Source organism: Stenotrophomonas sp. MYb238, from assembly GCF_009496535.1.
Classification (GTDB): domain Bacteria; phylum Pseudomonadota; class Gammaproteobacteria; order Xanthomonadales; family Xanthomonadaceae; genus Stenotrophomonas.
Genome location: NZ_WIDL01000008.1, coordinates 57,262 through 113,010, shown reverse-complemented (window position 1 = coordinate 113,010; position 55,749 = coordinate 57,262). Strand labels below are relative to the sequence as shown.

At 69.8% G+C, this 55,749-nt stretch carries 50 protein-coding genes and 2 pseudogenes (2 of these 52 cut by a window edge); 19 read left to right on the top strand and 33 right to left on the bottom strand.

Annotated features, from left to right (window positions below):
* The 4 genes in view from purN to purM are tightly spaced (at most 43 nt apart) and all read right to left on the bottom strand, a layout consistent with a single transcriptional unit that may run on beyond the window.
* Positions 1-623, bottom strand: the 5' portion of a protein-coding gene (purN, locus tag CQ393_RS07535) for a phosphoribosylglycinamide formyltransferase (RefSeq protein ID WP_153190979.1). The gene continues 37 nt to the left of window position 1, outside the view; only the first 623 of its 660 coding nucleotides appear in the window; the start codon lies at positions 621-623; the stop codon falls past the left edge of the window.
* The gene (locus tag CQ393_RS07530; RefSeq protein WP_153190939.1) at positions 620-1,228 is read right to left on the bottom strand and encodes a DUF2238 domain-containing protein; all 609 of its coding nucleotides are present in this window, start codon (positions 1,226-1,228) and stop codon (positions 620-622) included. The genes purN and CQ393_RS07530 overlap by 4 nt, the downstream gene beginning before the upstream one ends.
* Positions 1,229-1,271: 43 nt before the next feature.
* Positions 1,272-1,715 carry a hypothetical protein gene (locus CQ393_RS07525; protein WP_153190938.1) on the bottom strand — a complete coding sequence of 148 codons (444 nt, stop codon included), beginning with the start codon at positions 1,713-1,715 and terminating at the stop codon, positions 1,272-1,274.
* Positions 1,716-1,741: 26 nt separating this feature from the next.
* Entirely contained in the window at positions 1,742-2,800 is a 1,059-nt protein-coding gene (gene purM / locus CQ393_RS07520; protein WP_343199809.1) for a phosphoribosylformylglycinamidine cyclo-ligase, read from the bottom strand.
* A gap of 97 nt (positions 2,801-2,897) precedes the next feature.
* Between purM and CQ393_RS07515 the strand changes: the two genes are divergently transcribed.
* From CQ393_RS07515 to hda, 3 genes and pseudogenes are all read left to right on the top strand, one after another.
* On the top strand, positions 2,898-4,007 hold the full coding sequence (locus CQ393_RS07515) for a DUF2066 domain-containing protein (protein ID WP_194269608.1): 1,110 nt from the start codon (positions 2,898-2,900) through the stop codon (positions 4,005-4,007).
* Positions 4,004-5,092: pseudogene (locus CQ393_RS07510) on the top strand (AI-2E family transporter); the annotation flags it as partial. The gene CQ393_RS07515 and the pseudogene CQ393_RS07510, both read left to right, overlap by 4 nt.
* 80 nt (positions 5,093-5,172) lie before the next feature.
* Positions 5,173-5,868, top strand: coding sequence for a DnaA regulatory inactivator Hda (hda, locus tag CQ393_RS07505; protein WP_343199807.1), 696 nt, complete (start codon positions 5,173-5,175; stop codon positions 5,866-5,868).
* 339 nt (positions 5,869-6,207) lie between these two features.
* Here hda and murU read toward each other — a convergent pair whose 3' ends face one another.
* The 4 genes from murU to CQ393_RS07485 form a co-directional block, all read right to left on the bottom strand.
* The gene (gene murU / locus CQ393_RS07500; protein ID WP_343199805.1) at positions 6,208-6,909 is read right to left on the bottom strand and encodes an N-acetylmuramate alpha-1-phosphate uridylyltransferase MurU; all 702 of its coding nucleotides are present in this window, start codon (positions 6,907-6,909) and stop codon (positions 6,208-6,210) included.
* Positions 6,906-7,919, bottom strand: a complete 1,014-nt coding sequence (locus CQ393_RS07495; protein ID WP_153190935.1) for a phosphotransferase — start codon at positions 7,917-7,919, stop codon at positions 6,906-6,908. The genes murU and CQ393_RS07495 overlap by 4 nt, the downstream gene beginning before the upstream one ends.
* A 91-nt stretch (positions 7,920-8,010) precedes the next feature.
* Positions 8,011-8,280, bottom strand: a complete 270-nt coding sequence (locus CQ393_RS07490; RefSeq protein ID WP_153190934.1) for a GlsB/YeaQ/YmgE family stress response membrane protein — start codon at positions 8,278-8,280, stop codon at positions 8,011-8,013.
* A 64-nt stretch (positions 8,281-8,344) separates the two neighbouring features.
* Positions 8,345-9,838 carry a M20 family metallopeptidase gene (locus tag CQ393_RS07485; protein WP_153190933.1) on the bottom strand — a complete coding sequence of 498 codons (1,494 nt, stop codon included), beginning with the start codon at positions 9,836-9,838 and terminating at the stop codon, positions 8,345-8,347.
* Positions 9,839-10,037: 199 nt separating this feature from the next.
* Between CQ393_RS07485 and CQ393_RS07480 the strand changes: the two genes are divergently transcribed.
* From CQ393_RS07480 to CQ393_RS07470, 3 genes and pseudogenes are all read left to right on the top strand, one after another.
* Positions 10,038-10,370 (top strand): helix-hairpin-helix domain-containing protein, encoded by a 333-nt coding sequence (locus tag CQ393_RS07480; RefSeq protein ID WP_153190932.1) that lies wholly within the window; start codon positions 10,038-10,040, stop codon positions 10,368-10,370.
* Between the two features lie 465 nt (positions 10,371-10,835).
* Positions 10,836-11,873, top strand: coding sequence for a L,D-transpeptidase (locus CQ393_RS07475; protein ID WP_228114341.1), 1,038 nt, complete (start codon positions 10,836-10,838; stop codon positions 11,871-11,873).
* A 144-nt stretch (positions 11,874-12,017) separates the two neighbouring features.
* Positions 12,018-12,623: pseudogene (locus tag CQ393_RS07470) on the top strand (murein L,D-transpeptidase catalytic domain family protein); the annotation flags it as partial.
* 240 nt (positions 12,624-12,863) lie between these two features.
* On the opposite strand, the gene CQ393_RS07465 reads toward CQ393_RS07470, so the two are convergent.
* A complete protein-coding gene (locus CQ393_RS07465; RefSeq protein WP_153190929.1) occupies positions 12,864-14,270 on the bottom strand; it encodes a GntP family permease in 1,407 nt (468 codons plus the stop codon).
* Positions 14,271-14,432: 162 nt separating this feature from the next.
* On the opposite strand from CQ393_RS07465, the gene CQ393_RS07460 reads away from it, so the two are divergent.
* A complete protein-coding gene (locus CQ393_RS07460) occupies positions 14,433-16,673 on the top strand; it encodes a TonB-dependent receptor (RefSeq protein ID WP_153190928.1) in 2,241 nt (746 codons plus the stop codon).
* A gap of 609 nt (positions 16,674-17,282) precedes the next feature.
* Positions 17,283-20,648, top strand: coding sequence for a PAS-domain containing protein (locus CQ393_RS07455; protein ID WP_153190927.1), 3,366 nt, complete (start codon positions 17,283-17,285; stop codon positions 20,646-20,648).
* 15 nt (positions 20,649-20,663) lie between these two features.
* Here the strand turns inward: CQ393_RS07455 and CQ393_RS07450 are convergent, their stop codons facing one another.
* Positions 20,664-20,996 carry a metalloregulator ArsR/SmtB family transcription factor gene (locus tag CQ393_RS07450; protein WP_153190926.1) on the bottom strand — a complete coding sequence of 111 codons (333 nt, stop codon included), beginning with the start codon at positions 20,994-20,996 and terminating at the stop codon, positions 20,664-20,666.
* An 81-nt stretch (positions 20,997-21,077) separates the two neighbouring features.
* Between CQ393_RS07450 and CQ393_RS07445 the strand changes: the two genes are divergently transcribed.
* The 3 genes from CQ393_RS07445 to CQ393_RS07435 are packed head-to-tail and all read left to right on the top strand — an operon-like array spanning position 21,078 to position 22,797.
* A complete protein-coding gene (locus CQ393_RS07445; protein WP_153190925.1) occupies positions 21,078-21,968 on the top strand; it encodes an MBL fold metallo-hydrolase in 891 nt (296 codons plus the stop codon).
* The gene (locus tag CQ393_RS07440) at positions 21,965-22,378 is read left to right on the top strand and encodes a YeeE/YedE family protein (protein WP_153190924.1); all 414 of its coding nucleotides are present in this window, start codon (positions 21,965-21,967) and stop codon (positions 22,376-22,378) included. Before CQ393_RS07445 ends, CQ393_RS07440 begins: the two co-directional genes overlap by 4 nt.
* The gene (locus tag CQ393_RS07435) at positions 22,375-22,797 is read left to right on the top strand and encodes a DUF6691 family protein (protein ID WP_153190923.1); all 423 of its coding nucleotides are present in this window, start codon (positions 22,375-22,377) and stop codon (positions 22,795-22,797) included. Before CQ393_RS07440 ends, CQ393_RS07435 begins: the two co-directional genes overlap by 4 nt.
* 10 nt (positions 22,798-22,807) lie before the next feature.
* Here CQ393_RS07435 and CQ393_RS07430 read toward each other — a convergent pair whose 3' ends face one another.
* A complete protein-coding gene (locus tag CQ393_RS07430) occupies positions 22,808-23,470 on the bottom strand; it encodes a response regulator transcription factor (protein ID WP_153190922.1) in 663 nt (220 codons plus the stop codon).
* Between the two features lie 194 nt (positions 23,471-23,664).
* Positions 23,665-24,462: a 3-hydroxybutyrate dehydrogenase gene (locus tag CQ393_RS07425; protein WP_153190921.1), complete on the bottom strand. Its 798-nt coding sequence runs from the start codon at positions 24,460-24,462 to the stop codon at positions 23,665-23,667.
* Positions 24,463-24,576: 114 nt separating this feature from the next.
* Here CQ393_RS07425 and CQ393_RS07420 point away from each other — a divergent pair, with 114 nt between their 5' ends.
* Both CQ393_RS07420 and CQ393_RS07415 read left to right on the top strand, forming a co-directional pair.
* Entirely contained in the window at positions 24,577-26,409 is a 1,833-nt protein-coding gene (locus tag CQ393_RS07420) for a 3-hydroxybutyrate oligomer hydrolase family protein (RefSeq protein WP_153190920.1), read from the top strand.
* Between the two features lie 105 nt (positions 26,410-26,514).
* The gene (locus CQ393_RS07415; protein WP_153190919.1) at positions 26,515-27,108 is read left to right on the top strand and encodes a HutD family protein; all 594 of its coding nucleotides are present in this window, start codon (positions 26,515-26,517) and stop codon (positions 27,106-27,108) included.
* A gap of 707 nt (positions 27,109-27,815) precedes the next feature.
* On the opposite strand, the gene CQ393_RS07410 is transcribed toward CQ393_RS07415, so the two are convergent.
* From CQ393_RS07410 to CQ393_RS07325, 18 genes are all read right to left on the bottom strand, one after another.
* Positions 27,816-29,423: a sulfite reductase subunit alpha gene (locus tag CQ393_RS07410; RefSeq protein WP_153190918.1), complete on the bottom strand. Its 1,608-nt coding sequence runs from the start codon at positions 29,421-29,423 to the stop codon at positions 27,816-27,818.
* The gene (locus CQ393_RS07405) at positions 29,420-30,391 is read right to left on the bottom strand and encodes an FAD:protein FMN transferase (protein WP_153190917.1); all 972 of its coding nucleotides are present in this window, start codon (positions 30,389-30,391) and stop codon (positions 29,420-29,422) included. Before CQ393_RS07405 ends, CQ393_RS07410 begins: the two co-directional genes overlap by 4 nt.
* A gap of 159 nt (positions 30,392-30,550) precedes the next feature.
* On the bottom strand, positions 30,551-31,405 hold the full coding sequence (locus CQ393_RS07400) for a DUF4198 domain-containing protein (protein ID WP_153190916.1): 855 nt from the start codon (positions 31,403-31,405) through the stop codon (positions 30,551-30,553).
* A gap of 25 nt (positions 31,406-31,430) precedes the next feature.
* On the bottom strand, positions 31,431-31,949 hold the full coding sequence (locus CQ393_RS07395) for a DUF2271 domain-containing protein (protein WP_153190915.1): 519 nt from the start codon (positions 31,947-31,949) through the stop codon (positions 31,431-31,433).
* 26 nt (positions 31,950-31,975) lie between these two features.
* Positions 31,976-32,623 (bottom strand): PepSY-associated TM helix domain-containing protein, encoded by a 648-nt coding sequence (locus tag CQ393_RS07390; RefSeq protein ID WP_343199802.1) that lies wholly within the window; start codon positions 32,621-32,623, stop codon positions 31,976-31,978.
* A 180-nt stretch (positions 32,624-32,803) separates the two neighbouring features.
* Complete coding sequence (locus tag CQ393_RS07385; protein WP_153190914.1) at positions 32,804-35,230, bottom strand: TonB-dependent receptor; 2,427 nt, start codon at positions 35,228-35,230, stop codon at positions 32,804-32,806.
* Between the two features lie 113 nt (positions 35,231-35,343).
* A complete protein-coding gene (locus CQ393_RS07380) occupies positions 35,344-35,760 on the bottom strand; it encodes a hypothetical protein (protein ID WP_153190913.1) in 417 nt (138 codons plus the stop codon).
* Positions 35,761-35,905: 145 nt separating this feature from the next.
* Entirely contained in the window at positions 35,906-36,583 is a 678-nt protein-coding gene (locus CQ393_RS07375; protein WP_153190912.1) for a Fe2+-dependent dioxygenase, read from the bottom strand.
* Between the two features lie 58 nt (positions 36,584-36,641).
* The gene (locus CQ393_RS07370; RefSeq protein WP_153190911.1) at positions 36,642-38,957 is read right to left on the bottom strand and encodes a catecholate siderophore receptor Fiu; all 2,316 of its coding nucleotides are present in this window, start codon (positions 38,955-38,957) and stop codon (positions 36,642-36,644) included.
* A 159-nt stretch (positions 38,958-39,116) separates the two neighbouring features.
* Positions 39,117-39,551: a hypothetical protein gene (locus CQ393_RS07365; protein ID WP_153190910.1), complete on the bottom strand. Its 435-nt coding sequence runs from the start codon at positions 39,549-39,551 to the stop codon at positions 39,117-39,119.
* 79 nt (positions 39,552-39,630) lie between these two features.
* Entirely contained in the window at positions 39,631-39,963 is a 333-nt protein-coding gene (locus CQ393_RS07360; protein WP_343199798.1) for a non-heme iron oxygenase ferredoxin subunit, read from the bottom strand.
* Positions 39,960-40,496, bottom strand: a complete 537-nt coding sequence (locus tag CQ393_RS07355) for a GNAT family N-acetyltransferase (RefSeq protein ID WP_153190909.1) — start codon at positions 40,494-40,496, stop codon at positions 39,960-39,962. The genes CQ393_RS07360 and CQ393_RS07355 overlap by 4 nt, the downstream gene beginning before the upstream one ends.
* A gap of 128 nt (positions 40,497-40,624) precedes the next feature.
* Positions 40,625-41,893, bottom strand: coding sequence for a cysteine desulfurase (locus CQ393_RS07350; protein WP_153190908.1), 1,269 nt, complete (start codon positions 41,891-41,893; stop codon positions 40,625-40,627).
* Positions 41,890-43,152, bottom strand: coding sequence for a Fe-S cluster assembly protein SufD (gene sufD, locus CQ393_RS07345; RefSeq protein WP_153190907.1), 1,263 nt, complete (start codon positions 43,150-43,152; stop codon positions 41,890-41,892). Before sufD ends, CQ393_RS07350 begins: the two co-directional genes overlap by 4 nt.
* Entirely contained in the window at positions 43,152-43,916 is a 765-nt protein-coding gene (gene sufC / locus CQ393_RS07340; protein ID WP_153190906.1) for a Fe-S cluster assembly ATPase SufC, read from the bottom strand. The genes sufD and sufC overlap by 1 nt, the downstream gene beginning before the upstream one ends.
* 41 nt (positions 43,917-43,957) lie before the next feature.
* Positions 43,958-44,362 (bottom strand): lysozyme inhibitor LprI family protein, encoded by a 405-nt coding sequence (locus tag CQ393_RS07335; RefSeq protein WP_153190905.1) that lies wholly within the window; start codon positions 44,360-44,362, stop codon positions 43,958-43,960.
* The gene (sufB, locus tag CQ393_RS07330) at positions 44,359-45,834 is read right to left on the bottom strand and encodes a Fe-S cluster assembly protein SufB (RefSeq protein ID WP_153190904.1); all 1,476 of its coding nucleotides are present in this window, start codon (positions 45,832-45,834) and stop codon (positions 44,359-44,361) included. Before sufB ends, CQ393_RS07335 begins: the two co-directional genes overlap by 4 nt.
* A gap of 17 nt (positions 45,835-45,851) precedes the next feature.
* Positions 45,852-46,298: an SUF system Fe-S cluster assembly regulator gene (locus CQ393_RS07325; RefSeq protein WP_153190903.1), complete on the bottom strand. Its 447-nt coding sequence runs from the start codon at positions 46,296-46,298 to the stop codon at positions 45,852-45,854.
* 177 nt (positions 46,299-46,475) lie between these two features.
* On the opposite strand from CQ393_RS07325, the gene CQ393_RS07320 reads away from it, so the two are divergent.
* A complete protein-coding gene (locus CQ393_RS07320) occupies positions 46,476-46,943 on the top strand; it encodes an SET domain-containing protein-lysine N-methyltransferase (protein WP_153190902.1) in 468 nt (155 codons plus the stop codon).
* A gap of 138 nt (positions 46,944-47,081) precedes the next feature.
* Here CQ393_RS07320 and CQ393_RS07315 read toward each other — a convergent pair whose 3' ends face one another.
* The 3 genes from CQ393_RS07315 to CQ393_RS07305 all read right to left on the bottom strand — a co-directional run bounded on the left by CQ393_RS07315 (position 47,082) and on the right by CQ393_RS07305 (position 48,910).
* On the bottom strand, positions 47,082-47,669 hold the full coding sequence (locus CQ393_RS07315) for a DUF1439 domain-containing protein (protein ID WP_153190901.1): 588 nt from the start codon (positions 47,667-47,669) through the stop codon (positions 47,082-47,084).
* Positions 47,670-47,758: 89 nt separating this feature from the next.
* On the bottom strand, positions 47,759-48,064 hold the full coding sequence (locus tag CQ393_RS07310; protein ID WP_153190900.1) for a DUF3861 family protein: 306 nt from the start codon (positions 48,062-48,064) through the stop codon (positions 47,759-47,761).
* Between the two features lie 447 nt (positions 48,065-48,511).
* Positions 48,512-48,910: an HU family DNA-binding protein gene (locus CQ393_RS07305; RefSeq protein ID WP_153190899.1), complete on the bottom strand. Its 399-nt coding sequence runs from the start codon at positions 48,908-48,910 to the stop codon at positions 48,512-48,514.
* Positions 48,911-49,201: 291 nt separating this feature from the next.
* On the opposite strand from CQ393_RS07305, the gene CQ393_RS07300 reads away from it, so the two are divergent.
* From CQ393_RS07300 to CQ393_RS07275, 5 genes are all read left to right on the top strand, one after another.
* Positions 49,202-49,636 (top strand): OsmC family protein, encoded by a 435-nt coding sequence (locus CQ393_RS07300; protein ID WP_153190898.1) that lies wholly within the window; start codon positions 49,202-49,204, stop codon positions 49,634-49,636.
* A 108-nt stretch (positions 49,637-49,744) separates the two neighbouring features.
* A complete protein-coding gene (locus CQ393_RS07295) occupies positions 49,745-50,428 on the top strand; it encodes a glycine zipper 2TM domain-containing protein (protein ID WP_153190897.1) in 684 nt (227 codons plus the stop codon).
* A 149-nt stretch (positions 50,429-50,577) separates the two neighbouring features.
* Positions 50,578-52,269 carry an amidohydrolase gene (locus CQ393_RS18045; protein WP_194269607.1) on the top strand — a complete coding sequence of 564 codons (1,692 nt, stop codon included), beginning with the start codon at positions 50,578-50,580 and terminating at the stop codon, positions 52,267-52,269.
* A gap of 148 nt (positions 52,270-52,417) precedes the next feature.
* Positions 52,418-54,769: a TonB-dependent receptor gene (locus tag CQ393_RS07280; RefSeq protein WP_153190894.1), complete on the top strand. Its 2,352-nt coding sequence runs from the start codon at positions 52,418-52,420 to the stop codon at positions 54,767-54,769.
* Between the two features lie 386 nt (positions 54,770-55,155).
* On the top strand, positions 55,156-55,749 hold the start of the coding sequence (locus CQ393_RS07275) for a TonB-dependent receptor (protein WP_153190893.1). Its footprint extends 2,094 nt past the window's final position; only the first 594 of its 2,688 coding nucleotides appear in the window; the start codon lies at positions 55,156-55,158; the stop codon falls past the right edge of the window.

Here is a 55,749-nt window from a genome sequence, read left to right as displayed (position 1 = left end):
GGACTAAACAGGGACTGACCATCGAGCAGGACCCTGCCATCCTGTTCAGTTACGCGTCCTTCGACCAGCAGGCGCACGGCCGCCAGCAGCAGCGGGTGTTCGACCGCCAGCACCCGCGCGGCCAGCGCCTCGGCGTCGTCGCCGGGCAGGACCGGGACCCGCGCCTGGGCGATCACCGCGCCGGCGTCCAGTTCCGGCACGACGAAATGCACGCTTGCGCCGTGCTCCGCGTCGCCGGCCTCGAGGGCGCGGGCATGGGTGTGCAGGCCCTTGTGCAGCGGCAGCAGCGACGGGTGGATGTTGACCAGGCGGCCGGCGAAGCGCTGCACGAAGCCGGTGCCGAGGATGCGCATGTAGCCGGCGCAGACGATCCAGTCCGGCGCGCAGGCGGCCACCGCATCGCCGAGCGCGGCGTCGAAGGCCTCGCGGTTGTCGAAGTCCCTGGGCGGGCGCGCCCAGCGCTGCGCCGGGGCGACCTTGTCCAGCGCCGCGGCGCCGGGCTTGTCGGAGAACACGCCGACGATGCGCGCGTGCAGCTGCCCGGCGGCGACGCCGTCCAGCAGGCATTGCAGGTTGCTGCCGCGCCCGGAGGCGAGCACGGCGATGCGCGCCGGCGCGTTCATCGCGGCACCCGCCTGGCCAGCGGCCATGCCAGCAGGCTGCCGACGGTGGCCAGCAGCATGTCGGCGTGCGCGTCCCAGACATCGCCCTGCTGGCCGTTGTAGGCCTCGGCCGCTTCCGGCGACAGCGCCAGGGCGATGCCCCATTCCAGCCACTCGTAGACCAGGCTGGAACACATGACCGCCATCGCCGCCAGCACGAACGCCTGCCCGCCGCGCAGCGCCGGCCAGGCATGGCGCGCCAGCTGCGCCAGCGCGGGCGTGAAGCAGAGGCCATAGAGGAGATGGATCAACCGGTCGAAATGGTTGCGCTGCCAGCCGAAGGCCGCGCCCGGCGACCAGCCGGTCAGGGCCTGCAGCCATGCGTCGTACGGCACGTTGGAATACAGCCAGCGCGCGCCGATGCAGTGCAGGGCGATGAAGCCGCAGACCGCGGCGAAGGCGCCGCCGCCCAGCGGCCAGCGCCGGTCCACCCACCACAGCGCCGCCAGCCCGGCCACGGTCAGCGAACTGTGCAGCGCCTGTTCCAGCGGCCACAGCGGCTTGATCCAGGTGAGCAGGAACACGGCCAGCACGCCGGCGAACGCGGCCTTCTTGGCGGGGCTCATGCGGCGCGGCCCGGGCACGGGAACAAGGGCGGTGATGCGCCGTTCAAGCGAAGGCCGCCTTGACCGAAGGCCGCACCAGCACGATCAGGGTGAACACGCCGAGCACCGTGCCGACGGGCATCATCATGCAGGAGATGGCGGCCACCACCAGGCACAGCAGGTGGCGCCGGCGCTGCGCCAGGCAGCGGCCGGCATAGGCCATGAAGCCGGCCAGGATCAGGCCGCAGGCGATGAATACGCTGGCGAAGGCGACGAAGAACCAGCCGAACAGCTGCGGGCCGAAAGCTTCCGTCCCCGAGGCGCCCGGGTCCATCGGCAGTTTGCCGCTGACCATGGCCAGCCCCATCACCAGGTGCAGCACGGGGAACAACGAGAACAGCCCGGTGATCGCCGCCACCACGTAGTGGAAGATCGACAGGAGACGCAGCTGGCTGGCGTCGTCCTCGCCCAGCGCGGGGGGCGGAACGGGGGCGTTCGGCGCATCCATGAGTGGCACCTTGCGGCCGGACGGGGTCAGCCGATGCGCACGCGCTCGGCGCCGCTGGCGGCGACCACTTCGCCGATCCGCCAGTGCGCCAGCTGCAGCGCGTCCAGCGAGGCGCCGATGGCGGCGGCCTGGTCGGCCGGCACCAGCAGCACGAAGCCGATGCCGCAGTTGAAGGTGCGCCACATCTCGCTGTCGGCGACGTTGCCCTCGCGCTGCAGCCACTGGAACACCGGCGGCAGCGTCCAGCTGCCGGCGTCGATGTCCAGCCCCAGGCCGTCGGGCACGACGCGGATGATGTTCTCGGTCAGGCCGCCGCCGGTGACGTGGGCCATGCCGTGGATGGCGGCGCCGTGCTGCTTGAGCAGCGACAGGATCGGCTTGACGTACAGGCGGGTCGGCGCCATCAGCGCGTCCACCAGCTTCACGCCGTCTTCCAGCACTAGCTCGGCCGGCTGGCCGGCGCGGTCGTAGATGCGGCGCACCAGCGAGTAGCCGTTGGAATGCGGGCCGGAGGAGGCGATGCCGATCAGCACGTCGCCCTGCCGCACGGCCGCGCCGTCCTTCAGTTCGCTCTTCTCCACCGCCGCCACGGTGAAGCCGGCCAGGTCGTACTCGCCGGGCGCGTACATGTCGGGCATCTCGGCGGTCTCGCCGCCGATCAGCGCGCAGCCGGCCTCGGTGCAGCCGTTGGCGATGCCGCCGACCACCGCCGCGGCGGTGTCGATGTCCAGCTTGCCGGTGGCGAAGTAATCCAGGAAGAACAGCGGCTCGGCGCCCTGCACCAGCACGTCGTTCACGCACATGGCGACCAGGTCGATGCCGATGGTGTCGTGGCGGCCGAGCTGCTGGGCCAGCTTGAGCTTGGTGCCGACGCCGTCCGTGCCCGACACCAGCACCGGCTCGCGGTACTTGCCCGACAGGTCGAACAGCGCGCCGAAGCCGCCCAGGCCGCCCATCACCTCGGGGCGGAAGCTGCGCTTGACCAGCGGCTTGATGCGTTCGACCAGTTCGTTGCCCGCGTCGATGTCCACGCCGGCGTCACGGTAGGTCAGGGGAGAGTTGGCGGAAGTCGGGGAACTGGTCACGGGCGGCTGCACTGGCGGGGGGAACGGGCGATTTTAACAGGCCACGTTGGCGCCAAGGCCGCATTCGGGCAACAATTCCCACCGGAACCGTCGAGCAATGGAACCCTCAATGCGTCGCAGCCTGGCCTTTTCCCTGTTTCTGGCGTTCTGCCTGTCCGTCCCGGCGGCGCATGCGCAGTCCGGCATGCGTACCGAGGGCGACGTGGCCAGCGCGCAGAACCCCTACGAGGCCGAGGTCCCGGTCAACAGCCAGGGCGACGCCGACCGCAACGGCGCCCTGGCGCGCGCGCTGGGCGCGGTGCTGGGCAAGCTGTCCGGCGACCGCAGCGCCATGACCCGCCCGGGCGTGGCGCAGGCGCTGCGCAGCGCCAGGGACATGGTCGAGAGCTACGACTACCGCCAGGACCAGAGCGTCTCCGCGTCCGGGGCGCCGAGCTTCCGCACCATGCTGGTGGCGCGCTTCCGCCAGGACGACGTGGATGGGCTGGTGGCGGCGCTGGGGCTGCCGATATGGCCGCAGCCGCGGCCCAAGCCGGTGGTCTGGATGGCGATCGACGACGGCAGCGGCCCGCGTCTGGTGGGGGTGCAGCAGGCCAACGCCGCGCGTCCGCTGCTGGACCGCGCCATCGAACGCGGCTTCCGCCTGGGCCTGCCCGGCGGCGGCGCGGCCGAGCAGGCGCTGGTCGGTGCGATCTGGCGCCAGGACACCGCCGCCATCGCCCGCGCCTCGGCGCGCTATGCGCCGCCCATGCAACTGGTCGGCAAGCTGTACCGCGCCAGCGGCGGCGGCTGGCTGGCCGACTGGGTGTTCGTCGACGACGGCCGCGAACTGGCCAAGTGGACCACCCGCGACGGCGATGCCCGCCGCGCGATGGCCGGCGGCGCCGACGGCGCGGCCGACGCGCTGGTCAAGCGTTATGCCAAGGCGCCGGTGGCCGGCGCGGCCGGCACCTACCGCATCCGCATCAGCGGCCTGCGGACCGCCGCCGACTACCTGCGCGTGGCCGCGACCCTGCAGTCGGTGGCGGTGGTGCGTTCGATGGTGCCGGTGCAGGCCTCCAGCGACCGCCTGGAGCTGGACCTGGAACTGATGAGCGGCCTGCAGGGGCTGAACCGCATGCTCGGCGCGGACGCCGCGCTGCAGCCGGTTGCGCCGCCCGCCGAAGGCGCGCCGGCCTCCGGCCCGGCCGAGTACCGCGTCCGATGAACGGCGCTGCGGCGGATACGGAAGTCGCACTGTTCCTGCGCCGTCTGCAGCGCGGCGTGCTGGCGGCGTTCGGCCTGTGGGTGGTGTGGCTGCTGGCGCCGATCCTGACCCCGTTCGTGGTCGCGCTGATGCTGGCCTGGCTGGGCGATCCGCTGGTGGACCGGCTGGAGGCGCGCGGGCGTTCGCGCAACACCGCGGTGATCCTGGTGTTCGCGATGATGATCCTGCTGCTGGCGCTGGCGCTGCTGATCCTGGTGCCGCTGATCCAGCGCCAGATCGTCACCCTTGCCGCCTCGCTGCCGCAGGCGCAGGAATGGCTGATGGGCACGGCGCTGCCGTGGATCGAGCAGCGCACCGGCGTGGAGATCCTCAGCTGGCTGGCGCCCGAGCGCCTGTTCGAGTGGGTGCGTACGCACTGGCAGCAGGCCGGCGGCGCCGCCACCACGCTGTTCGGCTACGTGTCGCGCTCGGGCTTTGCGATGGTGACCTGGGTGGTGAACCTGGCGCTGCTGCCGATCCTGGCCTATTACTTCCTGCGCGACTGGGACCGGCTGGTCGAGCGCGTGGCGGCGATGATCCCGCGCAACCACATCGAGACCGTGTCGCGGCTGGCGCGCGAATCCGACGAGGTGCTGGGCGCGTTCATCCGCGGCCAGATCGTGGTGATGCTGGCGCTGGGCGTGGTCTACGCGGTCGGCCTGTCGCTGGTCGGGCTCAACCTCGGCCTGCTGATCGGCCTGATCGCCGGGCTGATCAGCTTCATTCCCTACCTGGGCGCGACCACCGGCGTGGTGCTGGCGGTGCTGGCGGCGCTGGTGCAGGCGCAGGGCGTGGACCTGAAGCTGCTGGCGCTGGTCGGCGTGGTGTTCACCGTCGGCCAGCTGCTGGAGAGCTACGTGCTCACCCCGCGCATCGTCGGCGACAAGATCGGCCTGCATCCGGTGGCGGTGATCTTCGCGGTGATGGCCGGCGGCCAGCTGTTCGGCTTCCTCGGCATGCTGCTGGCGCTGCCGGCGGCGGCGGTGATCAACGTGCTGCTGCGCTACGCGCACGAGCGCTACCGGCAGAGCGAGCTGTATGCCGGCCATGGCCCGACCATCGTGCTGCACGCCAGCGGCGAGCCCGCGCCGGGCCTGGGCATCGTGCCGAAGGACGTCGAACCGAAGTGAGCGTGCCGCAGTTGCCGCTGGCCCTGCGCTATCCGCCGGACCAGCGATTGGAAAGCTTCATCGGCGCCCCGGACGGGGCGCTGGCGCAGCTGCGCGCCGCCGCCACCGGCGGCAGCCGCGACTGGATCTATCTGGTCGGTCCGGCCGGCAGCGGCAAGACGCACCTGGCGCTGGCCGTGTGCGCCGCCGCCGAGCAGGCCGGGCGCGGTTCGGCCTACCTGCCGCTGCAGGCCGCGGCAGGGCGCCTGCGCGATGCGCTGGAGGCGCTGGAAGGGCGCGACGTGGTCGCGCTGGACGGCCTGGACGCCATCGCCGGCCGGCGCGATGACGAAGTGGCGCTGTTCGACTTCCACAACCGCGCGCGCGCGGCGGGCGTGACCCTGCTCTATACCGCCACGGCCGCGCCCGACGCGCTGGGGCTGGTGCTGCCCGACCTGCGCTCGCGGCTGTCGCAGTGCGGGCGCATCGTGCTGGACGCGCTGGACGACGACGGACGCGGCGCCGTGCTGCGCGAGCGTGCGATCCGGCGCGGGCTGGCGCTGGACGAGGCGGCCATCGACTGGCTGCTCACCCGCACCGGCCGCGACCTGGGCGGACTGGTCGTGCTGCTGGACCGGCTCGACCGCGAGTCGCTCGCGGCCAAGCGGCGCATCACCGTGCCGTTCCTGCGCAAGGTGCTGGACGCGTCCTGAGCGGTGCGGCTACCGCCTTGCCGGGTTTCACCCAGGAGCGTTCCCTACGAGGCAAGCGGCTGGCGCAGGTGCGGGGCTTGACCCGCACGAGGCCTCGCTGGGAAAGCGGCGTACGGGGCAAGCTCCGTACCTGCGACGACTCCGTTCCCTCGCCAGTGGAGCCTGCTCCCGGAAACGAGGTGGGCCTGGGTTATCCCCGATGCGCTGAATGCCGGCACCGGGAGCGTAGTCCCGGCCTGTGGTTGAACGGAGCGTTGGCGCAGTGGTTTCCGCAGGTGCGGGGCTTGCCCCCGCACGAGGCTTCACCGGGGAAGCCCCATCGCGCACCAAGGTGCGCTCCTACGAGAGGGCTTCTTCCAGCGCCTGCAGCCGCTGCAGGGTGCCAACGTCGGTCCACCGGCCGCGGTGGTGCTGGCCGCTGATGCGGCCCTGCGCCATGAAGTGTTTCTGCAGCGGCACCACGCTGAAACGCGGCGGCGTGCGCTCGCTGCCGGGCGCATCGCCGATCACCGCGCGCCAGTCGTCCAGGATCGACGGGCGGTACATGCCGATGCCGGCATAGGTCAGGCAGGGCGCGTCGCGGTCGTGGTGCAGCACGCCCTGCGCGTCGAGGCGGTAATCGCCCTGCGGGTGCTGCGGCGGGTTGTCCACCAGCACTAGGTGGGCTTCGCCAGCCGGTTCGCGCGGCAGCAGCGAGAAATCGAAGTCGGTCCAGATGTCGCCGTTGACCACCAGGAACGGCGCCTCGCCCAGCAGCGGCAGCGCGTTGAGCATGCCGCCGCCGGTCTCCAGCGGCGTCGGCCCTTCGCAGGCGTAGTGCAGGCGCAGGTTCCAGCGGCTGCCGTCGCCCAGCACCTCGGGGAACTGTTCGGCCAGCCAGGAGGTATTGACCACCACGTCGCGCACGCCGAGCGCGGCCAGCTTTTCCAGGTGCCAGGCGATCAGCGGGCGGCCGCCGGCGTGCAGCAGCGGCTTGGGCGTGCGCTCGGTGAGCGGACGCATGCGCTCGCCCAGCCCCGCGGCGAAAACCAGCGCCTTCACCGCGCGGCCCGTTCGGCCAGCGCCGGCTTGATGCGGTCTTCCAGCAGCGACCGCAGCGCGGACAGCTGCGGATGGCGCGGCAGCACCTCGTCGAGATAGGCGACGAAGCGCGGCACGTCTTCCAGGTAGTGGCTCTTGCCGTCGCGGTAGTGCAGGCGGGAGAAGATGCCCAGGATCTTTAGGTGCCGCTGCACGCCCATCCAGTCGGCATCGCGCAGGAAGGTGGCGCGGTCGGGTACCGGCAGGCCGGCGGCGAGGGCGCGTTCGTGGTAGCGCGCCAGCCAGCCGTCCACGCGTTCCAGCGGCCAGCTCAGGAAGGCGTCCTTGAACAGGCTCACCGGATCGTAGGCGATGGGCCCGCGCACCAGGTCCTGGAAGTCCAGCACCGCCGGGCCATCTTCCACCGGCATCAGGTTGCGCGGCATGAAGTCGCGGTGGGTCATCAGCTGCGCCTGGCCCAGCGCGTTGTCCATCAACCGCCGCTGCGCCAGCTGCAGGCCTTCGATCTCGCCGCAGTCCAGCGCCAGGCCGAGATGGCGCTGCAGGAACCATTCGTCGAACAGGCCGGCATCGCGCTGCAGCAGGGCTTCGCCGAAATGGCCGAAGCCCTCCGGCACCGGGATCGACTGCAACCGGATCAGCTGCTCCATGGCGCGGTCGAACCACGCGTCGGCGTTGCCGTCGTCCAGCAGCCGCGCCAAGGTCGGCGCACCCAGGTCTTCCAGCAGCAGGAAGCCGGCGTCCAGGTCCTGCGCGAGCAGGGCCGGCACCCGCAGCCCGTGCGCCAGCAGCAGTTCGCGCATGCGCAGCCACGGCCGCGGATCTTCCAGGCCGGGCGGGGCGTCCATGACGATGTGGCTGCCGGCATCACCGGTGACGCGCCAGTAGCTGCGGAAACCGGCGTCCACCGAGGCGCGCTCGATGTCGGCCGCGCCGTCGCCCAACTGGTGGCGGGCCCAATCCAGGCGCTGCCGCGCGCGCTGCGGTTCCAGGGAGGTGTCCGGGGTCATCGGTGAAGCGTGCTCGCAGGTGCCATGGAGCGCGCGCAGGACGGCAGGGCCCCGCGGCGTTCCCGTGTTCGAAGGGGAAGGGGTGGAACGTTCAGCGCTTGCCGCTGACCAGCCGCAGCAGCGCCAGCAGGGCGATCGCGCCGACGATGGCGCCGACGAAACCGGCCGGCTGCCCGGCGGCGTACCAGCCCATGTAGCGGCCGAACCAGCCGGCGAACACCGCGCCGGCGATGCCCAGCACGATGGTCAGCAGGCAGCCCATGCGGTTGTTGCCGGGCATGAAGAAGCGCCCCAGCAGGCCGACCACGAAGCCGACCAGGATGATGTACAGCCAGCTGTCGCTGCCAAACAGTCCGCTCATGGATCCACCCGCCTCAAGGAAAAACGCAGCCTAGCAAGGCCGGGCTGCGTCGTCATTGCGCCGCTCAGCAGCAGCCGTGGCCGCCGTGGCGGGTGCCGCTGTCGGCCGCCACGGGCGAGCCGCTGGTTTCGCCGCGCAGGCTGGCCGCGTGATGGTCGAACAGCACCTTGGACACGCAGGCGGTGACGCGCTTGCCCATCGGGATGTGCAGGAACTCGTTCGGGCCGTGCGCGTTGGAATGCGGGCCGAGCACGCCGGTGATCATGAACTGCGCGCCGGGGAACTTCTCGCCCAGCATGCCCATGAACGGGATCGAGCCGCCTTCGCCCATGTACATGGCCGGCTTGCCGAAGAAGGCCTGGCTGGCGTCGTCGATGGACCGCTCCAGCCACGGCGCCATGGCCGGGGCGTTCCAGCCGGTGGAGGCCTTTTCCAGGTCCAGGGTGACGTGCGCGCCGTTCGGCGGGTCGCGCAGCAGCGCTTCCTTCAGCAGCTCGCCGCAGGCCTTGCCGTTGGCGGTCGGCGGCAGGCGCAGCGACAGCTTCACCGCGGTCTCCGGGCGCAGCACGTTGCCGGCCGATTCCAGCGGCGGCATGCCGCCGATGCCGGTCACCGACAGCGCCGGGCGCCAGGTGCGGTTGAGCACCAGTTCGGTCAGGTCCTCGTTCATCGGCTTGAGGCCGTCCACCAGCGGGAACTTGTCGAAGATGGCGGTATCGACCACGTCGGCGGCGCGCCTGGCCTGCTCCAGGCGCTCGGCCGGTACGTCCACGTGCAGGCCGTCGAGCAGGATGCGGCCGGTGTTCTCGTCCTCGATGCGCGAGAGCAGCTGGCGCAGCAGGCGGAAAGACGACGGCACCACGCCGGAGGCGTCGCCCGAATGCACGCCCTCGTTGAGCACCTTCACGGTGAAGTTGCCGCCGGTCAGGCCGCGCAGCGAGGTGGTGCACCACAGCTGGTCGTAATTGGCGCAGCCCGAGTCCAGGCAGACCACCAGCGACGGCTGGCCGATGCGCGCGGCCAGGTGGTCGACGTAGGCCGGCAGGTCGTAGGAACCGGATTCCTCGCAGGCCTCGATCAGGATCACGCAGCGGGCGTGCGGCAGGCCCTGCTCCTGCAGCGCGAGCACGGCGGCCAGCGAGCCGAAGATGGCGTAGCCGTCGTCGGCGCCGCCGCGGCCATAGAGTTTTTCGCCGCGCAGCACCGGCTTCCACGGGCCGAGGTCGGCGTCCCAGCCGGTCATTTCCGGCTGCTTGTCCAGGTGGCCGTAGAGCAGCACGGTGTCGTCGCCGGTTTCCGGGCCGGAGGCGGGGATTTCCAGGAAAATCAGAGGGGTACGGCCTTCCAGGCGCACCACTTCGACCTGCAGGCCGGGAATCTTCTGCGCCTTGGCCCAGTTTTCCATCAGCGCCACGGCCTGGTCCATATAGCCATTGGCAACCCAGTTCGCGTCGAACATCGGCGACTTGTTGGGGATGCGGATGTAGTCGACCAGCTGCGGGACGATGTCGTTGTCCCATTTGTCGCTGAGAAATTGGCCGAGCTTGGCGCTGTCCATTCGGGAACTCCGGTTGCAAGGTTTCAGATGCGCCCATTCTACGCCGTCCCTCTTGTAGGAATTTTCCTACAAAGAATCGGGCGGTTTGCCGGCTGTGGGCCGGAGGCGTGGCGGATAGGCTGTGTTCATGTGGCGCGGAACACTGGTCTGGCCGGCGGGGATGCCGGCATTCCAGTCCAAGCCACAAGGAGTTGCAGCGATGAAGCTTTTCACCGTGATGCTGAAGTCACTGGTTCTGGCGTTGTTGTTGACCGCATCGGCGCAAGCCACGGACAAGGTCGACATCAATACCGCCACCGCGGCGGAGCTGGACCGGGTATTGGTGAATGTCGGCGCCGCCAAGGCGCAGGCGATCGTCGAATACCGACAGGCGAACGGTCCCTTCAAGAGCGTCGAGGAACTGGCGCTGGTCAAGGGCATCGGGTTGAAGACGGTCGAACGGAATCGTGACCTGATCGGCGTGGGCGCAGGAACCGCCTCCGCTGCCAGGAACGCCAAGGCGGCAACGACCAAGCCGGTCGAGAGGCGCTGAGCGGAAGGGAATCGCGACAAGTGCGTCGTCCGGATGACGGCCACACGGAGAACCCCGGATAGCCAGGAGGCTGGGGAAGGCAGGATGCCTACAGGGACGTGAATGTCGCCCGGTGTTGCACAGTGACGTGCAGCCGGGCGATTTCTTTTTGGGCGCGTGCGTTTTCCAGCCTCCGCGTGCCGCCGTCCACCGTCGGGCGTGCGGGCGTCACGTCGCTCGCCTGTCGGTGATCGGCGGCAGGCGTGTTCCCCGCAGCCGGTGTGCCGCGTTTCGAGGGCACCTCCAGTTCGTCCCATGGCACAGCAGCGCCTGCGTACCGCAAGGGAGAGACCGCCTTGCCGGGCATGTATGGGATTCCGGCAATGGGGTCGGCATTGCCCTTGCCCTCCGCGGGGGGTGATGAAGGGTCCGTGCGGCCTGCGCTACGCTGACGGCATCCGGACATGGTGCACGATGGCGGGAAACATGAAGGACTGGAGACGATGCGGGTTCTGGCTGTCTGCCTGTTTGGTGCTGGCCGCTGCCCTGCCGCTTGCGGCCCAACCGGTACCGACGCCGGAAAATCCCTTGGACCTGAAGCCGGGGCAATATCTTTGGCATCCGGAGATATCGCCGGCCGGTCCGATCGTACTGGTGGTCAGCCTGGACGACCAGCGTGCCTACGTCTATCGCAACGGCATCGCCATCGGCATGACCACCATCAGTTCCGGCAAGGCCGGGCATGAAACGCCGACCGGCGTTTTCACCATCCTGCAGAAGAACAAGGACCACCGCTCCAATCTCTACAACAACGCGCCGATGCCCTACATGCAGCGGCTGACGTGGGACGGCATCGCCCTGCACGGCGGTTCGCTGCCCGGGTATCCGGCCTCGCACGGCTGCGTGCGCCTGCCGCAGGCGTTCGCGCAGAAGCTTTTCGCCGAGACCCGCCGCGGCGATACGGTGGTGGTGGCCGATGGCCGCAGTTCCCCGATGACGCTGGTCTATCCGGCGGTGCTGGCGCCGGTCACCGCCCGCGGTTTGCCGATGGCCACTGCCGCGGACGCCCCGGACCACTACTGGGACGATGACCTGTCGCCGCAGGGACAGGTGGGCATCCTGGTCAGCACCCACGACCGGCGCATCTACGTGCTGCGCGACGGGGTGCCGATCGCCGAATCGAAGATGGGCATGGAGGGGCTGCCGGCGTTCACCGGCACCACCCTGTTCGTGATGGGGCAGGAGATGGACGGCACGCCCAGCCCGCTCGACCCACAGCGCGGCCGCCACCGCTGGACCGCCTACCCGCTGCTGGGCGAAGCCGCGGCGGGGGAGATCCCCGACCTTCTGGCGCGACCGTCGCTGCCGGTGCAGTTGCCGGCCGATTTCGCGCGCCGGCTGTACGACGTGCTGGTGCCCGGCACCACCCTGCTGGTCACGAGCCTGCCGGCGGTGCGGCCGACCGGCGCTGAACAGGACATGCAGCCGGTATTGGAATCGGCACCGCCCGCCCCTAGCCAGTGAGCCTGCGTCCGGCCATCTCCCGCCATGAATCCATTGCCGTATCTCCGCCTGTTGCTGCCCTGCCTGCTGGCCGTGCCCGCCGCCCCGTCGCGCGCTGCGCCGGCCCCCGATCTTGCGGCGCTGGCCGAAGGTCCGCCGCTGCGGGTCGAACAACTGGCGCAGGCCGCGCCGGCGGCCGACCGCAATGTGCTGGCGCTGGCGGCGCGTGCCATGGCCTGCGCCCTGCAGCGCCGCGAACCGGGGCTGGACCCGCGGCGGCTCGGCGTGATCGACTACTCCCGCCCGTCCACCGAACCGCGGCTGTGGGTGTTCGACCTGGACAGGCAGACGCTGCTGTTCGAGGAGTGGGTGGCGCACGGGCGCAACAGCGGCGACAACCTGACACGCAGTTTTTCCAACCGCGAGGGCAGCTACATGTCCAGCCTGGGGGCGTTCGTCGCGCAGGAAACCTACAGCGGCGGCAACGGGTACTCGCTGCGGTTGCGGGGGCTGGAGCCCGGTTTCAACGACCGCGCCCGCGAGCGCGCGATCGTCATCCATGGCGCGCCCTATGTGAATCCGGTCGCCGCGCGCGTGCAGGGACGGCTGGGACGTAGCCTGGGATGCCCGGCGGTACGGCCAGCGGTGGCGCGTCCGCTGATCGACAGCCTGCGCGGGGGCACCCTGGTATTCGCCTATTACCCCGACCCGGAGTGGCTGCGGCATTCGCAACTGCTGGAAGGCCACTGCGGGCAACTGGCCGCGCGTTGACGATGTGCCGGCCGTGGCCGGTCCGGCTGCCGTCGCGCGACGCCGTTTCGTGGATTCCCTGCCGCTCCACGTCCCTTCCCCATCCCGCGCCAGTTCCCTCGATCGCGTTCCGGCGGAGCCGGCCCCTGCGGCGTCCGCCCAGCGGTGCCGATGGGGTGTTCCGGCGGCGGCCGGAACGCAGGATGATGCGCGGTACCATCCTGCGGCCGGTACGGCCGGCAGGGCCGGGATTCCCCCGTCTCAGACCACGCCGGTGGCGTAGTACACGCCGATGATCGCGAACACGGCCAGGGTCTTGATGAGGGTGATGGCGAAGATGTCCTTGTAGGACTGGCGGTGGGTCAGGCCGGTGACGGCGAGCACGGTGATGACCGCGCCGTTGTGCGGCAGCGTGTCCATGCCGCCGGAGGCCATCGCCGCCACGCGGTGCAGCACCTCCATCGGGATGCCGGCGGCCTGCGCGTTGGCGATGAAGCTGTCGGCCATCGCCGCCAGCGCGATGCTCATGCCGCCGGATGCCGAGCCGGTGATGCCGGCCATGGCGGTGACGGAAATGGCCTCGTTGACCAGCGGGTTGGGGATCGAGCCCAGCGCGTTGGCCACGACCAGGAAGCCGGGCAGGGCGGCGATCACCGCGCCGAAGCCGTATTCGGAGGCGGTGTTCATCGAGGCCAGCATGGCGCCGCCGATGGCCGACTTGGTGCCTTCGGCGAACGCGGCCACCACCGGCTTCCAGGCGAAGGCGATGACGCTGAGGATGCCCAGCAGCAGCGCGCCCTGCACCGCCCAGATGGCGGCGACCTTGGATACCTCCTGCACCACCGGCGCCGGGTTGCCGATCACCGCCGGCACGAACGACTGGCTTTCGCCGTAGAACCCGGGGATCCAGCGGGTGAGCAGGAAATTGGCCACGCCCACCAGCACCAGCGGCAGCACCGCCACCAGCGGATGCGCCAGGCGGTCGCCCTGGAACGGCTCGGGCTCGTTGCGCAGTTCCTCGTGGGCGCCGGAATATCCCTCGCCTTTGGCGGCGGCGACGCGGCGGCGCCATTCCAGGTAGCTCATGCCCAGGATCAGGATCACCACCGTGCCGATCACGCCCAGCCACGGCGCCGCCCAGCCGGTGGTGCCGAAGAACGAGGCCGGGATGATGTTCTGGATCTGCGGCGTGCCCGGCAGCGCGTCCATGGTGAAGGTGAAGGCACCCAGCGCGATGGTGCCGGGAATCAGCCGCTTGGGGATGTCGCTCTGGCGGAACAGCTCGGCGGCGAACGGATAGACCGCGAACACCACCACGAACAGCGACACCCCGCCGTAGGTGAGCAGGGCGCAGACCAGCACGATGGACAGCATCGCGCGCTGCGCGCCGACCAGGCGGATGGTGGCGGTGACGATCGACTTGGAGAAGCCGGAGATCTCGATCAGCTTGCCGAACACCGCGCCGAGCAGGAACACCGGGAAGTACAGCTTCAGGAAGCCGACCATCTTGTCCATGAACAGGCCGGTGAACATCGGCTGCACCAGCGTCGGGTCGGTCAGCAGCACCGCGCCCAGCGCCGCCACCGGCGCGAACAGGATCACGCTGTAGCCGCGGTAGGCCACGAACATCAGGAAGCACAGCGCCGCCAGTACGATCAGAAACGACATCCACGGCTCCCGGCCAGACACGATGCCGGCGAGTATCGGGAGCCGCGGCCGGCCGGCCCACTGTACGAACGGACGATGCTCCGGCTCCGGGCGCCCGGCTAACGTGCGCAGCATGGGCGGCATCCGTGTGCCGCCGCGTCATACCCGGGAGGAGGGAGACCAATGAAGCGCAAGTATCTGAGCATGGCCGTGGGCTGTGCGTTGCTGGCACCGGCCGCGTTCGTGCAGGCCCAGGAACAGCCGCAGCCGGCCGGCCAGCCGCAGGCCACCCAGCTGGATGAAGTCACCGTGACCGCGCGCCGCCGCACCGAGTCCATCCAGGACGTGCCGGTGGCGGTGTCGGCCTTCGGCGAGGAACAGATCCGGGATCTGCAGGCGTCCACCGTGGAAGGCCTGCAGGGCGCGGTGCCGAACATGAACATCGCCCAGGGCCGCGGCTCGGCCAACAGCGTCAACGTGTTCATCCGCGGCATCGGCCAGCCGGACGCGCTGCAGACCTTCGACCCGGGCGTGGGCATGTACGTGGACGACGTCTACTACTCGCGCATCAACGGCGCGCTGTTCTCGCTGTTCGACATCCAGCAGCTGGAAGTGCTGCGCGGCCCGCAGGGCACGCTGTACGGCAAGAACTCCACCGGCGGCGCGATCAAGCTGACCACCAAGAACCCGTTCGACAACGAGGGCGGCGCGGTGGAAGTCACCGCCGGCGACTACGGCCGCCTGGAAGGCCGCTTCTACGTGTCCGGCAAGCTCAGCGACACCGTCGCGGCCAGCATCGCCGGCGCCAAGATCACCAACGATGGCTACGTGAAGGACGCCGACACCGGCAGGCGCTACAACGACGACGACACCGAGGCGCTGCGTTTCAAGCTGGCGCTGAACCCGACCGACAACTTCCGCGCCACCCTGAGCGTGGACACCACCAAGCAGGACGCCGCGCTGACCATGGGCCGGCCGATGGCCGCCCTGCGCCAGACCAGCCTTGCCCCGGCGGGCGTGATCGTGCTGCAGCCCGGCCAGACCGGCGAATGGAACCGCCGCGCGCGCACGTCCTTCGACGATGGCCAGGGCCAGTCCCTGAAGCACTCCGGCGCCTCGCTGGCGATGGACTGGGACATCAACGGGCAGTGGACGCTGAAGAGCATCACTTCCTACCGCAAGCTGAAGACCGAGTCGTACATCGACATCGACGCTTCCCAATACGAGCTGGGTGACGTGCTGGTGGCGCTGGACCAGGACCAGACCAGCCAGGAATTCCAGCTGCACTACGACAACGGCTCCAACCTGCACGCCACCTTCGGCGCGTACTACATGAAGGAGAACGTGCCGTCGTACCAGGAGGCCTACGCCGACGACCTGTTCTCGTTCCTGGGCGCGAAGGTGCCGTTCCTGCGCACCATCGACGACGACCTGACCACCACCTCCAATGCCGCCTTCGCCCACCTCAACTGGGAGTTCGTGCCGAGCTGGACCGTGGCCGCCGGCGTGCGCTGGACCAAGGACAAGAAGGACTACGACCGTTCCACCAGCACCTTCTGGGGCGCGCCGTTCTCCGCGCTGAACGAAACCGTGGCCTTCGCCGCCAATGCCTCTTGGACCGCGGTGACGCCGTCGGTCAGCCTGCAGAAGGCATTCGGCGACAACCTGATGGGCTACGTGTCGGCCAACCGCGGCTTCAAGTCCGGCGGCTTCAACGGCCGCGCCAACACCGTCTACGACACCCAGCACGCCAAGTTCGATCCGGAATACGTATGGACCTACGAGCTGGGCCTGAAGGGCAGCTCGGCCGACCACCGCTTCCGCGGCAGCGCGGCGGCCTTCTACAGCAACTACAGCGACTTCCAGGCGCGCGTCTCGCAGGACGTGGGCACCTTCCCGGTGCTCAACGCGGCCAAGCTCAACATCAAGGGCATCGAGCTGGAAGGCAGCGCGCTGCTGGGCGAGGCCACCACGCTGAGCGCGCAGGTCGGCTGGATGGATGCCAGGTACGACCGGTTCGAGGACTTCCGCCTGGATCCGTCCTACCCGGGCTTCGATCCGAACGTGAACCACGACCACGTGCCGTTCTCGCCGGACTGGACCGCGCGGGTGGCGCTGCAGCACGTGTTCGCGCTGGGCGACAGCGGCGCGCTGACCTTCGGCGGCGATGTCTCCTACCGTGGCAAGACCTGGCTGAGCGTGGACAACCGCGACGTGCTGAGCCAGGACGCCTACACCCTGCTGGGCGTGTACGGCGTGTGGGATTCGCCGCAGCTGGCCTGGCAGGTGCGCGCCGGCGTGCGCAACCTGACCGACAAGCAGTACAAGACCGAAGGCCAGGAGTTCGCCAGCGTGGGCAACATCCAGACCGCCTACTACGGCCTGCCGCGCAACTGGTACGTGTCGCTGCGCTACAACTTCTGAGGTGCAGGCTCTCCGGTCGTGGATCCAAACCCTCCCTGCTTCCGCAGGGAGGGTTTTTCATGGCGTGCGCCGCCGTTCGTGCGGTTCTGCCATGGATCACGTCCTTCCCGTCGTCCTCGCACGATCCCGTAGGAGCGGCTTCAGCCGCGAAGGGGCTTTTCTGAAATTGCTGGAGACAGCTTTGCTGGCGTGCGTGGTGATTCATCGGGAATGCCCTATCGCGGCTGAAGCCGCTCCTACGGGGGCTGGTGCGCTGTGTGGTTCCGCTGCGCTTGCTGCCTTGGCGTGTGTGGTGGTTCATCAGGAATGCTCCATCACGGCTGAAGCCGCTCTTACGGGAGCGGGTGCGTTGTGCGGTTCCTCTGCGCTTGCTGCCTTGGCGTGCGTGGTGGTTCGTCGGGAATGCGCCATCGCGGCTGAAGCCGCTCCTACGGGAGCGGGTGCGTTGTGCGGTTCCTCTTTGCTTGCCGCCTTGGCGTGCGTGGTGGTTCATCGGGAATGCTTCATCGCGGCTGAAGCCGCTCCTACAGGGACCGGTGCGCAGTGTGGTTCCGCTGCGCTTGCCGCGCGCCGTATCCTGCCCGCCATGCACACGGGGAACCCATACGCATGCTGAGTCTGGTGACGGTGGCACTGGCCGGGGTGGCCTGGCTGGTGCTGATGTTCGGCGTCGCGCTGTACGGCGAGCGCCGGCCGGCGGTGTTCGCGCGTCACTGGCGCCATGTCTATGCGCTGTCGCTGGCGGTGCACTGCACTTCGTGGACGTTCTACGGCACGGTGACCCAGGCCGCGCGCTACGGCTGGCCGCTGCCGCCGACCTTCGTCGGCGCGATCCTGTTCTATGCGCTGGCCATCGGCATGATGGTGCGGCTGGTGCGGCTGGCGCGCGAGACCAACGCCACCTCGCTGGCCGACCTGATCGCCGCGCGGCTGGGGCGCGACGCCTGGCTGGCGGCGACGGTGACGCTGATCGCCGCGCTCGGGCTGATCCCCTACATCGCGCTGCAGCTCAAGGCGGTGGCGATGAGCTTCGGCATGCTCACGCAGCGTTCGGCCGAGGCGGCGCAGGACGCGGCGCCGTGGCGCGACAGTGCGCTGTACGTAGCGCTGGCGATGGCGCTGTTCGCGATGCTGTTCGGCGCGCGCCGCGCCGACGTGTCCGAGCACAACCGCGGGCTGGTGCTGGCGATGGCCGCCGAATCGCTGTTCAAGCTTGGTGCGATGCTGGCGCTGGGCGCCTTCGTCTGGTTCGGGCTGGACGGGGTGGCGATGCCGCCGCCCGCGCCCGCGGCGGAGGCGCCGGCCGGCGGCTTCGTGCCGCTGGTGCTGCTCGGCGCGCTGGCGATGTTCCTGCTGCCGCACCAGTTCCACGTCGGCGTGGTCGAGTGCCGCGACCCGGCCGACATCCGCACCTCGCGCTGGCTGTTTCCGCTGTACCTGCTACTGATCGCGCTGCCGATCCTGCCGCTGGCGCGCGCCGGCAGCGCGCTGCTGGGCAACAGCGTGCCCAGCGACATGTACACGCTGGCGCTGCCGTTCTCGGCCGGGCATACCGGGGTGGCGCTGTTCGCCTTCCTCGGCGGGCTGAGCGCGGCCACCGGCATGGTGGTGGTCAGCACCCTGACCCTGAGCCTGATGATCGGCAACCACTGGTTCGCGCCGGGCCTGCTGCGCAGCACCTGGGCGCGCGCCGGCGGCGACCACCGCCGCGAGCTGGTGTGGCTGCGCCGCGCCGGCATCTGCGCGATCATGCTGCTGGCCTGGGCGTACAGCCGTTCGATCGGCGGCGGCAACGTGCTGGCCGACATCGGCGCGATCTCGTTCTCGGCGATGGCCACGCTGGTGCCGGTACTGGGCTTCGCGATCTGGCGGCCGCAGACGCCACCGCGCGCGGCCATCGCCGGGGTGCTGGCCGGTTTCGCCACCTGGGCCTGGGTGCTGCTGCTGCCGACGCTGCTGGAAAGCGGCGGCCGGGTGCCGGCCTGGCTGGCCGAGGGACCGCTGGGCTGGCGCTGGCTGGCGCCGCAGGCGCTGTTCGGCCTGACCGGCTGGAGCCCGCTGGGGCGCGCGGTCGGCGCCAGCCTGTTCGTCGGCACGGCGGTGACCCTGCTGGCGATGGTCTGGCGGCGCGATACGCCCGACCGTACCCGCCGCAATCTCGATGCCGACGCGCTGCGCGACGCCGGCCGCCGCTTCCTGCCCTGGGAGAAGGTGCAGCGCCTGCTCGCCGATGCGCCGCGGCAGGGACCGGTGCCGGCGGCGATCGAGGCCAGCGTCGAGCGCGAGCTGTCCGCGGTGCTCGGCGCCGCCTCGGCGCGGCTGCTGCTGGACGCCGCGCGCCGCCAGAGCGGCGAACTGGCCACGGTCGCGGCCATCGTCAGCGAGGCCGCGCTGGACCTGCGCTTCAACCAGCAGGTGCTGCAGGCCGCGCTGCAGAACATGAGCCAGGGCATCAGCGTGATCGACCGCGAGCAGCGGCTGGTGGCGTGGAACCGCCCCTATGCGCAGTTGTTCGGTTTTCCCGACGAGTTGCTACAGGTCGGCCGGCCGATCGTGGACCTGACCCGCTGGGCGCTGCAGGCGATGCCCCAGCGCGGCAGCGGCGAGCGCGCGGTGGACCGGCGCCTGGCGTTCATGCGCGCCGGCACCGCGCACCTGACCGAGCGCGTATTCCCGGACGGCCGCATCGTCGAGATCCGCGGCAACCCGATGCCCGGCGGCGGCTTCGTCGCCACCTTCACCGACGTCACCGAGTTCCGCCGCACCGAGCAGGAGCTGATGCGCAGCAACGAGACGCTGGAGCAGCGCGTGGGCGAGCGCACCGCGCTGCTGGAGTCGGCAAAGCGCGAGGCCGAGCGCGCCAACGACGCCAAGAGCCGTTTCCTGGCGGCCATCGGCCACGACCTGCTGCAGCCGCTGCACGCCGCGCACCTGTTCACCGACACCCTGGCCCAGCAGGTGGAGGCGCCGGCGCAGCGGCAGGCGGTGGCGCAGATCCACGGCGCGCTGGATTCGACCACGCAGCTGCTGACCGGCCTGTTCGACATGTCGCGGCTGGAAGCCGGCGGGCTGGTGCCGCAGCCACGCGCCATGCCGCTGGCCGAAGTGCTCGACCCGCTCGCGTCGGAATTCCGTGCGCTGGCCGCGGCGCGCGGGCTTGCCTTCCGCTACGTGCCGACCCGCGCCTGGGTGGACAGCGACCCGCAGCTGCTGCGGCGCGTGCTGCAGAACTTCCTGGCCAATGCGGTGCGCTACACCGCGCGCGGCGGCGTGCTGCTGGGCGTACGCCGCGACGGCGGGCGGTTGCGCATCGAGGTGCACGACACCGGGCCGGGCATCGCCAAGGGCGAGCAGCGGCGCATCTTCGAGGAGTTCCGGCGCGGCGAGGACAGCGGCGGGCAGGGACTGGGCCTGGGCCTGGCGATCGCCGACCGCATCGCCGGCCTGCTGGACGCGCCGTTGCGGCTGCGCAGCGAACCGGGGCGCGGCACCGTGTTCTCGGTGGCGGTGGGCGTGGTTTCGACGCCGGCGCTGCCCGCGGCGGCCCCGGCGGCGCCGGTGAAGGGCAGGACGGCCGAGGCACGGGAGGCGATTGGCGTGCTGGTCGTGGACAACGATCCGGCGGCACTGGCCGGCCTGGCGGCGCTGCTGCGCGGCTGGGGCTACGCCGTCGCCGAGGCGTCGGCCGAGGCGGACGCGGTCGCTGCGATGCAGGCCGCGCCGGCGGCGCTGTGGCTGTTCGACTACAACCTGGACGACGGCGACACCGGCACCGCGCTGCAGGCGCGGCTGGGCGAACGTTTCGGCCCGCGGCCGACCCTGATCCTCAGCGCCGACGACAGCCTGGCCACGCGCCGGGAAGTGCTGGAGCAGGGCCTGACCCTGCTGCACAAGCCGGTGCGCCCCCTGGCGCTGAAGTCGATCATGGACCGGCTGTTGGCCGCGCGCGCGGTAGCGCAGGCGCCATCGCCGTAGCGGCGGTTTTCCCGTCTACGCCGCGCGCCCGCGCTTGCGTTTGCCGCAGTAGGCCTCGTGCAGCGCCTGAATCACGCCTAGCGCGGGGCTGTCGGCGAGCGCGTAGAAAATGGTCTGCGCCTCGCGCCGCGTGGTCACCAGCCCGGTCTCGCGCATCACCGCCAGGTGCTGCGACAGCGCCGACATCGACAGCCCGACGCCGGCCTGCAGTTCGCCCACCGACGCCTCGCCTTCCACCAGCCGGCAGAGCACGCGCAGCCGCGCCGGGTGAGCGATGGCCTTGAGCAGCTGCGCGGCCTGTTCGGCATGGGCCTGCATCTGCGCGATGTCCAGGTCGGACGTGTTCATGGTCGGTGCCGGGCGGAGACTTGTGGTTTGCACGGGGAGAGTTTAGTTTAGAAAATTCTAAATTACAGGGCGGTGATTCCCATGCACCGGATTCCACAGTCTTCCCCCCGGGTCGAAGCCTTCTTCGACAAGGACACCGGAACCTTCAGCTATGTCGTGTACGACGAACTGGCGGGTTCGGCGGCGATCATCGACCCGGTGCTGGACTACGAGCCGGCCGGCGCGCGCATCGGCACCGCCTCGGCCGACGCGCTGCTGGCCTTCGTGCGCGAACGCCAGCTGAGGGTGGAGTGGATCCTGGAAACCCATGCGCACGCCGATCATCTCAGCGCCGCCGGCTACCTGGCCGACATCCTGCATGCGCCGGTGGCGATCGGGCGCGGCATCGTCCAGGTGCAGGAGCGCTTCAAGGCGCTGTTCGGGCTGGGCGAGGAGTTCGTCGCCGACGGCCGCCAGTTCGACCGCCTGTTCGTCGATGGCGACCGCTTCCGCATCGGCACGCTGGACGCGCGGGTGATCGCCACGCCCGGCCATACCGACGACAGCCTGACCTACGTGATCGGCGATGCCGCCTTCATCGGCGACACCTTGTTCGCCACCGATACCGGTACCGCGCGCACCGACTTCCCCGGCGGCGACGCGCACCGGCTGTATGCCTCCATCCAGAAGATCCTCGCGCTGCCGGAGGACACGCGCCTGTTCCTGTGCCACGACTATCCCGGCGACCGCCGCGACGCATTGCCGCAGACCCGCATCGACGAGCAGAAGGAAAACAACCCGCACCTGATGGACGGCGTCGACGAGGCGGCGTTCGTGCACAAGCGCGTGCAGCGCGACGCGACGCTGCCGGTGCCGCGGCTGATCCTGCCGGCGCTGCAGGTCAACATTCGCGGCGGGCGCCTGCCGGAACCGGACGCCAACGGCATCCGCTACTTCCGCCTGCCGCTTGACCAGCTGGGCGGCGCGCGATGAGTGCCTGGCCCGCCGCCCTGGCCGGCGGCGTGCTGATCGGCCTGGCGGCGACGCTGCTGCTGTGGTTGAACGGACGCATCGCCGGCATCAGCGGCATCGTCGGCGGCGTACTGCTGCCGCAGCGCAGCGAAGTGGCGTGGCGGGCGGCGTTCCTGCTGGGTCTGGTCGTGGCCGGCGCGGCGTGGCTGTGGTGGGTGCCGGGCGCGTATGCGCCGCGGCAGGGCTTTCCGCCGGCCCTGCTGGTGGCCGCCGGGTTGCTGGTCGGCTTCGGCACGCGCATGGGCAATGGCTGCACCAGCGGCCATGGCGTGTGCGGACTGGGGCGGTTGTCGCCGCGCTCGCTGGCGGCGGTGCTGGTATTCATGGCGACGGCGGTCGCCACCACCTGGGTCGTGAGGCATGGGGCATGAGCGGCATCAGGACCTTGTTGGCGGCGTTGCTGGCCGGTGCGTTGTTCGGCCTGGGGCTGGCGGTGTCGGGCATGACCGACCCGCTGCGCATCCTCGGTTTCCTGGACGTGGCCGGCGCGTTCGATCCGACGCTGCTGTTCGTGCTGGGCGGCGCGGTAGGCACCACGATGCTGCTGTTCCGCTTCGTGCTGCGGTGCCCGGCGCCGCTGTTGGCCGAACGGTTCCAGGTATCGCAGCTGCGCAGCGTCGACGCCCGCCTGCTGGTCGGCGCGGGCGTGTTCGGCATCGGCTGGGGGCTGGCGGGCTATTGCCCGGGACCGGCGCTGGTGGGCCTGGGCGTGCTGTCGCCGGAAGTGCTGTGGTTCGTGCCGGCGATGCTGGCGGGCATGGTGCTGCACCGCCTGCTGCGCGGGCGCTGATCCGCGTTTCCTACACGGCCTGCTTGGCCGGGTCGCTCAGTTCCAGTTCGCGCAGCACCACGCTGGCCTGGGTGCGGTTGCGCACGCCCAGCCGTTCGAAGATCGCCGACAGGTGCGCCTTGACCGTGCGTTCCTGCACGTCCAGGCGGTCGGCGATCTGCTTGTTGAGCAGGCCTTCGGCGACCAGCGCCAGCACCCGGAACTGCTGCGGCGACAGGCTGGCCAGGCGCGCGGCCAGTTCGCTATCGTGGCTGGAGGACTGCGCGCGCGCCACCGCCGCGCGCAGCGAGGCCGGCAGCCACTGTTCGCAGGCCATCACGCTGCGGATCGCCTCGCGCAGTTCGTTCAGTCCGGAACTCTTGGGCAGGTAGCCGGCGGCGCCGTGGTCGAGCGCGCGCCGCACCACGCGCGGGTCGTCGTTGGCCGAGACCACGATCACCGCCACGCCCGGGTGCTGGGCGCGGATCGCCGCCAGCCCGGCCAGTCCATGATTGCCGGGCATGTGCAGGTCGAGCAGGATCAGGTCGGTCTCGGGCGCGGCGTCCAGCGCGGCCAGCACGCCGTCCAGCGATTCGGCCTCGCGCACCTGCAGGCCGGCCACCGCCTCGCCCGCGGCCTGGCGCAGCGCGGCGCGGAACAGCGGATGGTCGTCGGCGATCAGCAGGCTGGGCATGGGCATGGTGGAGAGGACAGGCCTCGATTGTCCGCGAAATGGGCGCCGCGTGGCTGAGCGGTCCCGGTAGGAGCGGCTTCAGCCGCGATGGGGCATTCCCATCAACCCATCCGCATGCAGGGCATTGGCCCGTTGCAGACAGATTTGCATGAATGCTCCATCGCGGCTGAAGCCGCTCCTACGGGGGCGGTTGTTTACTGCGCGGTCCAGGCGCCGTCCATCGGCAGCGCGGCGCCGGTGAGGTTGTGCGCCTCGCGGCGGCACAGCCATACCACCATGGCGGCGATGTCCTCCGGCAGCGACATGCGCAGGCTCGGCTGCTTTTCCTCGAGCAGGGCGCGCACGCCGTCGTCGCGGCTGCCGCCGTTGCGGTGCGCCTGGATCTGCGGCTCGATCAGCGGCGTTTCCACCCAGCCCGGGCACACGCAGTTGACGGTGACGCCGCCGCTGTCGCGGCTGCCGGCGGCGGCATATTCCAGCGCCGCGACCTTGCTCAGGCCGACGATGCCGAACTTGCTGGCCACGTAGGGCGCCTTGTTCTTCGACGCCACCAGCCCGTGCACCGAGGCGATGTTGACCACCCGGCCGTAGCCGCGCGCGGCCATGCCGGGCAGCGCCTGCTGCATGGTGTGGAAGGCGGCGCTGAGGTTGATGGCGATGATGTCGTCCCACTTGTGCGCGGGCTGCTCGGCCAGCGGCGCGGCGTGCTGGATGCCGGCGCAGTTGACCAGCACGTCGAGCGCGCCCCAGTCCTGCACCGCGGCCATCATCGCCTCGATCTCGGCCGGGTTGCGCAGGTCGGCGCCGAAATGGCGCGATTCGCTGCCGGTCGCGGCGACGCTGGCGAGCGCGGCATTGATCTGTTCGGCCGTGCCCAGGCCGTTGATCGCCACGCGGGCGCCGGTCGCGGCCAATGCCTGCGCGATGGCAAGCCCAATCCCCGAGGTGCTGCCGGTCACCAGCGCGGTGCGGCCCTGCAGGAAACGGTCCATGGGAACTCCGTGAAACAGTGTGGGGAAGGCTGCAGAACGTAGCAGCCTGGACGTAAGCGCCGCGTGGTACGAAAGTACGATGGGCCGGACGAGACGCTCTGCTAGTGTGCCGGCATGACTACTTCCCTCCTGCGCGCCGCCTGCGGCCTCGTCGTCGGACTCGGCCTGGCCTCGTGCGCCAGCGGCCCCGCCTCCAAGTCCGTGGAGTCTTCCATGTTCAGCAACGAACTGCGCAGCGAACACCGCGGCGACGACGACCTGTTGACCGCCGGCCTCGGCCTGGCCGGACTGCGCAGCCTGGCGCCGCCGGCCTTCGCCGACGCCAGCGCGCCGACCGTGGAGGAACTGCGCCGGCGTGCGCTGTGGGGCAGCTGGCGCGGCATCGCCGACCTCGCGCCCGGCGGCGGCTACGGTGAGCTGTTCGGCAGCCTGGCGCCGGCGCCGGGGCGCGAATATTCGGCCTATGCGCGCCTGCCCGGCGCCAAGCAGCCGCACCGCGTGCTGGCGCAGGTGCCGGACAATTTCGACACCGGCAAGCGCTGCCTGCTGGTGGCGCCGGCCTCCGGCTCGCGCGGCATCTACGGCGCGGTGTCGGTGGCCGCGGCCTGGGGCCTGCCCAAGGGCTGCGCGGTGGCCTACACCGACAAGGGCGCGGGCAGCGACTATTTCGACCTGGACGCGCAGATGGGCGTGCGCGCCAACGGCATGGTCGGCGCGCTCGGCGAAGCCGCCGACCTGGCCTTCGTGCCGGATGCGCCGGTCAACGCTTCCGGCGTGGCGTTCAAGCACGCCCATTCCAAGGACAACCCGGAGGCGGACTGGGGCCGCCACGTGAAGCAGGCCGCCGAGTTCGCGCTGCTGGCGCTGGACCAGGCGTTCCCGCAGGCCGCGCCCTTCACCTTCGCCAATACCCGCGTCATCGCCGTGGGCATTTCCAACGGCGGCGGCGCGGTGCTGCGCGCCGCCGAACTGGAAGGCGACTGGCTGGACGCGGTGGTCGCCGGCGAGCCGAGCGTGCTGTCCGACGGCCCCGGCGCCCGCGCGCTGTACGACTATTCGACCGAGGCCGCCTTGCTGATGCCCTGCGCGCAGCTGCACATGGCCAACCTGCCGCAGCCGCCGCTCACCGCCGCGCTGCAGGCCGGCGCCACCGTGCGCTGCGCCACGCTGGCGGCCGAAGGCGTCATCGATGGCGCCACGCCCGCGGCGCAGGCCAAGACCGCCTACGAGCTGATGCTGGGCAAGGGCTGGACCGACGCCGCGCTGCGCGCCGGCGCGCTGTCCACCGGCTTCGACCTGTGGCGCGCCGTCGCCGCGACCTATGCGTCGGCCTATGGCCGTTACGGCGTGGGCGAACATCCCTGCGGTTTCAGCTTCGCTGCGCAGAACCCGGATTTCTCGCCGCGCGCGGCCACCGCCGCCGAGCGTGCGGCATGGATCGCCGATGGCGGCGGCATCCCGCCGGGCGCCGGCGTCGGCCTGCTCGACAGCAAGGTGCAGTTGCCCGACCTGACCTACGCGGGGCTGAAATGCCTGCGCGGCCTGTGGGATGGGCAGGGCGAGGACGCCCGCCGCGTGCAGGCCGGCATCCAGGCCACCCGCGCCGGCCTGCCGCGCAAGGGCCTGCCGGTGATGGTGGTGCACGGCGCCGACGATGGCCTGATCCCACCGGCCTTCAGCAGCGCGCCGTACGTGGCCGCGGCCAAGGCGGCCGGGCGCGAGGTGAATTACTGGCAGGTGCGCCACGTGCAGCACTTCGATGGTTTCCTCGGCCTGCCCGATTACGGCGCGCGCTACCTGCCGTTGCTGCCCTACGTGTATGCCGCGCTGGACCGCGTGCAGGCGCGCCTGGACAAGGGCACGCCGCTGCCGGCTGATGCGCTGATCGAGACCACGCCGCGCGCGGGCAAGCCGTTGACCGCCGAAAACCTGGCGATGCCGAAGTAACCGCCATCCCCGTAGGAGCGCACCTTGGTGCGCGATGGCTTTCCCGGTAAGTCCCATCGCGCACCAAGGTGCGCTCCTACGGGGCGGCGATGGCATCATGCCGCGATGGAAATCCTGACCTCTCCGTCCCGCGTCATCCCGGCCGCCGGCTACCACCGCGAACGGTGGCGCAACGGCCTGGGCTGGACCCGCGAGATCCTGCGCCTGCCCGAGCAGGGCGACTGGCAGCTGCGCCTGTCCATCGCCGAGATCGAACAGGATGCGGCGTTCTCCGCGTTTCCCGGCGTCGAGCGCGAGCTGGTGCTGCTGGAGGGCGAGGGCCTGCGCCTGCGCTTCGCCGATGGCCGCTGCCAGACCCTGCTGCCGCCCCACCAGCGGCTGCGCTTCGCCGGCGAGGACGCGTTGACCGGCGAGCTGGTCGATGGCGTCACCCGCGATTTCAACCTGATGTGGCGGCGCGCGGACCTGCACGCCGAACTGCTGCACCGGCCGCTGGTCGGCAACATGCTGTTCTTCACCGAGCCGCAGGCGGCGTGGGCGATCCATCTGCTGGCCGGGCAGGCGGCCTTCGAGGACGCGGCGCTGCCGCCGCTGCAGGCCGGCGACACCGCCTGGCTGGGCGCCGGCGAACGCCGCCGCCATGCGCTGCGCGGAGGTGGCGAGTTGCTCGCGATACGGGTCACGCCGGCCGCCGGTTGACGCATCGCCGGTACGGGGCAGGCGCGCGACGCGGCCAGGAGCGAGGGCAGGGCCGCGAAGTCGGACGTCGATGCGGTCATCGGCGCGCCGGGTCACCTGCTGGCGCCGGCGGTACATGCACTGCGCGCCGCTGGCGGTCGATCCTCGATCAGCGGAGCGGTCCGGTGGAACGCGCCCCCGTTTCCGCATGTCCGGGCACTTGGCCGTGCAGCGGCAGTGCAGGTCCGGCGTGATGTGCCTGCCGGCGAAGGCTGCCGTCGATCCAGACGGTCCGATCGCCGGCCCGGGACCGGAGCGTTCCCTGCTCGAATTCCGCGATGCAGGAGAACCGGCGATCCGACCGGTGGCGTTGGACAGGCAATGCATTGCGCAACCCCATGGAGCGGAACGATGGCCCGCCAGCGCTGTACCCGCCAGATCCCGCCGGGCGTCTGCTTGGCGCCGCGAATGTGTCGGTTTTGCACGCACCGGCCGCCGTCGATCCGGCCGGTCCTATCACCGGCCCGGAGCCGGACCGTCCCCTGCTCGATTTACGCGATGCAGGAGAACCGGCGATCCGACAGGTGGCGCTGGTCAGGCAGTGAATTGCCGCAACCCCATGGAGCGGAACGATGGCCGCCAGCGCTATACCAGCCAGATCTCGCGGGACGTCTGCCCGGCACCGCGAACGCGTCGGCTTCGCACGCGCCGCCGCCCGTTCCCCGCGGTCAGTACACGTCGCGCCGGTAGCGCCGCTGCATGACCAGCTGGTCCTTGCGTTCGTCGCCCAAGGCCCGGGCGATCACCGCGTCCACCGCCGGCGCCATGCCCTGCAGGCTGCCGCAGACCAGCAGGGTGGCGCCATCGTCGACCCACTGCCGCAGCCGCCCGGCCTGCGCGGCCAGTGCGTCCTGCACATAGCGGTGGGGTCCGCCATCGCGGCTGAACACGGTGTCCAGGTGTTCGATCCAGCCCTCGCGCCACCACTGCTCCAGTTCCTCGCCGAAGTGGAAGTCGTGGGCCCGGTTGCGTTCGCCGAACAGCAGCCAGTTGCGCCGCGCGCCAGCGTCGATGCGCGCGCGCAGGTGCGCGCGCAGGCCGGCGATGCCGGTGCCGTTGCCGACCAGCACCAGCGGCGCGTCGTCCGCCGGCGGGTGGAAGTTGGCGTTCGCGCGCAGGCGCAGGTCGATGCGCTCGCCGATGGCGGCGTGGTCGCACAGCCAGCCGCTGGCCAGGCCCGGGGTTCCGTCCGGATGCGCCTGCCGGCGCAGCAGCAGCTGCAGGCTGCCCTCCGACGGCAGCGAGGCGATGGAGTATTCGCGGTGCGGCAGGGCCTGCAGCGTCGAGGCCACGGCATCGGCATCGGCGGAATCGATGGCGTCGGGCAGCTTCGATGCGGCCAGCACGTCGCACAGCGCGCGGCCATCGGCCAGCGTCGCCTGCCTGTCCAAGCCATGGACCTGCATCCAGCGCTCGACCGTGGCGGCGGCATGGCGCGGGCCGATCTCGGCGATGTCGCCGGCCTGCCAGGCGGGCAGGTCGCCATCGGCTGGTTGCAGGCGCAGGTGGAACACCGGTCCGCCGACGCTGCCCGGATTGAGTTGCCTGCGCCGGCGCAGCACCCACGGCTGGTAGTCAGGCGCGCTCCAGTCGGCCTGCACGCTGCCGTCGCCGAGCTGGCCGAGCAGTTGTTGCCAGTGGCGCAGGGCGGCGGGATCGGCGTTGTCCACGTCCACGGTGTCGAACAGCGGCTGCGCGCCATGCCGGCGCAGCCAGTCGTCCAGCTGGTGGCCGAACGCGCAGTAGTGGCCGTAGCTGCGGTCGCCCAGCGCCAGCACCGCGTAGCGCAGCTCAGGCAGCGCGAGCGGCTGTCGCATCACCTGGCCGAGGAAGGCCAGCGCATGGTCCGGCGGGTCGCCTTCGCCGGTGGTGCTGGCGACGAACAGCGCCTCGCGCGTGCCGGCCAGCAGCGTCGCGTCGACCTGGTCGAGCGCGCGCACGCGCACCCTGCGGCCGCCGTCGCGCAGGCCCTGCGCGGTGCGCTCGGCCAGCTGCTGCGCGAAACCGGTCTGGCTGGCCCAGGCCACCAGCAGCGGCGGGACGCCGCTGTCGCCGGAGTCGTCCCCGCGCGGGCGCGACCGCCACCACAGCGCCGCGCACCAGGCGGTGTAGGCGAGCAGGGCGGCCAGCGCGAACCAGCGCCGCGGCGGCAGCGGTGCGGCCAGCCACCAGTCCTCGCCCAGGTGCAGGCGCAGCAGCAGGCCGGCGCCGGCCAGCAGCAGGAGGCCGACGGCGAGGTTGCCGGCGATGGCGCGCGGGAAACGGAAACGGTTCATGCGTTGCCGGCCTGCAGATGCTGCGCGAAGCCCTGCGACAGGGTTTCCACCGGGCCGTCGGCGCCGCGCTGGACGAAACGCGCGGCCAGTCCGTGCTTCCCGGCAAAGGCCAGGCCTTCGTCCGCGCCCATCGCCGTCAACGCGGTGGCCCAGGCGTCGGCCAGCATCGCCTCGCGGTGGATCACCGTGACCGCGGCGGCCGCAGCCGCCACCGGCGCCTGCCGGCGCGGGTCCAGGGTGTGGCTGTAGCTCACGCCGTCGTGTTCGTAGCGGTGCCAGCGGTCGCCGGAGGTGGCCACCGCCAGGTCGTCGAGCGCCAGCACGCGCGGCGGATGGTCGGCGCCGGCGTCTTCCTCCGGCGCCGATTCGACCAGCACGCGCCAGGGCTGCCCGTCCGGCTTGCGGCCGCGGCCATGCAGTTCGCCGCCGACCTCGACCAGCGCGGCATCGATGCCCTGCTCACGCAGCCATCGCCCGACCAGGTCGACGCCGTAGCCCTTGGCGATCGCCGACAGGTCCAGCTGCAGGCCGCCAGGCTGCAGCGCTGCCTGCGCCTGCGCGTCCAGCCGCAGCCGCTGCCAGCCGCAGCGGGCGGCGACCTCGGCGATCCGCGCGGCGTCGGGCCGGCGCTGGCGCTGGGCGTCGGCACCGAATCCCCACAGCGCCACCAGCGGGCCGATGGTGGGGTCGAAGGCGCCTTCGCTGCGTTCGGCCACCGTCCGCGCGGCCTGCAGCACGCGCCAGAAATCGTCCGGCAGCGGCTGCCAGCTGCCGGCGACGGCGCGGTTGTAGCGGCTGATGTCCGAGTCCGGCTCCCAGGTGCTCATCTGCGCGACCACGCGGTCCAGCTGCGCCTGGATGCCGGCATGCAGCGCATGCAGGTCGCGGTCGCGCGGCGCCACCAGCTTCACGCTCCAGGTGGTGCCCATGGTGTGGCCGCCGAGGGCGGCGATGTCGGTGGGAGGCATGGAGCGGGGAACTGGTGGCGAGGAACCGGGAAACAGGGAAGGCGGCGACCGTTGGCGACGGGAGTGGGAGGAACGAGGTACGGCGGACGGCGCCGTTCCCATGAGGATGGGAAAACGGCCGTTGCCCTGCCGGTACCTGGTTCCTCCCTCGTTCCTGCCTTACTGCGGCAGCACTTCCAGCGTGGCCACGTAGCTCAGCCGGCGCTGCTTGGCCTGCGGGACGCTGGTCCGCTCGTCGGTGGTCGAGGCGTCCAGCCAGTACATGCCCGCTTCCGGCCAGGTCACCTTGAAGCTGCCGTCGGCGCCGGTGGTCACCTTGATCTCGTCCTGCGCGTTGCGGTAACGGGTGGCGCCGCGCACGATCTCCACTTCCAGGCCGGCGGCGGGCTTGCCGTCCACCACCAGCTTGAAGGTGGCCTCCTCGCCGGCGAACAGGTCGTTGGGATGGGTGACCGGCACCAGTTCCAGGCCCTTGCCGACGGCGGCGATGGCGCTGGGCTTGCCCTTGGTGACGAAGGTCTCCACCCGGCCGATGCCCTCGGTGACCACCAGGTTCTTCGCGTTCTTCGGGATCTTGGTGGCCAGGTCTTCGGGCGTGGCGTTGCGCAGGAAGCCGCCGCGGGGGCCGCCCATGCCGCCGGCCGCCGGCTTGTCCTTGGCCGCGGCCAGGCTTTCGGGGGTGTCCCAGCGCGCCGACAGGCCGCTGTTGAGGTTGGCGATGCGGTAGGTGCCTTCCTGCGCCAGCTGCACGTCGAACACGCTGCGGTACTTGCCGGTGGCCGGGTTCTGCGGCTGCAGCACGCTGCCGTCGGGCGTGGCGATGGTGACGTTGTCCAGGCGCATGGCGACGTGGTCGGGGTAGTACAGCTGGTTGGACACCGCCGCATCGACCGTGACCCACACGTCGTTGCCGGCGACCACGGTGGACGAGGGCAGCAGCCACTGCTTGTGGGCCAGGGCGGAGAACGGGAGCGCGGCGGCGATCAGCGCGGCGAGCAGGGTGGTGCGTTTCATGGCGTGTCTCTCCTTGTTCGGGACGTCAGGGCTTGATGGCGAGGGTGACCAGGCCGAGTTCGCTCTGGCCCTGGGCGGTGCCGTTGCCGGCCTTGCCCTTCCACTCGAAGGGAATCTTCAGCAGTTCGCGGCCGCCGACTTCGCGCACGGCCTCCACCACCAGCGTGTACTGGCCGGCGGGCAGGCTGCGCAGCTGCGGCTGGCTGTCGCTGAAGCTCAGCGCATGCTTGCCGGCCGGCCGGGTCGGGCCGGTCACGCCGTCCACCGGCACCTGCAGGGTACGGCCGCTCTTGCGCCACCACTGGCGCAGGTCCGGCAGCCACTTGGTGCCGTGGCCTTCGGCGTTGGAGGTCTGCTGGTACCACACCGACAGGTTGGCGGCGGACTTCTGTCCGGCGTCCTCGATCCACACCGCCACGTAGGGACGGTGGTACTCGGCCACGTTGAGCTTGGGGATCTCGACATTGATGTCCAGGCTCGCGGCATAGGCCGCCGGGGCGGTGGCGAGCAGTCCGCTCAGGGCGATGGTCAGGGTGACGCGCATGGTGCGACTCCGTAGGGGAAGCGTGTTCAGTGGATGAGGAGCAGGGCGATCAGCAGCGGGATCAGCAGGCCCAGGCCGACCAGCGGCCAGGTCATGCGCCGCTGCCGCGCATGCAGGTGCAGCAGGAACAGTCCGGTGATGCAGAACACCAGGCAGGCCACGGCGAACAGGTCGATGAACCAGCCCCAGCCCGGACCGGCGTTGCGGCCCTTGTGCAGATCGTTGAAATACGAGATCCAGCCGCGGCGGGTCTGTTCGAACTCCACCGCGCCGTTTTCGCGGTCGATGCTCAGCCAGGCATCGCTGCCGGGGCCGGGCATGGACAGGTAGACCTCCTCGGGCGACCACTCGGCCGCGCGCCGGCCGATGGCCACGTCCAGCTCGCGCGACAGCCACTCGGCGACCCTGGCCGGCAGCGGCGCGTTGCCGTCCTCGTGCGCGGCCGCCAGCGCCTGTTGCAGCAGTGCCGGCAGTTCCAGCTGCCGGTGGGTCACCTGCGGCTTGGCCTCGATCTTCGCGGCGTGGTTGAGGGTGATGCCGGTGGCGGCGAACAGCAGCATGCCGACCAGGCAGACCGCCGAGCTTATCCAGTGCCACTGGTGCAGCGTGCGCAGCCAGAAACCGCGGTTGGCCTGCTGCTGGACGAGATCGGCGGGGGAGCGTTCGGCGGACACGTGCGTGATGCGGAGGAAAGGTATGGAATTAGAACATTGATGAGAATGATTCGCAATTTGTACCGTTGCGTATCAACCGCCGCCGTTGCTGCGGCGCGAGTTGGACCGCGCCGCTCTCGCGGCGACCAGCACCGCGAACCGGGCGGGCACCCGTGGCAGGCCAACGGGTGCCGCAAGGGCTCAGAAACGGAAGTTCAGGCTCACCCAGACGCTGCGTGCCTTGTCCTTGTTGTTGTAGTCGTCCAGGAACTGCACCTCGTTGGTGCCGTCCTCGTACACGCCGTTGCCGTTGAGGTCGTTGAACGCGCTCTGGTAGGTCGTGAAGTCGCGGTCGAGCAGGTTGTTGATGCGCGCGTTGACCGTCAGCCAGCGGGCGGCCTCGAACGACGCGCCCAGGTGCAGCACCGTGTAGTCCTTGTAGTACAGCTCGTTGCCGGTGACGGCGCTGAGGCCGCGGTAGCGTTTGGAGCGCGCCTCGGCGGTGAGGAACAGGCTGAAGCGGTCGTTGGCCTGCCAGTCGAAGGTGGCGTTGGCCATGTGCCGCGCGCTGTTGCCCAGCGGCAGGCCCTTCTCGGCGCCGCTCTTCTGCTCGCTGTCGGTGAAGGTGTAGTTGGCGCGGAAGCCGAAGGCCTCACTGATCTTCCAGCGCCCGGCCAGTTCGGCGCCCTGGATCACCACTTCGTCGATGTTCACCGTCTTGTTGCTGCTCGAATAGCCCAGGTCGGCGTACTCGCCGCTGCTGGTGCAGCTCAGCGCCAGGCCGGCGCCGCAGGGCTGGCTGTCGATCTTGTCGTCGAACCGGTTGTGGAACAGCGTGGCGTTGAAGTTGTGGCCCTGCGGATGCTGCCAGTAGAGCGCCAGCTCGGTGCTGGTGCTGGTTTCCGGCTTCAGGTCCGGGTTGCCGAAGAACGGCAAGGTGCCCTGGCTGCCGAAACCGGTGACGCCGTCGTACAGGTCGGTGGTCTTGGGCGTCTTGAAGCCGGTGCTGATGCCGCCCTTGACCGTCCACTGTTCGTTGAGGGTGTAGACGCCGTACAGGCGCGGGCTCAGGTGGTCGCCGAACACCGCATGGTCGTCGTAGCGCAGGCCGGCGGTGAGGGTCAGCGGCGCGCTCACCTTCCAGTTGTCCTCGACGAACAGCGAGTACATGTCGTGCTCCTGCTTCTGGCCCGGCGTGCCCTTCTCGGTGCCGAACACGCCGTCGGTCAGCTCGCCGCGGATTACCTGCGTGCCCACCACCAGGGTGTGCTCGCCGGCGGCCTGGAACGGGATGTCGAGCTTGGCGTCCAGGGTGTACTGCGCGCTTTCCAGCGTGCGCTTGGGGCGCGGCAGGAAAGTGGATTCGGCCAGCGCGCGGCGTTCGGCCAGGGCCATGCCAGCGTATTGGCCGGTGCCGTCGATCATCGCCAGCAGCTGCTCGCGTTCGGCCACGGTGAACGGCAGGGTGCGGCCGTCGTTGTTGGTGGCCACGTGCGCCAGCGAGACGAAGCTGTTGCCGAAGTCCCACTGGCCTTCGTGGGTCAGCGCCCAGGCGTCGCGGGTGAATTCCTGCGAGGGGCTGTAGCCGACGCGCGGATCGGCGCGGCGCGCCCAGGTGCCGCCGTTCGTACGGCAGGCATTGGCGTTGGCACCGGCCGCGCCGCGGCAGAAGTTGGAGGCGCGCCAGACGCTGTTGATGTTGTCCACGGTGCCGACGGGGTATTCCTCCACGCCGTTGTCGTTGAGCTTGATCCTGTTGTCGTATTCCTGCCGCGAGGCGTCGTAGTCCAGGGACACGGTCTGGTTGTCGGCCGGCATCCAGGTCAGGGTGATGCCGCCGGCCTTGTTGGTGTTGTCCACGGTCTTGCCGCCGCTGCCGAAGCCCAGCGGACGGGTGTGCAGGCCGCCGGCCGGATCGGTGACCGGCGCGTAGGTCGGGTTGGACGCCTTGCGGTCGTACCAGCTGCCGCGCGCGCTGAGGTTGAGCACGCCGGGCAGCAGCGGGCCGGTGAGGAAGAAGTCCACGGTGCTGTCGTCGCCGAACTCGTCGTCGGTTTCGACGGTGCGGGCGACGCTGGCCGAGCCGTGCCAGCCGTCGAGGGTGCGCTTGGTGATGATGTTGATCACCCCGCCCATGGCGTCGGCGCCGTACAGCGTGGACATCGGGCCGCGGATCACCTCGATGCGCTCGATCGCGTCCAGCGGCGGGATGTGGTTGAACTGGTTGCCGCCGAAGTTGTTGGGGTAGATGTCGCCGTGGTTGTTCTGGCGCCTGCCGTTGACCAGGATCAGGGTGTAGTCCGAGCCCATGCCGCGCATGGAAATGGTGCCCTGGCCGGTCTTGTCGCGGGTTTCGCCCACGTCCACGCCTTCCAGGTCGCGCACCGCGTCCAGCAGGGTCATGTAGGGACGCTTGGCCAGTTCCTCGCGGGTGATGACCGAAATGCTGGCCGGCGCGTCGGTGATCTTCTGCTCGAAGCCCGAGGCGGTGACCACGACGGTATCCAGCGTGGACGGTTGGCCGGCCGGCACGCCGGATGCCTGGGCCTGGACCGACATGGCGGACAGCAGGGCGAGGGAGAGACAGGTGCGCGCGGCGGGCGCGCGGAAACGATGGCGCAGAGCCATGGGATGGACCTCGGGAACGAAAGGGAAAAGACGTGGCTGGCCGGTGGCGCACACGGGCGCCACGGCAGGAATGAAGGGACGTGGATTCGCGCCGCGGGGGTCGCGGCGGAGGATCAGGCCAGCGGAGGCGCCTGGCTGCGCTGCAGCCGCCAGCGCACGGGCGTGGCGGCCGGCGGCGCCGGCGCGACGGCCGGCACGGTGGAGCGCACGGCCACTGCTGTTTCATCGCCGGCGCATGCCGCCGATCGCGGCGGGGCAGGGCGGTTCCAGGCCGCGCGGGGCGCCTGCAGCGGGGCTGCACGGCGGAGTTTGGCCGGGTTTTCGCGTTCGGCCGATTCGCCGGCCGGGCTTTCCTCGCCGCTGGCCGGCGCATGGGCGGCCAGTCCGGCCACCGTCGTCGACAGGGCGGCGCTTTGCCAGGCTGGCGCCAGCATCGCGAACATCGCCAGCAGTGCCAGCAACGGCGCACGCAGGCCGGCGCGCAGGTGCGCGATGGCTGGCAGGCGGCATGGCTGGAGCAGGTGGCGCACGCGAATCCCCGTTGGCGCAAGACAATCGGCCGGAAGGCCGGTGTTGACGCTCAATTGTAGTTGGGATTCGTTATCGCATGCAAATAAGAATTCATTCCATTTGACTATGCTTGACGCAGGTCAACTTGGAGGTCGGGCGCCGCACTCAGACTTCGGCCCACTGCCGCAACAGGTTGTGGTACACGCCGGTCAGCTGCAGGACCGCGCCGGCATCGGCGCCGCCGCGGCGCAGGGTCTCGATGGACGTATCCATCTCGAACAGCATCCGCCGCCGCGCGTCGTCGCGCACCATGCTCTGCACCCAGAAGAACGAGGCCAGCCGCGCGCCGCGGGTCACCGGCGTGACCTGGTGCAGGCTGCTGGAGGGATAGAGGATCAGGTCGCCGGCCGGCAGCTTCACCTCGTGCTCGCCGTAGGTGTCGCTGACGACCAGCTCGCCGCCGTCGTACTCGTCCGGATCGTTGAGGAACAGCGTGCACGACACGTCCGAGCGCAGCTGCTCGCCCTGGGAAAGATTCATCACCGCCCCGTCGACGTGGAAGCCGTAGGTGCCGCCGCCGGTGTAGCGGTTGAAGCGCGGGGGCAGGTACTTCAGCGGCAGCGCGGCGCTGAAGAACAGTGGATTGCGCTTCAGCGCCGCGAGCACCGCCCGGCCCAGGTCGGCCTTGAGCGGCGAACCATCGGGCAGCTGCTCATTGCGCTTGACCTGCGCCCCCTGCGCGCCGACGGTCTCGCGGCCGTCGGTCCAGTCGGCCGTGTCCAGTGCGCGGCGGAAGTGCGCCACTTCGTCGGCGCCGAGGATATTGGGGATGTGCAGCAGCATGCGAAGGCTCCATGCGCGGGCGCCTTCCCTTGCGGAAGGCGCCTGCGGTTGCCACGTGTCAGAAGCGGAAGTCCGCGCTGAACAGGAAGGTGCGCGGGGTACCCGGAGTGTAGCGGTAGCCGCTCTTGTTGATCGCGGCCACGTACTGCTTGTCGAACAGGTTGTAGGCGTTCAGGCGCAGCACCAGGTGTTCGTTGATGGCATACGAGGCCACCGCGTCGTAGACCGTGTAGGACTTGGTGAACGCCGGGGTGCCCATCGCGCCGTCGGTGCCGCGGTGCATCTGGCCGGAATAGCGCACGCCGCCGCCCACCGTCAGGCCGAAGGGGAAGCTGTAGCTGGTCCAGCCGGTGAAGGCGTCTTCCGGGGTGTAGGTCAGGTTGTTGCTGCCATCGGCGGTCAGCAGGCTGCCCTTGTCCACCTGGGTCTTCTGGTGGGTGTAGCCGGCAGAGACCGACCAGTTGTCGGTGATGCGGCCGACGGTGGAGATCTCCACGCCTTCCACGGTCTTCTGCCCGTTCTGGTAATAGCCTTCGGCGGCGTTGCCGGTGATCTCGTTGGTCACCTCGGTGCGGAACAGCGCCAGGTTCAGCGCCAGCGCGTCGTCAAGGAAGCTCCACTTGGTGCCCACTTCGGCGGTGTGGGCTTCCTGCGGATCCATGTTGATGTTGTTGGCGTTGCCGGCGGTCTCGTTCAACTGGAAGTTGCTGCCGCCTGGCGGCTGCTGCGAGACAGCGTAGTTGGCGTACAGGCTCACGGCCTCGTTGGGCTTGTATACCGCGCCGAGCTTCCAGTTGATCAGGGTGTCCGAGTCGCTCAGGGTCGGGCTGGGGATCACGGTGCCGGCCGGGTTGCTGCCGCAGGCCGGACCGCCGCGGCCGCCGCACACCGAGGCGCTGGCGTACTCGGTCTTGTAGTGGTCGGCGCGCACGCCGGCGGTCAGCAGGAAGCTCTCGGTGAACTTCAGGGTGTCGAACAGGTACAGCGAGGAAGTGGTGGTCTTGCCGTCGGTGTAGGCGCCGGTGCGGGCGGTGGTCAGGCCGGTGACATTCCAGTCCGGGGCATACAGGTTGGCGGGCGTCCAGCCCGCGCCCACGGTACCGGCCTTGCCCCACGAACGCTGCTGTTCGCGCGTGAACTCGGCACCCGTGCTGAGGTTGTGCTGCACGCGGCCGGTGGCGAAGTCGGCACGCAGGTTCAGCTGGTCGGTCAGGATGGTGTTTTCCTGGTCCTTGTAGGTCAGGTTGCTGCGGGCCATCGTGTACGTGGACAGGTCATTGATGTCCGTCCATTTGATGTTGCCTGCCTGGGGATTGGCCGCCGTGCCGCCGGTCGACATGAAGGCGGTGAGCAGGTAGTCCTGCTCGGTCTTGCCCCAGCGCGCGATGTTGGTCAGCGTGAACGTGTCGGAGAAATCGTGTTCGAAGCGGAAGGTCGCCTGCTGCGCGCTGACGTCATCGTGGTCGTAGCGGGTGCCGTAGAAGTTTTCCGGGTTGACCGGGTGGCCGGCGAGCTGCCCCAGCCCCGGTTGCGGCGTCCAGCCCGGCAGGCCGATGGTCGGCACGAAACCGTCGGGGATGTTGTCCTGCTTCAGGTAGAACAGGTTGAGGAAGTAGCGGGTGTCAGTGCCCAGGCCGAAGCCGAACGACGGTGCGATGCCCCAGCGCTTGTCCTTGACGTGATCGCGGCCGGCGACGTCGCTGTCCTGCCACATCGCGTTGACGCGCAGCGCCGAGGTGGCACCCAGCACCTGGTTCCAGTCGCCGGTGGTGCGCTTCTGCCCGTCGGTGCCGGCCGAGACGTTGCCCGAGATGCTGTCGTGCAGATTGGCCTGCTTGCTGATCATGTTGATCGCGCCGGTCGGCGCGCTGCGGCCGTTGTCTGTGCCGGCCGGGCCCTTAACCACTTCCACCTGCTCGGTATTGAACACGTCGCGGGAAATCGAGCCCAGATCGCGCACGCCGTCGACGAAGATGCTGCTGGACGTATCGAAGCCGCGCATGTAGACGGTGTCGCCGGTGCTGGTGTTGCCGTTCTCGCCGGCATAGAACGTACCGACGCCGGCGCTGTTGCGCAGGGCTTCGGTCAGGGTGGTGGCGCCCTGCTGGTTGAACAGGTCGCCGGTGATCACCTGGACGGTCTGCGGGGTGTTCTGCAGGGTCTGGGTGAACTTCGGCGAGGCCGACTTCTCGTTCTTGTAGCCGCGGGCCGCGTGCACCTGGACCTGGTCCAGGGTGCGGGCGTTGGCCGGGGCCTCTGCATTGGCCAAGCCTGGCAGCGCGGCCAGGCTCAGTCCGGTGACGAGGCCGGCGGCGGCGAGCGTGCTGGCGCTGCGGGCAGGGGTGTTGTGCTTGCGGCTCTTGATGTGACTCATGAAGGAAAGGCCTTGGTAGGAACACGGAAGCAGCACCGGATTGCCGGGATGGGCGGGCCGGTACGACGGATTCGTGGCGGGAAAGGGAGGAGGGAAGGGCAGGAACGCGGCGGCGCGCAAGGCGCGGGCGACGAGCGGCGGGGGTCCGCCGGTCGGGATTCAGGCGCGGCGAAGGGCCGGTGGGGCGTGGGCGGGCGGCGTGTGGCAGGGCCGCCCGCGAGCCGGTGGAACGGACGCAATGGCGGATGGGACGTCGCCGTCGATGCGCTTGGCGCATGCGTGCCATGCCGGCGGCATGGCAGCCGCATGGCGGGTGCTGCGCCCGGTCTCGCCATCGGATTCGGGGATGCCGACCTGGTGCAGCGGCAGATCCAGATGAGGCGGGGGAAAGCCGTCCAGCCCGGCTGTGGGCGGGAGCTGGATGCCGGCATCGTGCACGGCTCCGGATGCGGTTCCGCTCCACAGCGCGGCCAGGCCGCAGATCAGTACGAAAAGGAGCGACAGCCATGGACGCCCGGCCGGCCGGAATGGCGCGGTCGGGCCCCGGCCGGCGGTCGGGCAGACCGTCCGGTAGCTGTCGAGAAGCGGATGCATAACGCTAAGTTAAACAATAATGATTCGCATGTCCATGATCATGCGATGCCTGCCCGGGTGGCGAGCCCGGGCGCCCGCCTCAATCGCGGTCGTCGCGGGCCCAGATCCCGCCGTCTTCCCGCTTGACCTGGAACTTGGGCACCGGCGTGTAGGCCGGGGCGCACAGGGCGCGGCCGTCGCGGATGTCGAAGCGGGCGCCGTGCAGGATGCATTCGACGCTGCCCTCGGCCGGATCGAGGTTGCCCGAGGACAGCTCGAATTCCTCGTGCGTGCACTGGTCCTCCAGCGCGTACAGCTCGCCGTCCAGGTTGAACACCACGATGGGCGCGCCGGTGACGTCGTCGAAGGCGGTCTTCATTTCGCCCGGCAGCAGTTCGTCGCTGGCGCAGACATAGGTCCAGGCCCCGCTCACGCCGCCGGCTCCAGCTGCTTTTCCAGGATCTCGAAGCGCAGGTCGTCGCGCCTGGGAATGCCGAAGCGTTCGTTGCCGTAGGGGAACGGTTTCTTGATGCCGGTGCGTGCGTAGCCGCGGCGCTCGTAGAAGGCGATCAGTTCGTCGCGGCAGTCGATCACCGTCATCTGCATGGTCGCCAGCCGCCATTGCGCGGCCACGTGGTGCTCGGCCTGCCGCATGACCTGCTTGCCGACGCCGCCGCCCTGCGCGGCGGGGCTGACCGCGAACATGCCGAAATAGCCGTGGCCGTCCTCCTCGGCGATGTGGCAGCAGGCCAGCAGCCGGCCGGCCTGCTCGGCCAGCAGGATCGCGCTGCGGGGGCGGGCGATGTCGGCGAGGATGCCTTCGGCGTCCACCCGCTGGCCGTCGAGGATGTCGGCCTCGGTGGTCCAGCCCGCGCGCGAGGCGTCGCCGCGATAAGCGGACGTAACCAGTTCGATCAGCGCGGGGACGTCGTCCGCCGTAGCGGTGCGGAAGGTGAGGGTATGCATGCCGGCAATTGTAGCGACGCCCTGCCGGCGGCGGCGCAATCGCTCCGGGTAGGAGCGGCTTCAGCCGCGAAAAGGCCTTCCCGGGAAAGCCCCATCGCGGCTGAAGCCGCTCCTACGGGGAGCCGGGGTCAGCCCAGCAGCGCTCGCACCTTCTTCAGCGCCGCCATGAACGCCTCGATTTCCTCGTGCGTGTTGTAGAACGCCAGCGAGGCGCGGCAGGTGGCGGCCACGCCGTAGTACTGCAGCAACGGGTGCGCGCAGTGCTGGCCGGAGCGGATCGCCACGCCCTGCAGGTCGAGCAGGGTGGCCAGGTCGTGCGCGTGCGCGCCTTCGACCAGGAAGGACACCACCGCGGCCTTGTGCGGGGCGGTGCCGAAGATGCGCACGCCGTCGGCGCGCTGCAGCTCCTCGGTCAGGTGCGCGAGCAGTTCCTGCTCGCGTGCGGCGACATGGTCGCGGCCCAGGCCGTCCAGGTAGTCCACGGCCACGCCCAGGCCGACGAAGCCGGCGATGTTCGGCGTGCCGGCCTCGAACCTGTGCGGGGCATCGTTGAACACGGTGCCGTCGAAGCTGACTTCCTTGATCATCTCGCCGCCGCCGAGGAACGGCGGCATGTCCTGCAGCAGTTCGCGGCGGGCCCACAGCGCGCCGGTGCCGGTCGGGCCGCACATCTTGTGGCCGGTGACGGCGTAGAAATCGCAGCCGATGGCGGCCACGTCCAGCTCCAGGTGCGGCGCGGCCTGCGAGCCGTCGATGACGGTGACGATGCCACGCCTGCGCGCTTCGCGGCAGATCTCGCGGACCGGGTTGATCGTGCCCAGCACGTTGGAAACGTGGGCCAGCGCCAGCAGCTTCACTTCCGGCGTCATCGCCGCGCGCAGCGCGTCCATGTCCAGGCTGCCGTCGGGCGCGATCTCGGCCACGCGGATGGTCGCGCCGGTGCGCTGGGCGACCAGCTGCCACGGCACGATGTTGGCATGGTGTTCCATGCGCGAGACCAGGATCACGTCGCCGCCCTTCAGCCGCGGCAGCGCCCACGAGTAGGCCACCAGGTTGATGGCGAAGGTGGTGCCGCTGCACAGCACCAGCTCGTTGGCGCGCACGTTGAGGAAACGCGCCAGCTTGGTGCGCGCGCCTTCGTAGGCATCGGTGGCCTCGGTGCCCAGCGCATGCACCGCGCGGCTGACGTTGGCGTTGTAGCGGCGGTAGAACTCGTCCACCGCGCCGATCACCGGCACCGGCTTCTGCGCGGTGTTGGCATTGTCGAAATACACCAGCGGCTTGCCGTTGACCTCGCGCATCAGCAGCGGGAAATCGGCGCGTACGCGCTCCCAGTCGGGGGCGCCGCCGGCGGCCGGGGCGTTGCCGGAAATCGGGCGCGGAGAGGAAAGGTTCATGCCATGCCCGCCTGCTGCAGCGCCTGGTCCAGGTGGCGGACCAGCGTTTCGGTGAGGATGCCGTCCACCGCCGCCAGCGGTTCGTGGCAGAACGCAGCGCTGAGCATGGCGCGCGCCTGCTCGGCCGGCACGCCGCGCGAGCGCAGGTAGAACAGCGCGTTGGCGTCGAGCTGGCCGACGGTGGCGCCGTGCGCGGCCTTGACCTCGTCCGCGTCGATCACCAGCGTGGGCTGGGTGTCGATCTCGGCATCGGCGGACAGCAGCAGGTTCTTGTTGGACAGGTTGGCATCGGTGCCGTCGGCGCCTTCGCGGATGTGGATGCCGCCATGGAACACCACGCGGCTGCGGTTGGCGGCCACGCCGCGCCACAGCAGTTCGGCGCCGGTATCGCGGGCGATGTGCTCGATGCCCAGGCGGGTGTCGATGTGGCGGCGGCCGGTGCCCAGCAGCACGCCGTTGGCGACCAGCCTGGCGTTGTCGCCTTCCAGGCGCACGTTGAGTTCGTGGCGGGTCAGCGCCGCGCCCAGTTCCAGATCGATGCGGCGGTACTGCGCGTCGCGCGCCAGCACCGCGTCAGTGCGCAGCAGCGAGGTGGCGCGGGCGCCGTCGGCCTGCACGCGGGCATGCGAGAGCCGTGCCTCCTGGGCCAGGTGGACGTGCACCAGGGTGTTGTCCAGGTGCGCGCTGTCGCCGGCCTGCAGGTGGTGCTCGACCAGGTTCAGCGAAGCGCCGCGGCGCAGTTCGACCAGATGCCGGTGATGCCAGGCGCGGTCGGTTTCATCCGGCGCACTGACGAACACCAGATGCAACGGCGTCCCGCTGGCGGCGCCTTCGGCCACCTGCACCAGCACGCCCTCGTCGGCGAGCGCGGCGTTGAGCTGGGCGAAGATCTCCTCGGCGCGGTCGAAGCGGCGTTGCAGGAAGCGCAGGGCCTCCGGCTCGTCCTGGCGCGCGGCCGACAGCGTGCGCACCCGCACGCCGGCATCCAGCCCGGACAGGTCGCTGAGCGCGTCGCTGGGGCGGCCGTTGACGAACACCAGGCGCGGTGCCGGGATGCCGGCCAGCAGCGCGGCGTCGATGGCCGGCGCCTGCAGCGGCGCGGCGCTGAAGCTGCGGCGTTCGAGCTGGCGCAGCGAGGTGTACTTCCAGGCCTCGCTGCGCGCGGCGGGCAGGCCGGCGTGCAGTGCGGCATCGAGCGCCTCGCGGCGCTCGTCGCTGCCGCAGAAGGTGGCAGCCAGCGATTGCAGGAGCGGGCTCATTACTTGGCCGCCTCGCGCACCACGCGGTCCTTGAGGAAGTCGTAGCCGTGCGCTTCCAGTTCCAGCGCCAGTTCCGGGCCGCCGCTCTTGACGATGCGGCCGTCGGCCAGCACGTGCACCACGTCCGGCTTGATGTAGTCGAGCAGACGCTGGTAGTGGGTGATGACCAGGAACGAGCGCTCCGGCGAACGCAGCGCGTTGACGCCGTCGGCCACGCTCTTGAGCGCGTCGATGTCCAGGCCCGAGTCGGTCTCGTCCAGGATCGCCAGCTTCGGCTCCAGCACGGCCAGCTGGAAGATCTCGTTGCGCTTCTTCTCGCCGCCGGAGAACCCCTCGTTGACGCCACGGTGCAGCAGCTCGTCCTTCAGGTGCAGCACGGCCAGCTTCTGCCGCACCAGCTTGAGGAACTGCATCGAATCCAGTTCCGGCTCGCCGCGGCTCTTGCGCTGGGCATTGAGCGCGGCGCGCAGGAAGTAGGTGTTGTTGACGCCGGGGATTTCCACCGGGTACTGGAAGGCGAGGAACAGGCCGGCGGCCGCGCGCGCCTCCGGCTCCAGCTCGAGCAGGTCGTTCCCCTCGAACCGCACGCTGCCGTCGGTGACTTCATAGCCGTCGCGGCCGGACAGCACGTTGCCCAGCGTGGACTTGCCGGCGCCGTTCGGCCCCATGATGGCGTGCACTTCACCGGGCTTCACGTCCAGCGAGAGGCCCTTGAGGATTTCCTTGCCGGCGATGCTGGCGTGGAGGTTGTCGATCTTCAGCATTGGGGGTAGTCGTCTTGTTCGTAGAGGGTCGGGCGCGCGCTTCAGCGGGAATCGTCCGCAAGGAAGTGCGCGCGCAGGTAGGCGGTGCGCTGGCGGGTGAGCTCGGCCTGGGCGGTGGCGTATTCCAGCAGGTAGATCGAGCCGTACTCGACCTGCGCGCTCTGGCCCTCGGCCAGCGGGAACTGCGCCGCCAGGTCCGCGTCGCGCAGCTGCACCCACAGCCGTTGCGCCGCCTTGAGGCGCTCCACGGCGACGGGCTGGTCCTTCATGGAACGCAGGGCCTGCCCGTAAGTGGCGTTCAGTTCGGCATCGGCCCGGCCCAGGTCGTCGAACGCGCACTGGTTCATTTCCAGCTGCGAGCCATCGGCGTTGCAGGCCGGCTGCGCCAGCGAAGGCAGCGCCAGGCCCAGCAGGAGCGGGGCCGCCAGGAGCGCGAGGCGGCTCATCCGACCGAGCCTTCCAGCGACACTTCCAGCAGCTTCTTGGCTTCCACCGCGAATTCCATCGGCAGTTCCTTGAACACCTGCTTGCAGAAGCCGTCGACGATCATCGACACCGCGTTCTCCTGGTCGATGCCGCGCGAGCGGCAATAGAACAGCTGGTCGTCGGAGATCTTGGAGGTGGTGGCCTCGTGCTCGACGGTGGCACCGGGGTTCTTCACCTCGATGTAGGGGAAGGTATGGGCGCCGCACTTCTTGCCGATCAGCAGCGAGTCGCACTGGGTGTAGTTGCGCGCGCCATCGGCCCCGGCGGCGACCTTGACCAGGCCGCGGTAGGTGTTCTGGCCGCGGCCGGCGCTGATGCCCTTGCTGACGATCTTGCTCTTGGTACGCTTGCCGACGTGGATCATCTTGGTGCCGGTGTCGGCCTGCTGGCGGTGGTGGGTGAGCGCCACCGAGTGGAACTCGCCCACCGAATCGTCGCCCAGCAGCACGCAGGACGGGTACTTCCAGGTGATGGCCGAGCCGGTCTCCACCTGCGTCCAGGTCACCTTGGCGCGGGCGCCGCGGCATTCGGCGCGTTTGGTGACGAAGTTGTAGATGCCGCCGACGCCGTTCTCGTCGCCCGGGTACCAGTTCTGCACCGTGGAGTACTTGATCTCGGCATCTTCCAGCGCCACCAGCTCGACCACCGCGGCGTGCAGCTGGTTCTCGTCGCGCATCGGCGCGGTGCAGCCTTCCAGGTAGGAGACGTGGCCGCGGTCCTCGCAGATGATCAGCGTGCGCTCGAACTGGCCGGTGTTGTTGGCGTTGATGCGGAAATAGGTGCTCAGCTCCATCGGGCAGCGCACGCCCTTGGGCACGAACACGAAGCTGCCGTCGGAGAACACCGCCGAGTTGAGCGCGGCGAAGTAGTTGTCGCCCACCGGCACCACCGAGCCCAGGTACTGGCGGACCAGGTCGGGGTATTCGCGGATGGCCTCGGAGATCGAGCAGAAGATCACGCCCTTGTCGGCCAGTTCCTTGCGGAAGGTGGTGCCGACCGAAACCGAGTCGAACACCGCGTCGACCGCCACGCCGGCCAGCTTGGCGCGCTCGTGCAGCGGCACGCCGAGCTTGTCGTAGGTGTCCAGCAGTTCCTTGGGCACTTCGTCCAGCGACTTGTACTTCGGACCCTTGGGCGCGGAGTAATAGCTCAGCGCCTGCAGGTCGATCGGGCCGATCTGCAGCTTGGCCCAGTCCGGCTGGCGCATGGTCAGGAAGTGGCGGTAGGCGTCCAGGCGCCACTGCGTCATCCACTCCGGCTCGTCCTTCTTGGCCGACAGGGCGCGGATGATGTCCTCGTCCAGGCCCGGCGGCAGTGACTCCGATTCGATGTCGGTGACGAAGCCGGCCGCGTACTTGCGGCCCAGCTGTTCGTGGATCTCGCGGTTGGGGGTGTCGGCGTCGCCGACATTTTCGATGGTTTCGGTGGCCATTAGGCTGCCTACGTAATTCAGGAAACGATGCTGACGTCGATGCGGCGACGGTCAGCGAATGGGAGAGGGTGCAGCATCTGCGCCAGGGTCACGCCGCGCAGGGCGTCGGCGACCACGTCGTTGATCAGCCGCCAGTTGGAGCGCACGCCGCACTGGCTGGCGATGCCGCACTGGCTCTGGCCCTGGCTGCACTCGGTGATCGCCAGCGGACCCTCCATCGCCTCTACGATCTCGATCAGGCTGATCTCGGTGGCCGGACGGGTCAGGCGGTAGCCGCCGCGCACGCCGCGCAGGCCCTCGACCAGCCCGGCCTGCGCCAGCGGCTTGAGCAGCTTGCTGACGGTCGGCGGCTCCAGCCCGGCGGCCTCGGCCAGTTCGGTCGCGCTCAGCACTTCGTCCGGCCGTGTGGCGAGCACGGTCATGACGACGCTGGCGTAGTCGGTGAGCTTGGTGACGCGGAGCATGGGTGCGGCGTGGAAATCAATGTGGACCGAAATTGTACGCTTTTGTGCGCGGCGCCTCAAACCCGGCCCGTGGCGAGGCGTTGATGCAGGTCAAACGGCCCCTGATCGGGCGCCGGGCTTGGGAAGCCTGCGCGACTGCGCGAGAATCCCCCTTCCCATCGTTTCCCGGCCATGTACATGCCCAAGAAGATCCAGGCGCGCAAATCCACCATCCACGGCAATGGCGTGTTCGCGCTGGCGGCCATCGCCAAGGGCGAGCGCGTCATCGAGTACAAGGGCCTGCGCCGTACCCATGCCGAGGTGGACGCCGACGATGCGGGCGACGTGGAAAGCGGCCATACCTTCCTGTTCACGCTGAACGATGACTACGTCATCGACGCCAACCACAAGGGCAACGACGCGCGCTGGATCAACCACAGCTGCGACCCGAACTGCGAGGCGCTGATCCAGGAAGCCGAGGGTGACGACCGCACCGCCGACAAGGTGTTCATCGAGGCGATCCGCGCCATCAGGCCGGGCGAGGAACTGACCTACAACTACGGCATCACCCTGGCCGAGCGCCATACCCCGCGCCTGAAGAAGATCTGGGAATGCCGCTGCGGCTCGCCCAAGTGCACCGGCACCATGCTGCAGCCCAAGCGTTGATCTGGAGCGGGGAAGGAGGAAAGGGGAGCGGGGAAGGGGTGTGCGCCAGGCGTTTCGTGCTCACGACACGATGATTTCCCATTTCCCATTTCCCATTTCCCATTTCCCATTTCCCATTTCCCACTTCCCAGGCTGGCCTCAATTGCCCGGCAGCCCCTGCGGCAGCAGCCTGCCGAGGTCCTGGTTGAAGTCCACCGCGATGCGGCCGTTCTCGATGCCCACCGACTTCACCTGCAGCGCGCCCATCACGTTGGCGATGGCCGGGTCGATGCGGTAGATCGGCTCGCGGCGCGCGTAGTCGGCCAGCCAGGTGTTGAGCAGGCTGCGCGTGCCCGAATCGAGCTCGGCGCCGGCCATCGCCGGGCGGAAGGTGTCGATGGTGGGCTGTTCCAGGTGGAAGCCGCGCGTGGCCGCGTCGTAGCGCAGGCCGCTGCTGAGCTGCACGTTGCCCACCGGCATCGGCGCGCCGCCGGCGGCGGCCATGGCCAGGTCGAACTGCAGGTTCAGGCGGCTGCCGGCCGGCAGCGCCAGCCGCGGCTGGCTGACCGTCAGCGCGAGCAGGCCGCCTAGCGCCTTCTGCGAGCGCGGGAAGTTGCCGTCCAGGTAATGCTGCACGTCGGCCGCCTCGACCATGAGCCTGCGGCCGCTGACCTGCGGCGAGGCGTGTGCGCTGGTCGCCATGACCACGCAGGCGATGGCGGGCAGCAGCAGGGAACGAAGGTTCATCGGATCGGCCTGGGTGAGTGCGGCGGGAGGAAGGCACGATACCCGGAAACGGTGAATGGCCGGTTAGCGGAGCGGCACCGCCGCCGCGTTCACTGCGCGTCGCGCAGCGCCTGCAGTTTCGCGATCAGGCCGTCGAGCTCCGGTTGCAGCGCCGCCAGCGGGTGGCCGTCCTCGCGCGCCGCCGCGGCCAGCGTCTCCAGCAGGCCGGTGGCCACCACCACGCCGGCATCCTCGTTGCAGGACAGCCGCCGCTGCCGCTGCGCGCCTTCCAGTTCGCGCATCCAGTTGCGGGGGCTGCGCTGTTCGAATTCGATGGTGCAACGGCCGCTGCACTGCAGGCCATCGGCCTCGATCGGCGTGACGGTGATGCGGTAGCGGTGCTTGCTGCTGGACATGGCATGGGCGCGACGGGGGAACTGGCGACCACCATAGGCCGGGCACGCAACGGGGGCGAGGCGCCGGCCCATGACGCTGTGTTCCAGTGCGGATGCGCTGGCGCCCCGCGGTTTGCACTGCCAATCGTGGGGCCCGTCTCATGGGTCTCCACACCCCGCGCCCTTTGGCGCGCCCTCCCATTTACGGGGCTCACTCCACGTGCATCCCGGTGGCCGCCAGACGGATTGCAGCCATTCCGGCAACGGATTGTCGTGGTCCCTGTGGTTGCGCCATGGCGGATGAACGAACCGCTTTCGGAGAGACGCCGCCTGCCGTGGCGGCCGTGCAGCAAGCCGCTGGAAGCGGTTCTGGCGTTGCTCGCCGATGGTCCGCGGGAGCGCCATCGGTGGCGCAAAAAAAAACGGGACGGCAGGGCCGTCCCGTTTCTTCGCCGAAGGGCGCGCGGATCAGACCGCGGCGTCCTTGAGCTTCTTGAGCGGGCGCACCTTGATCTTGGTGGAGGCCGGCTTGGCGGCGAACCACTGCTCTTCCTTGGTGAACGGGTTGATGCCCTTGCGCTTCGGCTTGGCCGGCACGTTCACGGTGGTGATCTTCAGCAGGCCCGGCAGGGTGAAGCTGCCCGCGCCCTTCTTGTTGACCGATGCGGAGACGGCGCCTTCCAGCGCGGCCAGGACGGAGCGGACATCCTTGGCGGCGACGCTGGTCGCTTCGGCCAGATGCGCAACCAGGCCCGACTTGGTCAGGGCTTCCTTGATCGGCTTGGGAGCGGCCGGCTTGGCGGCTGCCTTCGTAGCGACTTTCTTCGCTGCCTTCTTCGGGGCAGCCTTCTTAGCGGTCTTTGCCATGATTTCCTGTTCCGTGAACGGTTGGTTGTTGGTCGTGCCGACCCCGTCGGCAAGCGAAATGTAGGGCATGCGCGGGGCATCGCCAATAGGGAAAGGCACAAAAACCCCATAAAAATCGCATTCCCCCACTTTCCCGCCCGGCCATGGAGCGGTGCGGGCGGGAAAATGCGGCGGCCGCGCAGGTTTCCGCCGGGCGGCCGACGACCCGCGCGGTCCCGGCCGCGGCGACGCACAAGACGCTAACGGGCGCTGCCCTACGCTGCGGTGACCATCCACGCACAGGAGACGCACATGGGTATTTCACGCCACGCCACCGCGCACTGGGAAGGCGACCTCAAGAGCGGGCAGGGGCGCTTGAGCACGCCGCAGAGCGGATTGATGGAGAACACGCGCTACGCTTTCTCCAGCCGTTTCGGCGACGAGAAGGGCACCAATCCGGAGGAACTGATCGCCGCCGCGCACGCCGGCTGCTTCACCATGGCGCTGTCGGCGAAGCTGAGCGAAGCCGGTTTCCCGCCGCGTTCGCTCGACACCCGCGCCGATGTCGACCTGTCGATGGAAGGCGGCCCCCAGCTGTCGCAGATCCGGTTGAAGGTGAAGGCGGTGGTGCCGGGCATGGACGAGGTGAAGTTCCGCGCGGTGGCCGACGATGCCAAGCAGAACTGCCCGGTGTCCAAGGCGCTGAGCGCGGTGCCGATCAGCCTGGAGACCGAATTCGAAGGCTGATCCGCCGGCCGGGCCGGTGTGCGCGCCGGCCCGGCGTTCCGGTTCAGGGGCGTTTCACGCGCCGCGCCGGAGCATCCATCCATCCCACCCCCCGCCGGTACGGCCGCCATGTCCCGATCGTTGCCTCTTGCAGGTGTCCTGGTACTCGGTTGCCTGCTGGCCTTGCCCGCCACGGCGCAACGCTACGACGACGGCCGCTATCGCCCGCAGCCGGCCGCCGGCGACTGGCGCCGGGACGATGGCCGCTACTACGGCGACAACGGCCCGGTCTACGACTACGCCCGCGTGGTGCGGGTGGATCCGGTCATCGTCGGCGACGGTGGCCGCCAAGGGCAGTGCTACGAGCGCAACGACGGCGATTACGTCTACGGAGCGGACGGCTACCGGCAGGATCGCCGTGACGTGCGCGATTACGGCGACGACCGTTACGAAGGCGGCTACCGCCAGGGCAACGAAGGCGCGCGGCAGGTCGCCACGGTGATCGGCGGCCTGGCCGGCGCCATCATCGGCAGCCGCATCGGCGGCGGCGACGGGCGCTATCTGGGCACGGCCATCGGCACTGTCGCCGGCGGTGCCGCCGGGCGCGCGATCTACGATGCGAACAACCGTCCGGTCTACCGCCGCGCGGACGTGCGCGTGTGCGAACCGGCACGCGATGGCTATGGGTACGAAAGCGAACGCGTGGACGGTTACGACGTCACCTACGAGTACGCCGGCCGCGAGTACCACACCCACCGCGACTACCACCCCGGCGAGCGCATCCGCGTGCGCGTGGACGTCAGCGCCGACTGATCCGCGACGCGCCGTCCGCCGCTGGCGATGGCCGCGGACTTCGCGCCGGCCTCGCGCAGGTCGCGCCGCGGCCTGCTTCGCGCTCTGGTTTGTCACCTCTGGCCGATGGCGGCATAGTCGCCGTTCCCGTTGGCCAGGAGTGTCTCCGCATGCGCCGTACCGCCGCCTGTCTCGCCGTCCTGCTTCCCTGCCTGCATCCGGCATCGGCTTCGGCCGACGTGCGGGTGCTGCTCGCCGATACCATCCACACGGGCGATCCGCAGCAGCCCACGGCCAGCGCGCTGGCCTGGGACACGGACGACGGCCGCCTGCTCGCGGTGGGCGAGCGCGCCGCGGTGCTGCAGCGCTACCCGAAGGCCGCGCGCATCGACGCTGGCAGGGTCACGGTGGTGCCGGGCCTGATCGACGCGCATGCGCACCTGGTCGGCCTCGGCAATGCGCTGGCGCAGGCCGACCTCACTGGCGCGCGCAGCCGCACCGAGGTGGTGGAGCGCCTGAAGGCCTTCGAAAAGACGCTGGCGCCGGGCGAATGGCTGTTGGGCGCGGGCTGGGACCAGAACCGCTGGGACGACACGGCGTTTCCGACCGCGGCGGATCTGGATGCGGCGTTCCCCGAGCGGCCGGTGTACCTGGAACGCATCGACGGCCATGCCGGCTGGGTGAACGGCGCGGCGCTGCGGATCGCGGAAAAAGCCGGCAAGCCGCTGTCCGGCGACTGGCAACCGGAGGGCGGACGCATCCTGCGCGACGCCGCCGGCAAGCCGACCGGCGTGCTGGTGGACGGCGCCTCGTCGCTGGTGGGCGCGCATATCCCGGCGCCGGACGAAGCCGTGCGCGAGAAGCGCCTGCAGGCCGCGGTGCAACTGGCGGTCAGCAACGGGCTCACCGGCGTGCACGACATGGGCGTGTCGCGTGGGGACCTGGCGGTGATGAAGCGGCTGGCCGACCAGGGCAGGCTGCCGCTGCGCATCGATGCCTACGCCGACGGCAACCACGGCGCGCTCGACGACCTGTGCGCCAACGGCCCGTACACCCATCCGGGCGGGCGCCTGCAGATGCACGGGGTGAAGCTGTTCATGGATGGCGCGCTGGGCAGCCGCGGCGCGGCGCTGCTGGCCGACTACAGCGACGATCCGCACAACCGCGGCCTGCTGATGACCTCGCCGGCGGATTTCGAAGCGGCGGTGCGCAAGGCCGATGGCTGCAAGGTGCAGGTCGCCACCCACGCGATCGGCGACCGCGGCAACCGCATCGTGCTCGACACCTACGAGAAGGTGCTGGGCGCGCACAAGGACAACGACCACCGCTGGCGCGTGGAACACGCGCAGGTGGTGACGCTGGAGGACATCCCGCGTTTCGCCCAACTGGGCCTGATCGCCTCGATGCAGCCCACCCACGCCACCTCGGACATGGGCTGGGCGGAGCAGCGTGTGGGACCGGAGCGGATCAAGGGCGCCTATGCGTGGCAGCGCTACCTGCACAGCGGCGCGCGCCTGGCGCTGGGCTCGGACTTCCCGGTCGAGCAGGTCGATCCGCGCCTGGGCCTGTACGCGGCGGTCACCCGCCAGGACCGCGACGGCCGCCCGCCCGGCGGCTGGCAGCCGGAGCAGCGCCTGAGTGCGGCCGAGGCCCTGCGCGGTTTCACCAGCGATGCCGCGTACGCCGGGCACGACGAGGCGCAGGTCGGCCGCCTGCGCAGCGGCATGCGCGCCGACTTCGTCGTCTTCGATCGCGATCCGCTCGACGAAGCCGGCGGCCGCCTGGATACGCTGAAGGTGCTGTCCACCTGGGTCGACGGCGAACCGGTCTACCAGGCCGCGCCGCCGGCCAACGAGGGATAAGTACCCCCGGCGCCGCGGAGGCCATCGCCCCGCGGCGCTGAAACCATGCTGCAACCTTGGCTGCCCATGCTCTGCGCGCTTCAATCGCGCGCCATCGGGCCAGCCACGGCCGGAGGGCTTCCACCACGCCAACATCAAGGCGAACTCCATGCAGCTCCGCTTCCGCTCCGGTGCCGTAGACCGCAGCCCATCCCGTCGTTTGTTCCTGCGCCGTTCCACTCTTTCCCAAGCCTGCGCCCTGCTCGTGCTGTCGATGGGCGCGACCGCGGCGATGGCGGAGGAGGCGGCCGACCCGGCCACGCGCAGCGCCGCCACCGCGCTGGACACGATCACCGTGACCGCCGAGCGCCGCGAGCAGAACCTGCAGGACGTGCCGGTGTCGGTGGGCGTGGTGCAGGGCGAGGCGATGCGCGCCTATGCCGAAGGCGGCGACGACACCCTGCTGGCGTTGTCCGGCAAGGTGCCCGGCTTCTACGCCGAGACCACCACCGGCCGCATCTTCCCGCGCTTCTACATCCGCGGCCTGGGCAACATCGACTTCTACCTGGGCGCGTCGCAGCCGGTGTCGATCATCCAGGACGATGTCGTGCTCGAACACGTGGTGCTCAAGTCCAACCCGGTCTACGACGTGGACCAGGTGGAGGTGCTGCGCGGCCCGCAGGGCTCGCTGTTCGGCCGCAACACCACTGCCGGCATCGTCAAGTTCGACACGGTCAAGCCGGGCGGGGAGTTCATTGGCCGGATCAACGCCAGCTACGGCAGTCACGACACGGTGGCGATCGACGGCGGCCTCGGCGGCCCGGTCAACGACGTGCTGTCCTTCCGCGTTTCCACGCTCTACCAGCACCGCGGCGACTGGGTGGACAATACCTACAGTGGCCCCAGCGCCGACGGCACGGTCAGCCCGAAGAACAACGCCATGGGCGGCTACGACGACCGCAACCTGCGCCTGCAGATGCTGTACACGCCCAGCGAGCGGTTCTCGCTGCTGGCCTCGGCGCACACCCGCGACTACGACGGCACCTCCACGCTGTTCCTGCGCGGCGCCATGCGCAAGGGCTCGAACAAGGTCGACGTGGCGCGCGACAAGGTCGCCTACGACGAGGCCTATGACAATCCGCAGGCGTACCGGACCCATGGCGGCTCGCTCAAGGCCGTCTACGACTTCGGCGCGACCACGCTGACCTCGATCAGCGCCTACGAGACCACCTCCGGCTACAGTCGCGGCGATACCGATGGCGGCGCGGCGGCGGATTTCCCCGTCAACGGCGTGCCGAACGGCTATGGCCAGTCGATGGGGCAGGTGCGCGACCTCGGTCAATTCACCCAGGAACTGCGCCTGGCCAGCAACACCACCGCCCCGTGGTCCTGGCAGGTCGGCGCGTTCTATTTCGACGGGCGCGACACCACCGATTTCTACCAGCGCGCCTGGTTCCTGCAGGGCGTGGCGCGCAACCCGAACAACTGGGTGCGCCTGCGCAACATCAACACGTCGTGGGCCGGCTTCGGCCAGGTGAGCTGGAAGGCCAGCGATGCGCTGACCCTGACCGCCGGCGTGCGCGCGACCCGGGACGAGAAGAACACGCGGCTGCTCAAGACCGCCGACACCGCCGCTGGGATGGTGACCTACAGGGGCCGCCGCGACGTGGCGATGTCCGATACCCAGCCCAGCTGGGACCTGAGCGCGATGTACGAAGTGAGCCCGGTGCTGAGCCTGTACGCGCGCGTGGCGCGCGGTTTCCGCGGGCCGACCATCCAGGGCCGTTCGGCGGTGTTCAATTCCGATTTCACCACCGCCGATTCGGAAACCATCCTGTCGTGGGAAGCGGGCATCAAGAGCAGCCTGTTCGACAACCGCCTGCGCCTGAACGTCAGCGGTTTCACCTATGCGGTCGACGACATCCAGCTCAACGGCAACGATTCCAACGGCAACGGCGTGCTGTTCAACGCCGACAGGGCGCGCGCCTATGGCCTGGAGGCGGACATGGACTGGCGTCCGGTCCCGAACCTCTCGCTGAGCGCCGGCCTGAGCCTGCTGCACAGCCGGATCCAGGACAAGCGCGTGTATGCGCAGGTCTGCGCGCTCAACGGCGTGGTCGTGTGCACGGTCAAGGACCCGACCATCAGGATCGGCAGCAGCGTCTATGCGCAGATCGACGGCAACCCGTTGCCGAACGCGCCCAAGTACAACCTCAACCTCGCCGCGCGCTACGACCTCCCGGTGGGCGACGATGGCGCGGTGTTCTTCGCCACCGACTGGAACAGGCAGGGCCGGACCCAGTTCGTGCTGTACCGCACCGACGAGTTCCATTCCAACGGCAACTTCGAGGGCGGCCTGCGGATCGGCTACAGCGGCGGTTACGGCGCCTGGGAAGTGGCGGCATTCGCGCGCAACATCACCAACGAGAAGAACCTCAAGGGCGTGATCGAGAACTACATGGCGGCCGTCTACAACGAGCCGCGCATCGTCGGCGTTTCGTTCAACTACAACTGGCGCTGAAATGTCCGGGACAGCCTGCCCGCCCTCACCATGAGGGCGGGAAATCCTGCGCAATCGAGGGCCGTATCCAGCCTCGCGGATGAAGTTGCGGGAGAAACGATGGGTTCATCGCCGCGTCGTCGAGCGTGACGGATTTCACCCGACGAAAAAGAGGGCGGATTTTGAAATGGAATCCGCGTAAGATGCGCCGCACACTGCGGAACAAGCACTTTCCGGTGCATGCAATGCACCCGCGTCGATGCCGCGATCGGCGATCGCATCCCGTTGCATCGGTAATGAAGTTCGTCTTTTCATAGACATTACGCATTGTTGTTTCACGAGTTGGCACTGTCGGCGCGCCCGCACACCGGGCGCCCCCAGCCATTGCGAATTCGGGTAACGAACACATGCGCAAGCCACTCCCGCTTCATCCCCTGACGTTGTGCGTCCTGGCGGCAATGACCGCCTCGGCCAGCGTCCATGCCCAGACCAAGGATGAGGGCAGCGACCGCAAGGTCAGCGATCTCGCCGCGGTCAGCGTGTCCGCCTCGCGCATCGATCGCCCCGACCTGGTGGCGCCGACGCCGACGCTGCCGATCACCGCCGAAGAGCTGAAGCTCGATTCGCGCACCAACATCGGTGCCGCTCTCAACGACCTGCCGCAGTTCCGCGCCACCAGTTCGCCGCAGACCACCGGTTCCAATACCGGCGCCGGCAATGCGCCGGTCGACCTGCGCGGCCTGGGCATCTCGCGCACCCTGGTGCTGCAGGACGGTCGCCGCATCTCCAGCGACAACGACCTGAACACGATTCCGTCGATCGTCGTCAAAAGCGTCGACGTGGTGACCGGCGGCGCGTCCGCGGCCTGGGGTTCGGGCGCGGTCGGCGGCGTGGTCAACATCAGCCTGGATCATGACTTCGTCGGCTTCAAGGCCGGCGCACAGGCGGGGCAGTCCACTTACAACGACGGCAGGGAGAAGCGCTTCGAGGCGGCCTGGGGC

Excerpts from the sequence above, each read along its gene's own strand:
- CQ393_RS07530 (WP_153190939.1), bottom strand. The coding sequence starts at position 1,228 with ATGAGCCCCGCCAAGAAGGCCGCGTTCGCCGGCGTGCTGGCCGTGTTC.
- CQ393_RS07525 (WP_153190938.1), bottom strand. The coding sequence starts at position 1,715 with ATGGATGCGCCGAACGCCCCCGTTCCGCCCCCCGCGCTGGGCGAGGAC.
- CQ393_RS07515 (WP_194269608.1), top strand. The coding sequence starts at position 2,898 with ATGGAACCCTCAATGCGTCGCAGCCTGGCCTTTTCCCTGTTTCTGGCG.
- CQ393_RS07495 (WP_153190935.1), bottom strand. The coding sequence starts at position 7,919 with ATGACCCCGGACACCTCCCTGGAACCGCAGCGCGCGCGGCAGCGCCTG.
- CQ393_RS07490 (WP_153190934.1), bottom strand. The coding sequence starts at position 8,280 with ATGAGCGGACTGTTTGGCAGCGACAGCTGGCTGTACATCATCCTGGTC.
- CQ393_RS07485 (WP_153190933.1), bottom strand. The coding sequence starts at position 9,838 with ATGGACAGCGCCAAGCTCGGCCAATTTCTCAGCGACAAATGGGACAAC.
- CQ393_RS07480 (WP_153190932.1), top strand. The coding sequence starts at position 10,038 with ATGAAGCTTTTCACCGTGATGCTGAAGTCACTGGTTCTGGCGTTGTTG.
- CQ393_RS07475 (WP_228114341.1), top strand. The coding sequence starts at position 10,836 with ATGAAGGACTGGAGACGATGCGGGTTCTGGCTGTCTGCCTGTTTGGTG.
- CQ393_RS07465 (WP_153190929.1), bottom strand. The coding sequence starts at position 14,270 with ATGTCGTTTCTGATCGTACTGGCGGCGCTGTGCTTCCTGATGTTCGTG.
- CQ393_RS07460 (WP_153190928.1), top strand. The coding sequence starts at position 14,433 with ATGAAGCGCAAGTATCTGAGCATGGCCGTGGGCTGTGCGTTGCTGGCA.
- CQ393_RS07455 (WP_153190927.1), top strand. The coding sequence starts at position 17,283 with ATGCTGAGTCTGGTGACGGTGGCACTGGCCGGGGTGGCCTGGCTGGTG.
- CQ393_RS07450 (WP_153190926.1), bottom strand. The coding sequence starts at position 20,996 with ATGAACACGTCCGACCTGGACATCGCGCAGATGCAGGCCCATGCCGAA.
- CQ393_RS07445 (WP_153190925.1), top strand. The coding sequence starts at position 21,078 with ATGCACCGGATTCCACAGTCTTCCCCCCGGGTCGAAGCCTTCTTCGAC.
- CQ393_RS07440 (WP_153190924.1), top strand. The coding sequence starts at position 21,965 with ATGAGTGCCTGGCCCGCCGCCCTGGCCGGCGGCGTGCTGATCGGCCTG.
- CQ393_RS07435 (WP_153190923.1), top strand. The coding sequence starts at position 22,375 with ATGAGCGGCATCAGGACCTTGTTGGCGGCGTTGCTGGCCGGTGCGTTG.
- CQ393_RS07430 (WP_153190922.1), bottom strand. The coding sequence starts at position 23,470 with ATGCCCAGCCTGCTGATCGCCGACGACCATCCGCTGTTCCGCGCCGCG.
- CQ393_RS07425 (WP_153190921.1), bottom strand. The coding sequence starts at position 24,462 with ATGGACCGTTTCCTGCAGGGCCGCACCGCGCTGGTGACCGGCAGCACC.
- CQ393_RS07420 (WP_153190920.1), top strand. The coding sequence starts at position 24,577 with ATGACTACTTCCCTCCTGCGCGCCGCCTGCGGCCTCGTCGTCGGACTC.
- CQ393_RS07415 (WP_153190919.1), top strand. The coding sequence starts at position 26,515 with ATGGAAATCCTGACCTCTCCGTCCCGCGTCATCCCGGCCGCCGGCTAC.
- CQ393_RS07410 (WP_153190918.1), bottom strand. The coding sequence starts at position 29,423 with ATGAACCGTTTCCGTTTCCCGCGCGCCATCGCCGGCAACCTCGCCGTC.
- CQ393_RS07405 (WP_153190917.1), bottom strand. The coding sequence starts at position 30,391 with ATGCCTCCCACCGACATCGCCGCCCTCGGCGGCCACACCATGGGCACC.
- CQ393_RS07400 (WP_153190916.1), bottom strand. The coding sequence starts at position 31,405 with ATGAAACGCACCACCCTGCTCGCCGCGCTGATCGCCGCCGCGCTCCCG.
- CQ393_RS07395 (WP_153190915.1), bottom strand. The coding sequence starts at position 31,949 with ATGCGCGTCACCCTGACCATCGCCCTGAGCGGACTGCTCGCCACCGCC.
- CQ393_RS07385 (WP_153190914.1), bottom strand. The coding sequence starts at position 35,230 with ATGGCTCTGCGCCATCGTTTCCGCGCGCCCGCCGCGCGCACCTGTCTC.
- CQ393_RS07375 (WP_153190912.1), bottom strand. The coding sequence starts at position 36,583 with ATGCTGCTGCACATCCCCAATATCCTCGGCGCCGACGAAGTGGCGCAC.
- CQ393_RS07370 (WP_153190911.1), bottom strand. The coding sequence starts at position 38,957 with ATGAGTCACATCAAGAGCCGCAAGCACAACACCCCTGCCCGCAGCGCC.
- CQ393_RS07365 (WP_153190910.1), bottom strand. The coding sequence starts at position 39,551 with ATGCATCCGCTTCTCGACAGCTACCGGACGGTCTGCCCGACCGCCGGC.
- CQ393_RS07355 (WP_153190909.1), bottom strand. The coding sequence starts at position 40,496 with ATGCATACCCTCACCTTCCGCACCGCTACGGCGGACGACGTCCCCGCG.
- CQ393_RS07350 (WP_153190908.1), bottom strand. The coding sequence starts at position 41,893 with ATGAACCTTTCCTCTCCGCGCCCGATTTCCGGCAACGCCCCGGCCGCC.
- sufD (WP_153190907.1), bottom strand. The coding sequence starts at position 43,152 with ATGAGCCCGCTCCTGCAATCGCTGGCTGCCACCTTCTGCGGCAGCGAC.
- sufC (WP_153190906.1), bottom strand. The coding sequence starts at position 43,916 with ATGCTGAAGATCGACAACCTCCACGCCAGCATCGCCGGCAAGGAAATC.
- CQ393_RS07335 (WP_153190905.1), bottom strand. The coding sequence starts at position 44,362 with ATGAGCCGCCTCGCGCTCCTGGCGGCCCCGCTCCTGCTGGGCCTGGCG.
- sufB (WP_153190904.1), bottom strand. The coding sequence starts at position 45,834 with ATGGCCACCGAAACCATCGAAAATGTCGGCGACGCCGACACCCCCAAC.
- CQ393_RS07325 (WP_153190903.1), bottom strand. The coding sequence starts at position 46,298 with ATGCTCCGCGTCACCAAGCTCACCGACTACGCCAGCGTCGTCATGACC.
- CQ393_RS07320 (WP_153190902.1), top strand. The coding sequence starts at position 46,476 with ATGCCCAAGAAGATCCAGGCGCGCAAATCCACCATCCACGGCAATGGC.
- CQ393_RS07315 (WP_153190901.1), bottom strand. The coding sequence starts at position 47,669 with ATGAACCTTCGTTCCCTGCTGCTGCCCGCCATCGCCTGCGTGGTCATG.
- CQ393_RS07310 (WP_153190900.1), bottom strand. The coding sequence starts at position 48,064 with ATGTCCAGCAGCAAGCACCGCTACCGCATCACCGTCACGCCGATCGAG.
- CQ393_RS07305 (WP_153190899.1), bottom strand. The coding sequence starts at position 48,910 with ATGGCAAAGACCGCTAAGAAGGCTGCCCCGAAGAAGGCAGCGAAGAAA.
- CQ393_RS07300 (WP_153190898.1), top strand. The coding sequence starts at position 49,202 with ATGGGTATTTCACGCCACGCCACCGCGCACTGGGAAGGCGACCTCAAG.
- CQ393_RS07295 (WP_153190897.1), top strand. The coding sequence starts at position 49,745 with ATGTCCCGATCGTTGCCTCTTGCAGGTGTCCTGGTACTCGGTTGCCTG.
- CQ393_RS18045 (WP_194269607.1), top strand. The coding sequence starts at position 50,578 with ATGCGCCGTACCGCCGCCTGTCTCGCCGTCCTGCTTCCCTGCCTGCAT.
- CQ393_RS07280 (WP_153190894.1), top strand. The coding sequence starts at position 52,418 with ATGCAGCTCCGCTTCCGCTCCGGTGCCGTAGACCGCAGCCCATCCCGT.